Origin of the sequence: Synechococcus sp. UW179A (assembly GCF_900473965.1) — a bacterium.
Lineage (GTDB): Bacteria > Cyanobacteriota > Cyanobacteriia > PCC-6307 > Cyanobiaceae > Synechococcus_C.
The window spans coordinates 1-57671 of the sequence record NZ_UCNJ01000002.1 but is presented as its reverse complement, the minus strand read 5'-3'; the positions used below and the strand labels follow the sequence as shown (position 1 = coordinate 57671).

46 protein-coding genes, 1 tRNA gene and 3 pseudogenes (1 of these 50 running past the window's edge) are annotated in these 57671 nt (G+C 52.7%); 27 read left to right on the top strand and 23 right to left on the bottom strand.

What is annotated here, in order from left to right:
* A protein-coding gene (gene uvrB / locus DXY31_RS00270) for an excinuclease ABC subunit UvrB (protein ID WP_114990401.1) crosses the window boundary here: on the top strand, positions 1–291 show its 3' end. It extends 1746 nt beyond the left edge of the window; the window shows 291 of its 2037 coding nt (coding positions 1747–2037); the start codon falls outside the window, past its left edge; its stop codon occupies positions 289–291.
* Between the two features lie 15 nt (positions 292–306).
* Here uvrB and DXY31_RS00265 read toward each other — a convergent pair whose 3' ends face one another.
* Positions 307–2109, bottom strand: coding sequence for an aspartate kinase (locus DXY31_RS00265; protein WP_114990397.1), 1803 nt, complete (start codon positions 2107–2109; stop codon positions 307–309).
* A 30-nt stretch (positions 2110–2139) separates the two neighbouring features.
* Positions 2140–3129, bottom strand: a complete 990-nt coding sequence (holA, locus tag DXY31_RS00260; protein WP_114990394.1) for a DNA polymerase III subunit delta — start codon at positions 3127–3129, stop codon at positions 2140–2142.
* A 68-nt stretch (positions 3130–3197) separates the two neighbouring features.
* On the opposite strand from holA, the gene DXY31_RS00255 reads away from it, so the two are divergent.
* The gene (locus tag DXY31_RS00255) at positions 3198–3833 is read left to right on the top strand and encodes a precorrin-8X methylmutase (RefSeq protein WP_114990391.1); all 636 of its coding nucleotides are present in this window, start codon (positions 3198–3200) and stop codon (positions 3831–3833) included.
* Here the strand turns inward: DXY31_RS00255 and mutS are convergent.
* Positions 3818–6550 (bottom strand): annotated as a pseudogene (gene mutS, locus DXY31_RS00250) (DNA mismatch repair protein MutS). The gene DXY31_RS00255 and the pseudogene mutS overlap by 16 nt on opposite strands.
* Before the next feature lie 134 nt (positions 6551–6684).
* On the opposite strand from mutS, the gene psbZ reads away from it, so the two are divergent.
* The 3 genes from psbZ (at position 6685) to DXY31_RS00235 (ending at position 7578) form a co-directional block, all read left to right on the top strand.
* The gene (psbZ, locus tag DXY31_RS00245; RefSeq protein WP_011932021.1) at positions 6685–6873 is read left to right on the top strand and encodes a photosystem II reaction center protein PsbZ; all 189 of its coding nucleotides are present in this window, start codon (positions 6685–6687) and stop codon (positions 6871–6873) included.
* 77 nt (positions 6874–6950) lie between these two features.
* A complete protein-coding gene (gene ribH / locus DXY31_RS00240) occupies positions 6951–7433 on the top strand; it encodes a 6,7-dimethyl-8-ribityllumazine synthase (protein WP_114990388.1) in 483 nt (160 codons plus the stop codon).
* A gap of 73 nt (positions 7434–7506) precedes the next feature.
* A tRNA-Gly gene (locus tag DXY31_RS00235) sits at positions 7507–7578 on the top strand.
* 7 nt (positions 7579–7585) lie between these two features.
* On the opposite strand, the gene DXY31_RS00230 is transcribed toward DXY31_RS00235, so the two are convergent.
* Entirely contained in the window at positions 7586–8041 is a 456-nt protein-coding gene (locus DXY31_RS00230) for a GNAT family N-acetyltransferase (RefSeq protein ID WP_114990385.1), read from the bottom strand.
* A 97-nt stretch (positions 8042–8138) separates the two neighbouring features.
* Between DXY31_RS00230 and DXY31_RS00225 the strand changes: the two genes are divergently transcribed.
* From DXY31_RS00225 to rfbA, 7 genes are all read left to right on the top strand, one after another.
* The gene (locus DXY31_RS00225) at positions 8139–9350 is read left to right on the top strand and encodes a glycosyltransferase family 4 protein (protein ID WP_114990382.1); all 1212 of its coding nucleotides are present in this window, start codon (positions 8139–8141) and stop codon (positions 9348–9350) included.
* 11 nt (positions 9351–9361) lie between these two features.
* Positions 9362–12217, top strand: coding sequence for a preprotein translocase subunit SecA (gene secA / locus DXY31_RS00220; protein ID WP_114990380.1), 2856 nt, complete (start codon positions 9362–9364; stop codon positions 12215–12217).
* A 125-nt stretch (positions 12218–12342) separates the two neighbouring features.
* Positions 12343–12960, top strand: coding sequence for a dTDP-4-dehydrorhamnose 3,5-epimerase (gene rfbC, locus DXY31_RS00215; protein ID WP_114990377.1), 618 nt, complete (start codon positions 12343–12345; stop codon positions 12958–12960).
* Positions 12957–13868, top strand: a complete 912-nt coding sequence (gene rfbD / locus DXY31_RS00210) for a dTDP-4-dehydrorhamnose reductase (protein ID WP_114990374.1) — start codon at positions 12957–12959, stop codon at positions 13866–13868. The genes rfbC and rfbD overlap by 4 nt, the downstream gene beginning before the upstream one ends.
* Positions 13861–15210 (top strand): sugar transferase, encoded by a 1350-nt coding sequence (locus DXY31_RS00205; protein WP_114990371.1) that lies wholly within the window; start codon positions 13861–13863, stop codon positions 15208–15210. The genes rfbD and DXY31_RS00205 overlap by 8 nt, the downstream gene beginning before the upstream one ends.
* 99 nt (positions 15211–15309) lie before the next feature.
* Entirely contained in the window at positions 15310–16506 is a 1197-nt protein-coding gene (locus DXY31_RS00200) for a M64 family metallopeptidase (RefSeq protein WP_114990368.1), read from the top strand.
* A 368-nt stretch (positions 16507–16874) separates the two neighbouring features.
* A complete protein-coding gene (rfbA, locus tag DXY31_RS00195; RefSeq protein ID WP_371638884.1) occupies positions 16875–17747 on the top strand; it encodes a glucose-1-phosphate thymidylyltransferase RfbA in 873 nt (290 codons plus the stop codon).
* 546 nt (positions 17748–18293) lie between these two features.
* Here rfbA and DXY31_RS00185 read toward each other — a convergent pair.
* From DXY31_RS00185 to DXY31_RS00160, 6 genes are read right to left on the bottom strand one after another with little or no spacing between them, the layout of a single operon-like run.
* A complete protein-coding gene (locus DXY31_RS00185; RefSeq protein WP_114990360.1) occupies positions 18294–18680 on the bottom strand; it encodes a hypothetical protein in 387 nt (128 codons plus the stop codon).
* Between the two features lie 32 nt (positions 18681–18712).
* Positions 18713–19498 carry a WbqC family protein gene (locus DXY31_RS00180; RefSeq protein ID WP_114990357.1) on the bottom strand — a complete coding sequence of 262 codons (786 nt, stop codon included), beginning with the start codon at positions 19496–19498 and terminating at the stop codon, positions 18713–18715.
* Entirely contained in the window at positions 19491–20666 is a 1176-nt protein-coding gene (locus DXY31_RS00175; RefSeq protein ID WP_114990354.1) for a DegT/DnrJ/EryC1/StrS aminotransferase family protein, read from the bottom strand. The genes DXY31_RS00180 and DXY31_RS00175 overlap by 8 nt, the downstream gene beginning before the upstream one ends.
* A 3-nt stretch (positions 20667–20669) precedes the next feature.
* A complete protein-coding gene (locus DXY31_RS00170) occupies positions 20670–21776 on the bottom strand; it encodes an aminotransferase class I/II-fold pyridoxal phosphate-dependent enzyme (RefSeq protein ID WP_114990351.1) in 1107 nt (368 codons plus the stop codon).
* A gap of 10 nt (positions 21777–21786) precedes the next feature.
* Positions 21787–22491: a class I SAM-dependent methyltransferase gene (locus tag DXY31_RS00165; RefSeq protein ID WP_114990348.1), complete on the bottom strand. Its 705-nt coding sequence runs from the start codon at positions 22489–22491 to the stop codon at positions 21787–21789.
* Positions 22492–22495: 4 nt separating this feature from the next.
* The gene (locus DXY31_RS00160; protein WP_170953464.1) at positions 22496–25999 is read right to left on the bottom strand and encodes a tetratricopeptide repeat protein; all 3504 of its coding nucleotides are present in this window, start codon (positions 25997–25999) and stop codon (positions 22496–22498) included.
* A gap of 1272 nt (positions 26000–27271) precedes the next feature.
* On the opposite strand from DXY31_RS00160, the gene rfbB reads away from it, so the two are divergent.
* The 6 genes and pseudogenes from rfbB to DXY31_RS00130 all read left to right on the top strand — a co-directional run bounded on the left by rfbB (position 27272) and on the right by DXY31_RS00130 (position 32338).
* Positions 27272–28378, top strand: a complete 1107-nt coding sequence (gene rfbB / locus DXY31_RS00150) for a dTDP-glucose 4,6-dehydratase (protein ID WP_114990340.1) — start codon at positions 27272–27274, stop codon at positions 28376–28378.
* On the top strand, positions 28375–29175 hold the full coding sequence (locus DXY31_RS00145; RefSeq protein ID WP_114990337.1) for a glycosyltransferase: 801 nt from the start codon (positions 28375–28377) through the stop codon (positions 29173–29175). Before rfbB ends, DXY31_RS00145 begins: the two co-directional genes overlap by 4 nt.
* A 17-nt stretch (positions 29176–29192) precedes the next feature.
* Positions 29193–29492, top strand: a pseudogene (locus tag DXY31_RS17795) (glycosyltransferase); the annotation flags it as partial.
* 6 nt (positions 29493–29498) lie between these two features.
* Positions 29499–30134 (top strand): hypothetical protein, encoded by a 636-nt coding sequence (locus tag DXY31_RS00140; RefSeq protein ID WP_244279408.1) that lies wholly within the window; start codon positions 29499–29501, stop codon positions 30132–30134.
* The gene (locus tag DXY31_RS00135; protein WP_114990331.1) at positions 30134–31411 is read left to right on the top strand and encodes a glycosyltransferase; all 1278 of its coding nucleotides are present in this window, start codon (positions 30134–30136) and stop codon (positions 31409–31411) included. Before DXY31_RS00140 ends, DXY31_RS00135 begins: the two co-directional genes overlap by 1 nt.
* Positions 31412–31414: 3 nt before the next feature.
* Positions 31415–32338, top strand: coding sequence for an NAD-dependent epimerase/dehydratase family protein (locus DXY31_RS00130; protein WP_114990327.1), 924 nt, complete (start codon positions 31415–31417; stop codon positions 32336–32338).
* Here DXY31_RS00130 and DXY31_RS00125 read toward each other — a convergent pair.
* The 3 genes from DXY31_RS00125 to DXY31_RS00110 all read right to left on the bottom strand — a co-directional run bounded on the left by DXY31_RS00125 (position 32328) and on the right by DXY31_RS00110 (position 37873).
* Positions 32328–34655 carry a rhamnan synthesis F family protein gene (locus DXY31_RS00125; RefSeq protein WP_114990324.1) on the bottom strand — a complete coding sequence of 776 codons (2328 nt, stop codon included), beginning with the start codon at positions 34653–34655 and terminating at the stop codon, positions 32328–32330. The two genes, DXY31_RS00130 and DXY31_RS00125, sit on opposite strands and share 11 nt — an antisense overlap.
* Positions 34655–37174 carry a glycosyltransferase gene (locus DXY31_RS00120; RefSeq protein WP_114990321.1) on the bottom strand — a complete coding sequence of 840 codons (2520 nt, stop codon included), beginning with the start codon at positions 37172–37174 and terminating at the stop codon, positions 34655–34657. The genes DXY31_RS00125 and DXY31_RS00120 overlap by 1 nt, the downstream gene beginning before the upstream one ends.
* Before the next feature lie 306 nt (positions 37175–37480).
* Positions 37481–37873, bottom strand: a complete 393-nt coding sequence (locus tag DXY31_RS00110; RefSeq protein WP_114990315.1) for a hypothetical protein — start codon at positions 37871–37873, stop codon at positions 37481–37483.
* 43 nt (positions 37874–37916) lie between these two features.
* Between DXY31_RS00110 and DXY31_RS00105 the strand changes: the two genes are divergently transcribed.
* On the top strand, positions 37917–38846 hold the full coding sequence (locus DXY31_RS00105; RefSeq protein WP_137024837.1) for a hypothetical protein: 930 nt from the start codon (positions 37917–37919) through the stop codon (positions 38844–38846).
* Positions 38843–39610: a sulfotransferase gene (locus DXY31_RS00100; RefSeq protein WP_170953463.1), complete on the top strand. Its 768-nt coding sequence runs from the start codon at positions 38843–38845 to the stop codon at positions 39608–39610. The genes DXY31_RS00105 and DXY31_RS00100 overlap by 4 nt, the downstream gene beginning before the upstream one ends.
* A 62-nt stretch (positions 39611–39672) precedes the next feature.
* Here DXY31_RS00100 and DXY31_RS00095 read toward each other — a convergent pair whose 3' ends face one another.
* Both DXY31_RS00095 and DXY31_RS00090 read right to left on the bottom strand, forming a co-directional pair.
* Positions 39673–40959 (bottom strand): glycosyltransferase family 4 protein, encoded by a 1287-nt coding sequence (locus DXY31_RS00095; protein ID WP_371638878.1) that lies wholly within the window; start codon positions 40957–40959, stop codon positions 39673–39675.
* A 32-nt stretch (positions 40960–40991) separates the two neighbouring features.
* Positions 40992–42146: a calcium-binding protein gene (locus DXY31_RS00090; protein ID WP_137024836.1), complete on the bottom strand. Its 1155-nt coding sequence runs from the start codon at positions 42144–42146 to the stop codon at positions 40992–40994.
* Positions 42147–43239: 1093 nt separating this feature from the next.
* On the opposite strand from DXY31_RS00090, the gene DXY31_RS00085 reads away from it, so the two are divergent.
* Positions 43240–44802, top strand: coding sequence for a glycosyltransferase family 4 protein (locus DXY31_RS00085; protein WP_206749773.1), 1563 nt, complete (start codon positions 43240–43242; stop codon positions 44800–44802).
* A 196-nt stretch (positions 44803–44998) separates the two neighbouring features.
* Here the strand turns inward: DXY31_RS00085 and DXY31_RS00080 are convergent, their stop codons facing one another.
* The 7 genes and pseudogenes from DXY31_RS00080 to miaA form a co-directional block, all read right to left on the bottom strand.
* The gene (locus DXY31_RS00080; protein WP_137024835.1) at positions 44999–46201 is read right to left on the bottom strand and encodes a rhamnan synthesis F family protein; all 1203 of its coding nucleotides are present in this window, start codon (positions 46199–46201) and stop codon (positions 44999–45001) included.
* Complete coding sequence (locus DXY31_RS00075; protein ID WP_137024834.1) at positions 46201–47508, bottom strand: ABC transporter ATP-binding protein; 1308 nt, start codon at positions 47506–47508, stop codon at positions 46201–46203. Before DXY31_RS00075 ends, DXY31_RS00080 begins: the two co-directional genes overlap by 1 nt.
* On the bottom strand, positions 47498–48343 hold the full coding sequence (locus DXY31_RS00070) for an ABC transporter permease (RefSeq protein ID WP_114990294.1): 846 nt from the start codon (positions 48341–48343) through the stop codon (positions 47498–47500). The genes DXY31_RS00075 and DXY31_RS00070 overlap by 11 nt, the downstream gene beginning before the upstream one ends.
* Positions 48340–49092, bottom strand: a pseudogene (cysE, locus tag DXY31_RS00065) (serine O-acetyltransferase); the annotation flags it as partial. The pseudogene cysE and the gene DXY31_RS00070, both read right to left, overlap by 4 nt.
* Positions 49093–49158: 66 nt before the next feature.
* Positions 49159–50148, bottom strand: coding sequence for a GntR family transcriptional regulator (locus DXY31_RS00060; protein ID WP_066911411.1), 990 nt, complete (start codon positions 50146–50148; stop codon positions 49159–49161).
* 435 nt (positions 50149–50583) lie between these two features.
* A complete protein-coding gene (gene infC / locus DXY31_RS00055; protein ID WP_114990288.1) occupies positions 50584–51243 on the bottom strand; it encodes a translation initiation factor IF-3 in 660 nt (219 codons plus the stop codon).
* Between the two features lie 53 nt (positions 51244–51296).
* The gene (gene miaA / locus DXY31_RS00050; protein ID WP_244279426.1) at positions 51297–52229 is read right to left on the bottom strand and encodes a tRNA (adenosine(37)-N6)-dimethylallyltransferase MiaA; all 933 of its coding nucleotides are present in this window, start codon (positions 52227–52229) and stop codon (positions 51297–51299) included.
* 117 nt (positions 52230–52346) lie between these two features.
* Between miaA and gyrB the strand changes: the two genes are divergently transcribed.
* The 4 genes from gyrB to DXY31_RS00030 are packed head-to-tail and all read left to right on the top strand — an operon-like array spanning position 52347 to position 55443.
* On the top strand, positions 52347–54314 hold the full coding sequence (gene gyrB / locus DXY31_RS00045) for a DNA topoisomerase (ATP-hydrolyzing) subunit B (protein WP_114990283.1): 1968 nt from the start codon (positions 52347–52349) through the stop codon (positions 54312–54314).
* On the top strand, positions 54314–54652 hold the full coding sequence (locus DXY31_RS00040) for an SH3 domain-containing protein (protein WP_114990280.1): 339 nt from the start codon (positions 54314–54316) through the stop codon (positions 54650–54652). The genes gyrB and DXY31_RS00040 overlap by 1 nt, the downstream gene beginning before the upstream one ends.
* A 22-nt stretch (positions 54653–54674) precedes the next feature.
* Positions 54675–55046 (top strand): CrcB family protein, encoded by a 372-nt coding sequence (locus tag DXY31_RS00035; protein WP_186539233.1) that lies wholly within the window; start codon positions 54675–54677, stop codon positions 55044–55046.
* Entirely contained in the window at positions 55039–55443 is a 405-nt protein-coding gene (locus DXY31_RS00030) for a CrcB family protein (RefSeq protein ID WP_114990274.1), read from the top strand. Before DXY31_RS00035 ends, DXY31_RS00030 begins: the two co-directional genes overlap by 8 nt.
* On the opposite strand, the gene DXY31_RS00025 is transcribed toward DXY31_RS00030, so the two are convergent.
* Entirely contained in the window at positions 55418–55897 is a 480-nt protein-coding gene (locus DXY31_RS00025) for a glutathione peroxidase (RefSeq protein WP_114991041.1), read from the bottom strand. The genes DXY31_RS00030 and DXY31_RS00025 overlap by 26 nt on opposite strands.
* Before the next feature lie 74 nt (positions 55898–55971).
* On the opposite strand from DXY31_RS00025, the gene mgtE reads away from it, so the two are divergent.
* Both mgtE and DXY31_RS00015 read left to right on the top strand, forming a co-directional pair.
* Positions 55972–57441: a magnesium transporter gene (gene mgtE, locus DXY31_RS00020; protein WP_114990272.1), complete on the top strand. Its 1470-nt coding sequence runs from the start codon at positions 55972–55974 to the stop codon at positions 57439–57441.
* A 52-nt stretch (positions 57442–57493) separates the two neighbouring features.
* Positions 57494–57671: sigma-70 factor domain-containing protein (locus DXY31_RS00015; protein WP_305791083.1), on the top strand; the 178-nt coding region annotated here is incomplete at its 3' end.

The window sequence follows — 57671 nt, the reverse complement described above, 5'->3', positions numbered from 1 at the left end:
GTGCCGACGGCAGCCGGTAAAAAGGCCAGCAATTCGATCCTGTCGTTTCTGGAGCTCTCCCGCAAACTCAAGACCGATGGCCCCGATGCTGACCTGGTGCAGGTGGCCGGAAAGGCTGTTCAGGCCTTGGAAAATGACTCCGATGGCATGGCTCTCGATGCCTTGCCCGAGTTGATCGATCAGCTCGAGGTCAAGATGAAGGACGCGGCTAAGAAGCTTGACTTTGAGGAGGCTGCGAATCTTCGCGACCGGATCAAGAAGCTCCGTCAGAAGCTGGTGGGTCAGAGCTGAGTTAACGAGGAACAGCTAGGCCACCAGTGGTGATTCGGTTCCCTCGGCTTCGTGGCGAGTGCTGCCTCCCAGTTTGAAACCGGCATGCACGGCTTGAAGAGCTCTAACACCATCGGCTTCAGCAACCACGCAGCTGGTGCGGATCTCACTGGTGGCGATCATTTCAATATTCACTCCTGCTTCTGCCAGGTAACGGAACATGCGACCAGCCGTACCTGCCGTGGCAGGCATGCCCGCGCCCACGGCACTGACCCTGGCAATGGCTGGACCGTCTTCGAGCAGGGCTCCAGGCCACTGAGCCAGCAGAGCGCTGAGGGCGCGATCTGCGGCACTGCGGTCGTCGCGTTTGAGCGTGAAACTGATATCGCGGCTCCCGTCCGCATGCTGGCGTTCCGACTGGACGATGGCATCGAGGCTGATGCCCGCGTCGGCTAAGGCATTGCAGAGTGCTCCTGCGGTTCCGGGTTTGTCGGGAACATTGCGCACGCTCACCTGGGCCTGGTCACGATCGAGGGCCACGCCGCGTACTTCTGGCTCACCATCGCCACTCGCGCAGGGATTCAGGCTGATCTGACCGGGTTCCAGTTCGAAGGCTTCCTGGGTGGCCTGCAGGGCTTTGCTGCCAACGTCGGCGTTGATCACACAGCTGACCTTCACTTCACTGGTTGCGATCACACGCAGGTTGATGCCCACCCGGGAGAGGGTCTGAAATAAACCGGCGGCAATGCCAGGGCGGCCCATGATGCCGGCGCCGCTGATGCTCAGCTTGCTCATCCCGGACTGGGCGACCAGCTCACCGCCCAGCTTCTGGATCAGGGATTCACAGATGCTGCGAGCCCTCTCCAGATCAGTTTCAGCAACGGTGAAGGTGATGTCGTTGCTGTTGCCGTCGTGGGTGGCCTGGATGATCAGGTCCACATTCACGCCACCCTCAGACAGGCTTTCGAACAGCTGGGCGGCAACGCCGGGTTGATCGGACACACGGGAGAGAGCCAACACGGCCTGGTGTTCCACAAGTTCGGCTCCGTCCACCGGCCTCCCCAATTCCAGACCTTCTCGGCCAATGGGCCGCGAGCTGCGGCTGGTGAGGGTTGTGCCGGGTTCATCACTCCAGCTAGAGCGCACCACCATCGTGACCCCGTAATTGCGGGCGATCTCCACGGCGCGGGGATGCAGCACGGCAGCGCCGAGGCTGGCCAGTTCGAGCATTTCGTCGCAGCTCACCTGAGGCATCAGCTGAGCGTCCTCCACTTTTCGCGGATCGGTGGTGAGTACCCCTGGCACATCGGTGTAGATCTCACAGGCCGCGGCACCCAGGGCTGCCGCCAGGGCGACGGCTGAGGTGTCGGAGCCTCCACGCCCCAAGGTGGTGATTTCAGCGGTGCCGCCGCTGCTCTGGCTTGTGCCCTGAAAACCGGCTACCACCACAACGCGGCCCTCGGCCAGTCGGCTGCGCAAACGATCGGTGCGCACGTCGAGGATGCGTGCCTTGCCATGGGCGGATTCGGTCACGATGCCCACCTGGGGGCCGGTCATGGAGATGGCCGGCACGCCCAGTTCATGCAGCGCCATGGACAGCAGCGCAATCGACACCTGTTCACCAGTGGCGAGCAGCATGTCCATTTCCCGTTGTGGTGGATTGCTGCTGAGAGCGTTGGCCTTGGCGGTGAGCTCATCGGTGGTGTGGCCCATGGCCGAGACCACAATCACCAGATCGTGTCCTTCCTCTTTGCAGTTGGCGATACGCCTTGCCACGGCCTGGATGCGCTCCACGCTGCCGACGGAGGTTCCGCCGAACTTCTGCACCAGCAGGGCCATCCATGCCGCCTCATTTCGCAGGCGATTGTCTCACTGTGCAGCTCCTAGCAGCCCATCGCGGAACGCATCCCCGGGCTGGGTGCCGCGTTTGAGAGCTGCTTCCACATCCAGCAGGCGGCCCAGCAGATTGAGGCAGCGCTGGGGTGAACGGCCCTGCAACTGTTTGCGCATCACGTAGATCCGCTTGGGGTTGCCGATTCCAGCCGCCTTGGCGATCACCCCGACGTCTCGCTCCCCCTGTTGTTCCAGCAACATCACCCAGAGCCATCCCCTGATCTGACCGGTCAGTGTGGCCACGATGCGCAGGGCCGGTTCGCCTGCATCGTTGAGGGCATCCAGCAAGGCAATCGCCTGGCCGGGATCCCCTGCTAGCAGCGCGTCCCCCACTTGCAGAGCGTTGGTGCTGAGGCCCTCGATGAGGCTGTCAACAGAGCTGGCGCTGATCCGGGTTTCTCCACTGCTTTCAGCATGGAGAGCCAGCTTCTGAAGCTCCATGGTGAGCCTTGCGCTGTCGTTGCCGATGGCATCAATTAAGGCATCCACTGCACTGGGCTCGAGCTTCAGGTTCAGCTCTTCAGCAGTGCGCTCCACCAGCTGGCGCTGGCCGGCTCCGTCCCAGACCGCCGGCAGCTTGAAGCTGCGCTCGCAGGCTTCTCCCGCCTTGATGCGTTTCATCAGGGCTTTTGTGGTCCGCAGACGACCGTCGGGTTTGGAGGGATGACACAGCAGCAGCTGGGTGCTTCCCGGGATGCCATCCAGAGCCGCTTCGAAGCGATCGGCCAGTTCGCTTGGGCAGGCGTTGCAGAAGGGAGACCGCTGCAGCAGAACCACCCTGGAGCCAGCACCGAAGGGCGGCGTGCGTGCTTCTTCCAGTGCCTGCCTGGCTTGTCCCGCCTCGCTGCCATCCAGTCGACTCACGTTGACGCTTGCCCAGCTCGGATCCACCTCCTGCTTGATCAAGGCCTGCACCGCCCGTTCCAGTGCGGCGGAATCATCGCCCCAGAACAACTGGATCGGCATTGAGGCGTGTCGTCGGACAATGTCGAAGTCTGCCCTGACTGGCAGCCCCGTCAGAGGAGTGTGCAGCAATGGCCGACCATCCGATCTTCACGGAAAGCATCCGTCGAATTCGGGCCTTGCTGGGGGAGACAGGACTCGATCCTCTGCAGCAGCAGGTGTTGGAGCGTCTGGTGCATAGCAGCGGCGATGTCGGTCTCGAGCCTTTGCTGCGTTTCAGCGAAGGGGCCTGTGAGCAAGGAATTGTTGCTTTGAAGGCTGGTGCGATGATCCTCACGGATACGGCCATGGCCGCGGCTGCCGTGTCGCCGATGGCCATGCGCACACTGGGCACGTCCGTGCGCTGCCTGCTCGACTGGGCTCCTGCGGCTTCGCCGCAAGAGTCCACCCGTTCCGCTGTGGCGATGCAGAGGGCCTGGCCAGAGCTCACACACGCTGCCAACGCGACCGGACAGCCCATGCCGTTGCTGCTGGTTGGCAGCGCCCCTACTGCTTTGGAGCAGTTGCTTGATCAGCTCGATGCCGGGGCTGCGGCCCCTTCGCTGGTGATCGGCATGCCGGTCGGTTTTGTGGGAGTGCCGGAAAGTAAACGTCGCCTGGCAGACACGGTGTTGGCTCAGATCCGCTTGGAGGGCACCCGTGGCGGAGCCGGACTGGTGGCTGCTGCTACGAATGCCCTGCTCCGAGCGGCTCAGGCCGCCAGCTGATCGAGCACCTGCCGGGCCCGTTGCACAACGCGTGCGGGCACCCCGGCCAGCCGGGCTGCTTCGATGCCGTAACTGCGGCTTGCACCGCCGATCTGAACCTGATGAAGGAACACGAGATCGTCGCCGGTTTCCTCCACCATCACCTGGAAATTGGCCACGTTGGTCCGTTCCTCTGCCAGGTTGTTCAGCTCGTGATAGTGGGTAGCGAACACCGTGCGCGCCTTGAGATCGCCGGCCAGATGCTCGCTCACGGCCCAGGCAATCGAGAGGCCGTCAAAGGTGGCCGTGCCGCGCCCGATTTCATCAAGAAGCACCAGCGAGCGGTCGCTGGCGTGGTGAAGGATGTTGGCGGTTTCAGCCATTTCCACCATGAAGGTGGACTGGCCTGCGGCCAGATCATCCACGGCTCCCACGCGCGTGAAGATGCGATCGGCTAGGCCGATCTGAGCAGAGGATGCGGGCACCCAGCTGCCGATCTGGGCCAACAGCTGGATCAGGCCGATCTGGCGTAGATAACAGCTTTTGCCACTGGCATTGGGTCCCGTCAGCACGATCAGGTCCGTTTCACGTCCAAGAGCCAGATCGTTCGGGGTGAAGGCCGCTTCCACCAGTAGCTGTTCCACCACCGGGTGACGGCCAGCGGTGATTGCAAGCTCTCGGTCATCGTTCAGTTGGGGAGCGCACCAGCCTGAGGTGGCGGCCGTGTCAGCCAGTGCAGCGAGTGCATCCAATCCGGCTGTGGCGCGGGCTGCTTCGCGGATTGGTGTTGCCATGCTCCCCACCTGATCGCGCAGCTGGCAGAACAGTTCCTACTCGCGCTGAAAGGCCCGCGCCCTTAGCTGGAAAATGCGGCCCTCCCGCTCCTTGAGTTCGGGGGTGATGAAGCGTTCTTCATTGGCCAGGGTCTGGCGCCGGATCCAGTGGTCGGGAACGGAGGACGCCTTCGCTTTGCTCACCGCCAGGAAGTACCCAAAGGTGCGGTGGTACTGCAGTCGCAGGTTGCTGATGCCACTGATCTCTTTCTCCAACCGCTCCTGCTCGGCCAGCCAGGCGTCCTGGTCATCGAGTTGATTGCGCAGGCCATCGAGCAGAGGGTCCACTCCGTCATGGAAGAGCCCGCCTTCGCTGAGGGAGAGCGGTGGAGCCTCCACCAAGGCATGGCGAACGGCGGAGGCCAGTTCAGCGAGCGTTGGATTAGGTGGCAGCAGCGCCATCAGCACCTGTGGCCATGTGTCCAGGGTTCCCTCCAGGCGACTGGCCAGGCGTGGCAGGCGTTCCAGCCCATCAGCGATAGCCACCAGGTCGCGGGCGCTGGCATGACCGGCGCCGGCCCGACCCGCCAGCCGTTCCAGATCGCCCATGGGCCTGAGCAGCCGTCGCAGGCTCTGGCGCAGGGGCCTCTGGTTCACCAGCAGGCTCACCACGCTTTGCCGTTCCCGGATGGCGTTGAGGTCCATCAGCGGCGCTTCCAGCCAGCGGCGCAGACATCGCCCACCCATGGCGGTGAGAGTCTGGTCGATGGCCCAGAGCAGTGAGCCCTGGAGTTGCCCGTCGCGTTGGGTGGCAGTTAGTTCCAAATTGCGGCGGGTCTGGGCATCGAGCACCAGGGCATCGCCAGCCTGCACGATCTCCGGCACGTCAAGGGGGACTCGCGTTGCCTCCTCGAGCGGTTGGGTGTCATTGACGTACTGCAGCAGCCCACCAAAGGCCCGCAGGGCTAGGGGTAGTTCCTGCAGGCCCAGCCCATCGAGCCCAGCTAGCCGGTAGTGCGTTTTCAGGGCCTGTTCGGCCTGAGGGCGGCTAAAAGGTGTGAGTGCCATCGGGCTGAGCATCAGCCGTTCAGGACACCAGGCAGGTCGTTGCGTGTTGGCGTCGTCCGAGGCTGCCCAGAGCAGTTCTGAGGCCTCCAGCTGGGCTAATTGCTGGTGCAGGGCATCGCTGCCGCTGCGTTCCAGCACCTGAACGTCGCCGGTGCTCACATCAGCGCTGGCCAGACCCCAGCGCAAGGGTTGCTTGCTGTTGGCAGGTTCCACCACCACCGCTGCCAACCAGTTGTTGCGGCGGGCAGCGAGCATGCCTTCCTCCAGCACCGTGCCTGGAGTGAGCACCCGGGTAATGCCCCGCTTGAGCAGAGCTCCCTTGGCCGGGGTGCTCTCTAGCTGGTCACACAGCGCCACGGAGTAACCACGACGGATGAGCTCAGCGCAGTAGCGCTCGGCGGCGTGATGGGGAATTCCCGCCATCGGCACGCGTCCGATCGCTTTGCCCCCTTCCTTGCCAGTGAGGGTGAGTTCCAGCACTCGCGAGAGCTCGACGGCGTCCTCGAAGAAGCACTCAAAGAAGTCACCCAGTCGGTACAGCAGCAGGCGCTCAGGGTGCTCCGCCTTGAGCTCCACGTAATGGCGCAACATTGGCGTCAGCAGGGTCTGATCCACTTGGCTGTGGTGGGCCCAGGCAGGGGCGTCGTCGTTATCTGAACTGCTTAGGTCGTCGACCTGGTTGGAGGCCTGGTCTGGATCACTGCTGCCCTGCCGCTGTCTTGGTCGAGAAGCTGCATCTGCACTGAGATTGGCGTCAGTCAGCTCAGCCAATGCATCCGCGGCTAAGGCGTCAGAAGCCCTGGCGGACGTGGCTGTGGGCCCATGGGTCGGCTCCGGAGCCCCGAACAGATTCCCCTGCAGTGACTGCTCCTCGGGCTGGGGGCAGGTGAGGGGCATGGGACATCCGGAAGTGGCTGGATCGTACCGATGGGGTTCAACACAAGCTGTGAAGCTTGATGCCGAGACAACGAAGACGGCTCGCCCCAACATGTGAGAATCCCCGGGAACGACCTGGCGTCGACCGATTCACCATGCAAATCCTTAATACCCTCACCGTTCTGGCATTGGTGGTGATGTCCTTTGCGCTAATTGTGGCCGTGCCTGTTCTTTACGCCTCGAATGAGGACAGCGGTCGCTCCAATCGCCTGATTCTGCTTGGTGGCATCGCCTGGGTGGCCCTGGTGCTCGTGAACTGGGGCATGAGCTTCTTCGTGGTCTGAAGCCAGGCCTACGAGCATCTTTTTTGTCCAGTTCACGTCGGCTGGGTGTGAACATGGAATGAACAGATCAAGGCGTCATGGCCACCTTTGAAGGACGGTTCACTGATGTGCAGGGCCTGCGCATCGCAGTTGTTATCGCTCGATTTAACGATCTAGTCACAGCCAAATTGTTGAGCGGCTGCCTTGACTGTCTTGGCCGCCATGGGATCGATACCAGTGCTGAGAGTCATCAACTCGATACGGCATGGGTGCCTGGTTCCTTTGAGTTGCCGCTGGTGGCCCAGCAGTTGGCTCGCAGTGGTCGCTACCAGGTGGTGATCACCCTTGGCGCTGTGATTCGGGGTGACACGCCCCATTTTGATGTGGTGGTGGCCGAAGCCAGCAAGGGGATTGCCACTGTGTCCCGTGACACCGGCGTGCCGGTGATTTTCGGTGTGCTGACAACCGACACAATGCAACAGGCCCTTGAGCGGGCAGGGATCAAGAGCAATTTGGGATGGAGCTATGCCCTGCAGGCTCTGGAAATGGGGTCTCTTGTTAAGGCATTGCCAGCGGCTTGAACGGTGGATTGACCAACTGCCCCTTGGTGGTGCATGCTTCTCGGGTCGTCAGGTGACATTCACCTGCTGGCCTGCGGATGTAGCTCAGTGGTAGAGCATCTCCTTGCCAAGGAGAGGGTCGAGAGTTCGAATCTCTTCATCCGCTTGTTAAGTCATTGTTTTCGGATCAGCAGGTGCTGAGAGGAAACAGTTCTGAATCCCATTTGTTCATAAAACCCGGTGCTGTTGGTGGTCATCAGATACACCCGTTCCACCTCACGCAGTTTTGGGGAAGCCAGCAGCGCTTCAACGACCCGACGCCCAAGCCCACGTCCCTGAAGGTCGCCCGCCACCACTACATCCCAGAGCACGGCCCTGTAAATCCCGTCGCTGCTGGCTCGGCCGAAGCCCACCATGCGTTTGCCGCGCCATAGGCTCACAACCACCTTGCTGCCTTTCAGCATTTCGCGCAGTTGTTGACGGCTGCGGCCCTGGGCCCAGAAGGCGTGTTTATTGAGCAAGTGCCGGAGTTTGAGCAGACCGCGCGTCGGACGTAGGTTTGGCCCCAGCCCCATCAGGCGCAGGCCTGGGGCTCCTGGTGCATGTTCAACCAGATGGATGCGGGCCATCGTCTTTTGATGCAGGCCTCATCATCCGTCTCACTGCGACCTCACTTGTTGTGTGCAACAAAATTCATTTGTTCCAAGGCATTGAGGCGCCGAGGTGATGACGTCAGTGCTTGGTGAACAGCGGCTTCCTGAACAGCGGCCCCAGACCATCGAGCAGTTGTTGCGCGAGTGGCCGCCGGGTTATGGCGGCGTTGAACGGGTGGCTCATGAATTGGCGATGGTCTGGGGAGGGGCGGTCTGGAGCCTGGATGCGCAGGACCGCAGCCTGAGCGAGCACGACGCCATCTCTGCCCACTATCCGCGAAGACGGCTTGCGCGGACGCCAGCCGTGGGACGTCTGGTTTTACCGCTGCCGTCGGCTGAATTGTGGTCTCTATTGCGTTCGGACCAGCCTCTGCATGGCCATTTGCCCTCCATCGGCGTACTTCTGGTGCTGCTGCTCGCCCGTTTGGGTCGCCCCCGGCGGCGTGTCACGGCTCACTGGCACTTTTTTTTCGAACCTGCGTCAGGATTCAAGGGGCGCTTTTTCGGCCTCTACCAGTGGCTGGCCCTCAGGGTTGTGTCATGGCTCTCCGGAGTAATCACCACTTCGCCGTTGCTGAAAGCGGAATTGGTGCGTTGCGGTTGTCGGCCTGAACGCGTTGCGGTTCTGAGCTGCTGCCTCAGCCACGACCAGGAAGCTGCGGCACTGGTGGCGACGCGATCGTTGTCCCAACCGCACGCCAATCGGCCCATGCGGGTGCTGTTCATCGGCCGCCTTGGCAGTTACAAAAGACTGGATTGGCTGTTGCACAGTCTTGCCAGTGTCGAGAGCTCCTGGTCGCTCGATATAGTCGGTGATGGGCCGCGGCGGGCTGAATTTGAAGCACTCAGTCGTGATCTGACTTCATCGCGTCGCGATGGGGCCGTGCGATTTCATGGCCGCTTGTCGGAGGCCGACAAGCTGAGTCAGCTTCTGCAGGCCGATCTGCTTGTTCTGCCCTCGGAAAGTTCGAATGAGGCGTTTGGCATCGTTCAACTCGAGGCCATGGCTGCTGGTTTGCCTGCTCTTGCCTTTCAGCGCTGGCGTTCGGGCATGGGTTGGGTCTGTCAGCTGGCTGATCTCGACTGGTCGCAGACGCCGGAGGATTTGTCGCTGGTGCTGCAAAAGCTTGCTGATGATCCGGCTCTGCTGTGCCGTCTCGGGGTGCAGGCGCGTCTTCGCTATGAGCAATTGTTCTCCCGGAGGATCTGGCTGGATCAGCTCAACCGTTGGAGCAAACCCATGAATCGTTCCCAGACCCCGGTAGGCTTTCGGGTCCGAGGGTAGTTGTCGACACCATGCTCAAGCTCCTGCTGGGTGACCCCAATGCCCGCAAGCTGAAGCGGTATCAGCCGATTGTTTCTGACATCAATCTGCTGGAGGAGGAGATCGCCCCGCTCACAGATGACGAGCTACGTGCCAAGACGACTGCGTTTCAGGAACGTCTGGCTGATGCCGGAAGCCTTGAGAATCAGCGCCCGATTCTTGACGAGATCCTGCCCGAGGCATTCGCTGTAGTGCGCGAAGCGGCCAAGCGGGTGCTGGGCATGCGTCATTTCGATGTGCAATTGATCGGCGGGATGGTCCTGCACGAGGGCCAGATCGGTGAAATGAAGACCGGTGAGGGCAAGACTCTGGTGGCCACTTTGCCCAGCTATTTGAATGCTTTAACGGGCCGTGGGGTTCACGTGGTAACCGTGAATGATTATCTGGCCCGCCGCGATGCCGAGTGGATGGGTCAGGTACACCGCTTCCTAGGACTCTCGGTAGGTCTGATCCAACAAGATATGGCTCCTGCAGAGCGTCGCATTAATTATGGCTGCGATATCACTTATGCCACCAATTCCGAGCTCGGCTTTGATTATCTGCGCGACAACATGGCCGCAGACATCAGTGAAGTGGTTCAACGCGAATTTCAGTATTGTGTGATTGACGAAGTTGATTCAATTCTGATTGATGAAGCTCGTACGCCTCTGATTATTTCCGGCCAGGTTGAACGTCCGCAGGAGAAATATCAGAAGGCTGCTGAGGTGGCATTCGCCTTGGTGCGTGCCGCTGAAATGGGCAAAGACGGCATTGATCCTGAGGGTGATTACGAGGTGGATGAGAAGCAGCGCAGCTGCACCCTCACCGATGAAGGCTTTGCCAAGGCCGAACAGATGACCGGTGTCAATGACCTGTATGACCCTCAGGATCCCTGGGCTCACTACATCACCAATGCCCTCAAGGCCAAGGATCTGTTCACGCGCGATGTGAATTACATCGTGCGTGATGGTGAAGCGGTGATTGTGGATGAATTCACCGGACGTGTGATGCCTGGTCGCCGCTGGAGTGATGGCCAGCATCAGGCGATTGAAGCCAAGGAAGAACTCCAGATCCAACCTGAAACCCAGACGTTGGCTTCAATCACTTATCAGAACTTCTTCCTGCTCTATCCGCGACTGGCGGGCATGACCGGTACGGCCAAGACGGAGGAAACCGAGTTCGAGAAGACTTACAAGCTTGAAACCACAATTGTCCCCACCAACCGGGTGCGCGCTCGTCAGGACTGGGTTGACCAGGTGTACAAAACCGAAGAGGCCAAATGGCGGGCGGTGGCTCAAGAGACCGCTGAGGTGCATCAGCAGGGCAGGCCCGTGTTGGTGGGCACCACGAGCGTTGAAAAAAGTGAGTTGTTGAGCTCCCTGCTGGCGGAACAGAACATTCCCCACAACCTGCTCAATGCCAAGCCGGAAAACGTGGAGCGGGAGGCCGAGATTGTGGCTCAGGCCGGTCGCTCCGGCGCCGTCACCATTGCCACCAATATGGCCGGTCGCGGTACCGACATCATTCTTGGTGGCAACAGCGATTACATGGCCCGTCTCAAGCTGCGGGAAGTGTTGTTGCCTCGGCTTGTGCGGCCGGAAGAGGGCCATCGCCCGCCGGTGCCGCTGCAGCGCAGCACTGATGGCGGCGATGGCTTTGCTGCAAAAGCAGCGCCAGCTTCCGGGCCCCATGGCAGTGCCCCTAGCGAAGCCAAAGCCATCGGTAGCCTTTACCCCTGCCAGCTCACGGATTCAACCGACCAGGCACTGGTTGAGCTGGCCAGGGATCTGGTTAAGGCCTGGGGCGACCGTGCTCTCACAGTGATCGAACTAGAAGATCGCATCGCAACAGCCGCTGAGAAGGCTCCCACCGACGATGCCCAAATTGCGGCTTTACGTGCTGCCATCGCCAAAGTGAAGGGCGAATACGACGAGGTGGTGAAGCAGGAAGAGGGTCGGGTGAGAGAGACGGGAGGCCTGCATGTGATCGGCACCGAGCGTCATGAATCTCGCCGTGTTGACAATCAGCTGCGCGGCCGCGCCGGTCGTCAGGGTGATCCAGGCTCCACCCGTTTTTTCCTCTCTCTGGGCGACAACCTGTTGCGCATCTTCGGCGGCGAGCGCGTGGCCGGTTTGATGAATGCCTTCCGTGTGGAGGAAGACATGCCGATTGAATCCGGCATGCTCACCCGTTCTCTGGAAGGGGCCCAGAAAAAGGTGGAGACCTACTACTACGACATTCGCAAGCAGGTGTTCGAGTACGACGAAGTGATGAACAATCAGCGCAAGGCGGTCTATTCAGAGCGCCGTCGCGTGCTCGATGGCCGCGAGCTTAAGAAGCAGGTGGTGGGCTATGGCGAGCGCACCATGAATGAGATTGTTGAGGCCTATGTGAATCCAGATCTACCGCCCGAGGAATGGGATGTGGCCCAGCTGGTGAGCAAAGTGCAAGAGTTCGTATATCTGCTTGAGGATCTCAAGGCAGATCAGTTGCAGGGACTCTCGATGGAGGAGCTCAAGGCCTTCTTGCAGGAACAGCTGCGCAACGCCTATGACCTCAAGGAGGGTCAGATCGAACAGCAAAGGCCTGGCCTGATGCGTGAAGCCGAGCGCTTCTTCATTCTTCAGCAGATTGACACGCTCTGGCGTGAACACTTGCAGGCCATGGACGCTTTGCGCGAGTCAGTCGGTCTGCGCGGCTATGGCCAGAAAGACCCCCTGATCGAATACAAGAACGAGGGGTACGACATGTTCCTGGACATGATGACCAACATGCGCCGCAACGTGATCTACTCCATGTTCATGTTCCAGCCGGCACCACCAGCTGCTCAGCAGACAGCCACCGCTTGAGGATGAGCGTCATGCGAGGCTTTCAAGGCTTCGAATGCATGTTTGTGTCGGCTTTCGGTGAGGGAGTGATCCTTTCGAGCTGTAGTCTCCGTCTCTCCTGATCAGGCTGGTTCGGGAGCATACTTATGGCGGCAGAAACTCTGAAAACCGTCTCTGGAGAATCGATTCAGGGGCCGTTGCTGATCACTCCCCAGATCTTTGGTGATCGCCGTGGCTATTTTTTTGAGAGCTGGAATGAGCGACGTTTCTGCGCCGAACTGATCGCTGCAGGCTGTTCTGAAGATGAGGTTCAGGCCCTCCGCTTCCGGCAAGACAACCACTCTCGCTCCAGTCGTGGTGTTTTGAGAGGCTTGCATTTTCAGTTACCTCCCGAGCCCCAGGGCAAGCTCGTGCGTTGCAGCTTTGGCCGCATTTTTGATGTGGCGGTTGACCTACGCATGCATTCCTCAACCTATGGGCAGTGGGTGGGAGCGACTCTCAGTGCCGAAAACCAGCAGCAGCTTTGGGTGCCAGTTGGTTTTGCCCATGGGTTTCTGACCCTCAGTGAGGTCGCTGAGGTGCAATACAAGGCCAGTGGTTTCTGGAACCGAGACTGTGAACGCTCTCTCCGCTGGGACGATCCAGCCCTGGCGATTCAGTGGCCTCTGGAACAGTTCTCTGGAGCTACACCGTCTCTCGCTGAAAAAGACGCCGAGGCTCCAACATTGAATGTCTTGGAAGCGGCAAACGAGGTGTTTGCTTGAAAGTTCTGCTCACGGGTGCGAGTGGTCAGCTCGGGCAGGCGTTGATTGCATCCAAGCCTCCTGGGGTGCAGTTGATCAGCACAAGCCGCAGTGGAGGCCAAGATCTGGAAGCTCTTGATCTGGCTGATCCCGATGCTTGCCAGCGAGCGGTGCATGCCCATCTCCCCGATTGGGTTCTCAATGCTGGCGCCTACACCGCTGTGGATCAAGCTGAATCGGAACCTGTGCTGGCGCAGGCGGTGAACGCTGATGCACCGCATGCTTTTTCGCAGGCTTTGGTCTCGTGTTGCCCAGGCGGTCGTCTGTTGCAGCTGAGCACGGATTTTGTCTTCAACGGTGAGCAAGGGCGTCCTTATCAAACGGATGAGCGCCCTGATCCTCTTGGGGTTTACGGGGCCACCAAGGCGTCTGGCGAACAGGTTGTGCGTGAGCTGCTGGGCACAGGAGTTGATGGCCGTGCTGCGATTTTGCGGACCAGTTGGGTGTATGGCCCGGTGGGAGGCAATTTTTTGCTGACGATGTTGCGTTTGCACCAGCTGAAGTCAGAAGCCAAGGAACCGCTTCGGGTTGTTGCTGATCAGGTGGGCTGTCCTACCGCCACCTTTGGCCTGGCCCAGACCTGCTGGACTGTCATCGCCCGGCAGGTCGCAGGAGTTCTGCATTGGAGTGATGCGGGTGCTGCCACGTGGTTTGACTTTGCTGTTGCGATTGGGGTTCGAGCCGCAGCACGGGGTCTGATCTCGGCGGCTGCTGAGGTGAAGCCGATTCGGACCATTGATTACCCCACCCCAGCCCATCGGCCTGCTTATTCCTTGCTCGATTGCACGTCGACTCACGAACGCCTGGGAGTGACCCCCCGCCATTGGCAATCCATGCTTGATGACGTGCTGGGCGACCTCAATGAATGATCCCCGCACGCTGCTCTTGCGTGCTGTGATGTTCGACTGGATCGGGCAGCTGCTGATTCTGGCGCTGGTGATGCTGTTCCCACGCCTGGCGGGGTTGCCGAGTGATGGCATCACGTTGCTCAGCCAGACAGGCTGGTTGCTGTTCATGGTGTTGCTCTATCCAGCCCTGGGATGGTTGTTTGGCAGCTACACCGTGTTGCGCTGGCGCAGGCTGACATTGCTGGTTTTGTTGCAACGTTTGCTGCTCACTGCTGCAGCGACACTGATGGTTGTTGCCATGGTTCGATGGCTTTTGAACCCTAGTGTTGAGGTCTGGCTCGTGCACCGGAGGGTGCAATTCCTGTGGATGACCGGGGTCAGTGGCTGGGCGTTTGCGGTTCGGTTGGCGATGCGCCGTGGATTGTTGTTACCGGAATCACCTCGTTTGTTTTTGTTGGCGGAGCCCGATGAAATCCCGCAAGTCATGCGGGCTTGGAAACGCGTGGCAGAGCGGCAGAGACTCTGGCCTATGCAGCCTGAAGTGTTACTCGAAAGGATGAAGCGAATGGACGAGCCTTTGCTGCTTGCGATCACTCCAGCGCTGCGTCAGCACGCTGAATTGCTTCCGTTACTGGAGTGCTCCGAGACCAGTGATCCCCGTGACATTCGGATGTTGTCTCTGCTCAGCTTGTTTCAACAGCAGCAGGAGCGTTTGCCTCCAGCCTTTATCGGCCAAGACGGTCTGGCTTATGACGACCTGCCCTGGGCTGCCACCTTCAGCGTGCAGGCCCAGCTCAAACGCATGGCCGACCTGCTTGTGGCAGCAGCCCTGCTGCTGATCACATTTCCTGTCGTTGCGATCTCCGCACTGTTGATCTGGATTGAAGATCAGGGGCCAGTGTTTTACACGCAGCAGCGTAGTGGCTGGTTGGGTCGCCCTTTCTGGGTGATCAAGTTGCGCACAATGACCGTTCAGCCCAGTCACGATCCGCCGTCGTGGACCAAGCCCGGAGACCATCGGATTACATCAGTGGGTGTTTGGTTGAGACGGTTTCGCATTGATGAACTGCCTCAACTGATCAATGTGCTTAAGGGAGAGATGAGTCTGATCGGTCCGCGACCTGAGCGACCAGAAATGGAGCAGGAGCTCGAACGACAAATCCCGCATTACCGAAAGCGCCATTGGATGCGACCGGGGTTGAGTGGTTGGGCTCAGGTCTGTGCTCCCTATGCCAGCAGTGTTGAAGACTCTGATCTCAAACTGTCCTATGACCTCTATTACCTTTTGAACTTCAGCACCTGGCTAGATCTTGTGATCCTGTTCCGCACGATTAAGACGGTTCTCAAAGCAGGAGGGCGCTGATCGCTCAGACGATTCTCAGTTTTCAATCATATTTGGGTTACATCCTGCTGAAATTGTTGGGCTAGGTTCAAGTTAGTGGAACTTTATATATAAATCTTCGTGTCAAGTTATTTCCATCAGCATCAGCTATTAGGGGATCAGGCAGTTCCCTCTCAATCAGCTGATCTTAGTCTTTTGAGTGGGCTTTCGATTGCTCCTGCACAGTTAATCGATGAGTTGAGTGCCAGGATCACTCGCCGGGCAGTCGCAAACGATGGCTTTCTTGATTTCTACATGCAGTCTGCGGGCGGCGCTGTCAGTGTCTCGGGCGGAACTCTTGGTGGGCAAGTAATTCAGTCTTTGCCCATTCCTTTGGTCGATCAAGAATTTGTTCGCTCGGTGATTACAAGGCTTGATGCGGTCATTGATCTGGATTTCCGTGTTGTCGATCGTGCCGCAGCCGCTGATATTGATCTTTTTTACGACACTGGCATTGATTTAGGCGATCAAGAAACAACACTTGGTTTGGCGGTCTCATCCGGCCGAGGTTGGGAGTTATTCGTTAATTACCTCCCACTCCAAGATGATGAAGCATATCGTCGTTATGTGTTTCTTCACGAACTCGGCCACGCCCTGGGATTGGAGCATGCCTTCGATTCTTCAGATGGTGATGTTACGAAAGGGATTACAGATCCATGGAGTAGTAACTATCCAGAAGAAACTGTGATGGCTTATCGATCTCCATTGTTTGGGCGATGGCCCGATTTCTTTACTGCCAATGACCTCAATGCACTGACAGCCATTTGGGGGCCTGAGCAGCAGCAATTATCAAGCTTGGGAGAAGTTCGAGAAGGAGGCGATTATTCAGAGGCCTTTCTTGGCGGTTCGGGTGGCGACATGATTCGCTCCAAGGACGGAGATGACAAAGTGAGCGGTGGTTTAGGCGTTGATGCTTTATTTGTTGGTGATGGTGATAACTGGATCAATGGTGATCAGGGAGATGATCGCCTTGATGGCCAGTTGGGTGATGATCTTATTCATGGTGGTATGGGCAATGATTGGTTGAATGGTGGATCAGGCAATGATTGGCTTTCAGGCGGTGATGGTGCGGATGCATTTGTTCTGTCTGAGGGTTTCGATGTGGTGACAGATTTTGATTTTTTCTCTGGAGATCGTGTGCTGATTGCTCCAGGATCCGAGTTCAGGATTCGTCAAGTAGGGTCTGATTTGCAAGTTTCTGCTGATTTTGGTTCTCTGAGCTTGCAAAATGTTGATGGATCTATGATTCCATTGTCTTCTCTGGTCCAGCAGGTTTGACTTAATTCTTGACTGATTGATTGGATAGTCTTGGACTCATAGATTGAGTTCTTCGACTTGTGGCTGCCCGGCCATTCTTTCAGTTTTAAATGATGCGAGAACTTGATGTGCAACGTGATTTCAGATTCAGTGCCTACACGTTGCCTTTGAGCAACTCTTGATATGAGTGATGGAACACGAGTTGGTTCCATGCATCAGAATTAAGCGCAGGTTTGTCTTGGCCTTCAATAGTTTTGAGAGCATTGTTGGCTCACTTCTCTGACGCATAAAAAGTGTGTGTCATTAACTTTCCAATCGATCCACTGATTTGTTTCTGGCTTCCATGTGGTTGTCGTTGTGGCAGTATTCATGCAGACAGGATGCATGAGTTGGCTCGGTCTCGAAAAGGCATCATTCTTGCGGGTGGTAGCGGCACCAGGTTGCATCCGATTACGAAGGCCGTCAGTAAGCAGTTATTGCCGGTCTACGACAAGCCCATGGTGTATTACCCATTGAGCACGTTGATGCTGGCAGAGATCAGGGACGTGTTGATAATCACGACCCCTTCAGATCAAGCGGCATTTCAGCGCTTGCTTGGTGATGGGCGTCAGTGGGGCATGCAGTTGAGCTATGCGGTCCAGCCCGATCCGGACGGTTTGGCTCAGGCTTTCTTGATTGGTGCTGATTTTTTGGACGGTCATCCAGCAGCATTGGTGCTCGGGGATAACCTTTTCCACGGCCAGGATCTTGTGCCTTCTGATTTAGATGATCAGGGAGCCACGGTTTTTGCTTATCCGGTGAGAGACCCTGAGCGCTATGGAGTGGTTGATTTTTCTGCTGATGGACGTGTTATCAGCATTGAGGAAAAGCCAGATCGACCCAAGTCTCGATATGCGGTAACAGGGCTCTATTTTTACGACAGTACTGTTGTTGATCGTGCCAAAAAGGTCAAACCCTCTGCCCGTGGTGAACTAGAGATCACTGACCTCAACCGCGATTATCTCAAGGATGGTTTGCTCAAGGTTGAGCTAATGGGTCGAGGCATGGCCTGGTTGGATACTGGAACCTGTGATTCTTTGCATGAAGCCTCTAGTTATATCCGCACACTTGAGCATCGACAGAGTTTGAAAGTGGGCTGCCCTGAAGAGGTGGCCTGGAGGCATGGCTGGATTTCTGATGATCAGCTACGGGCTTTGGCTGAACCTTTGAAAAAGAGTGGTTATGGCAATTATTTAATCCAGCTTTTGGAAAACGGATGCTGACTATCTTCAGTTGCAGGTCTCCTATGGGCTTGAGCTGAATATTCGCCACTGATATTCCCAAATCTTCTGATATTTTATCTACTTTTAGATAATTAAGCTCATCAGTAACTATTTGATTCTTTAAAAAAGGTGTGAGGCTATTGCATGATTGCCGACCGCTTTTTCAACTGTTGCCAGGAGACCTAGAGCAAAACTATTTGCCTGGTGTGCCGTCATTGTTTTGTTTGGCAGAGTCTTTGTCTTTTTAAGGACTTGCTTTTGCCATGCAAGTAGTGATAAAATTGTTCTTTAATATTTGATAAGCTTGTTTGGTGTTTGATCTTTCGATGCATTTGATGCTTGCCAAAGCTTGTCATTTGCCACGGGACATTTTGAGTATTTGAAGTTGTGTACAGGCTTTTTCAGGTTTTTCCACTCCTCTTCCGAATTTGAGTCGCGGCCTCTCCAGCTTGTGACGAAACTGTGCTGTGATTACCAGTTCAGCACTGCGCCCATTCGATCCATCTCTTGGGTGAACTGAGCTGTAAGCTTGGGGGGACTGAATCATCAACAGCATTTGGTCGTTGGTGTGGGCTGCCGTCGGAGATCAGTTAAAAATGCCGTGATGTCTGTTTTGCTGCTGATAGAAGCGAACTTGTTGTGCAGCTTGTTGTCGTGGGCAAGCTTCGGTGTGCCGAGAGTCTGCAGTTGTGTTTTCAACGGTTGATTGCCGTTTTCAATTGTGTGGCGGTGGTCGGGCAGTGTTAATCCGAGTAGATCCAGCACTTCAGAAAAAAGCGACTTGCGGAGCCGCTTAGTGAGAGCATTAGTCAGTCTTTGGGTTGAAAACATAAGCAGCGCCAAATCGATACTCTTCTTCGTTGTAGTCAGCTGCTCAGTGATCAGATGCAGTGCATGCACAGGGAATTGTTTGGAGTGCTGAGCGAACAGCACTTAGATTTGTATGTTACTGACTTGATCGGTCTTTAGCTCTCAGCTGCTTTTGTTTCCTCCGAGAGTTCTTGAAGGTATCGATCACCGTCTATTATACACACATTTTTAATAATGATATCTCGTATTTCGTTGACTGGAAGCCACATAAGAGTATCAAGTATAGACAAGTTTATGTGTTTTTCGTAATTGCCTTGACTATATTCTGCTGTTTCGGTACGAAGAAATTTTAATTCCAGATTTCTCTTCTTGAACTCTGAATCTTCAAACAACGATGCACCGCTGATGGGGTTTAGATAGCCTGTCGCATGTACACTTTGTGCGATAAAAGGAGCCCATCTCCCTGCATTCATATTTGCAGGATAACAAAGTTTGAGCTCTGAACTAAGCTGTGAATTAAACAATATTCCTAGATACTCACATGTCAGCGCAATTGATGCTCGGCATAACGAAGTAAGTGAATATTCAGGGTCAATATTCTTAAATGCCTCATCAATGAGATCGATAACAACAGAAAAGTTATTCGCCTCCTTTTTGTAATGTTCAAGTTTTCTGATTATTGTATCTTTTGTTTGCTTGGGATTAATTAGTTTTGCGTCTTTTGCTTTAATATTGCGGGATGAATTTGCAAGAGGCACAGTAAGGTATTGCCAACCCTTGCTTGGGTGAAGAATGCGATTTCTGTTCATCCAGCTTTTAGGTTTATATTGACATTCATCAAAAATTACCCACTTACCTGTATATGCAATCAGAGAGAAATGTCCCCAGTACGGGAAAAAATATGGTTGCATTATTCCACAGTATCCATTTAACTTACCCATGTCTTTTTATGGCCTCTGTATGCTGTCTAAATTTGGTTAATAATTCACATATTTGGAATATATTCTCTTGGCTGGTTCGCGCTCCTAGTGGCATTACAATGTTTCTACTTTGAAAATATTCAGTGTTTGGCAAGTTAATGGCTTTTTCGCCAGTGAACTGGCTTAGCTTGTGCAGCGATGGTAGAAAGTATCTACGAGCCAAAACACCCTCTGCATTAAGGGCTTTAACAACTAAATTCCTTGAGATTCCATACCTTTCCTCGTCGACAAGTATAACTATGCTTTGATGATTGGATTTGCTAACCCCAGTTTCACCCATCAATTCTATCCCTGGGATTGAATCAATTAGCATTTTATAGATAGTTCGGAGTGATAAATTATTTTCTATATACTCTTCTAGATGCTCCAGAGAGATGATGCCTATTGCCGCTTGCATTTCAGACATACGTGCGTTGGTCGTTCTAAGTACGTTTGTTTTTTTTCTCACACCATAACTGGAGCGAATATTTCTAAGCTTATGTGCCAAATCTTTGTTATTGGTCGTTATACACCCGCCCTCAGTTGTGCTTAATATTTTTGTAGCGTGAAAGCTGAAAACCTCTGCTTCTCCGTTACCCCCTATTTTTTTCTCTTTGACCTCGCATCCTACTGCTTGTGCTGAATCCCAATACACTTTGATTTTTTTATTTTTTGCCCACTGCTCTGTTTCTTTTATTGGTGCACAGCCACCCCATAGATTTACCCCTAGTACCGCAGAAGTGTCAGGGCGATATGCATTTTCCAATTCTTGCGGAGATGGGAAAATACTTTTTTTGTCTATATCGCAAAATACTGGTGTTAAGGAACATCGCTTGATGCTTAGAGCTGATGCTACGAATGTCAGAGCAGGTAAAATAACACTACCTTTAAGGTCAAGCGCTTCAGCCGTCATTATTAATCCCAAAGTATTATTTGTCACTGCGATGACCTCTTCAACCTCAAAATATGAGGCCAGTTTTCTTTCAAACTCGACCAATAATGGGCCACTATTTGTATAGTATTCACGTTCAAAAATTCCTTTCATTGCCAGAATATATTCCTGTTTTGTAGGGAAATATAGCTGTCCTACTGGAAGTTTTGTTCTGAATTCTGGATCTCCACCGATAATTGCAGGTTTGTTTATTGACATTGTTTATTTCAAGCTTCTAATAAGCTTACAGATGTCTGCTACATCCTTTGTTGTGCATTGATATCCTGAGGGTAATATGAGATGATTGAGTGAGCAAGATTCTGTATTGGGTAGTTTTACATCGGTCTTATTTTGAATATGAAGAGGTGGTGAGTAGTAAGACCTTGCAAGAAATGAATTTTGATTGAGATATTCTTCCAGCTGGTCTCTAGACAAGGGAAAAGAAGTATTTATTTTCACAACTATGTTTTTATAACTTGTTTTTTCGGATTCATTGAAATAGATTAATTCGATACCTGGAATATCAAACAGTTCGTTCTTGTAGCTCTGATATATCCTCCGATTATGTCTGACAAGACTTTCTATTGAATCTAAATTTGCCAAAGCCAAGGCTGCGTGCACCTCGTTTAATTTAGCATTTATACCATTTTCATATTTAAGGTTATCTGGTCCTTCAAACCCAAATCCTCTAAGGGAAGATAGCTTCTTATATATGTATTCTTCATTAGTTGTTGCATATCCACCTTCACCGCCATTAAGTAATTTACTGGCATGCATTGAAAACACTTCTACGGTTGCCTGTGCTCCTACTTTAGAACCGTTGTTCATTTCATATGCAGACTCTACACTATCCATGATAAAAGGAATTTTATGATTTTCACATAACTGCTTTATGGCATATGTTGGGAAACAATTAACTATTGGTTGCACCCCAAGAACTGCAGCTGTATTTTGAGTTAATTTTTCTTCTATGTGCTGTTTTTTCGCTGTAAGCGTATTGGGGTCGATGTCGTAATATACTGGTTTCAGCTCTGCCCAAGTAACCAAATCTGCCATCCTTCTATATGTTAGGGATGGAATCAATACTTCATTTCTATTGGCTAGTTTAAGGCAGTCTAGGGCTAATACTAGGCCCCAAAAACCATTCGAGAATGTGATGCAGTATTTGCATTTGTGAAATCGTGCCAGTCTTTTTTCTAGCAATTTAACGCAGGGACCATTGTTTGAATACTGGCCTTCTTCGATAAACAGATTTGAATAATGCAGAAACGCATCCAAGCTTGGCTTGGCAAGACTTGATGTACCTATAGTTTTCTTTTTAATTGTCATATTCTATATTTTACACATCTCTTGAAAGTATAACATCAAAACGATACGCACTGGCGTAGAACGCCTCAGGCATATCGATAATAGTAGCTTCCCAGTTATATTTCTCTGAAAGAGCTCTTATTTCTGACTTCGTCCACCATTTGCCTATTACACTTTTACAAGACGCGAGATCTGCATTTTGTGGTATTGAATCTTTGAAAAATACATCTGCCCTCGATCTGTCAGGTATATTTCCGATATAAAAACGGCTTATTGCTTTAAATTTTAGATTAAACTGATCTAGTATGTTGTCTATTATGGTTTGCTCTAAGTACGAAAAAGATCCGTAACATAGTGACTTGCTATATTTGGAGGCTTCCGTAGGTGTAGAAGAATTCAAAAAATCAATAATCTCTGAATGCATAAAACTGATATCTGGTGATTCTTCAAAAAACTCTTTTGCAATAGAGATGAGATACTCCGAGTTGTCAATCCCTTTCAGTTTGGATACACTATTTTTCAATCTCGATGACAATGCTCCATTCCCACAACAAAAATCGATAATGTTATCATTTCGTTCTAGTTTAAGCCCATTTGTGATTGCTTTTGTTATGAATTTTATTTGGTTTTCATCAGCAGGTTCTCCCCGCACTGTGCGTTTTATTTGCCCCCAAAAATCTTCCTTGGGTCGAGATCTTGCGTACGTGTCGTGATCAAAAAAGTTGTAATCGGTCATTGATTTAGATTTCAGACAATAAGTTTGCCAATTCTTCGGTGGCTCTGAAATTGGAAGATATTATTTTGTGAAATTTGCTTTTGATTTGAGATTTAAGATGCAACAACTTATTTTTGTTCGATGTTATTTCAATGCATAATGCTATGTAATCTGAGTTCGAATACGCAATCGGAGCATCTTTTATGTTCATTATTTGGTATAAACCATATACTAACCTGCTTCTTGCAAGCAATCCTGGTTTTGTGACGATTGGAATCCCCTTCGCCAAAGCCTCGTAGGCAGTAGTCCCACATCCTCGATGTAACGGGTCAAGCAACGCGTCACAGAATGAGATCAAGCTCAAATAATCGACTTTTGGCATTGGTTTCATGAATTTAGATTTTTCTAAAAGTGTTGGTGCATATTTTTCCCATCTTTCTGACAGCAAGCTGGAAGACCGCTCACTAAAGTCTAGGACTAGAAAAGTCGTGTTATAGCATTTTTGCGCCACTTCCTCTAGTATTTCATCCCAGTCTGGATGAAATTTTGCTGGATTATGCAATAAGCTCACTAAGTTTACATCTTTGGGTATCCCATAGATATCGCAAATGTCTTTGCGAACTTTGTGACTTTTAATTTCTATGCCAGTGGGTATTCCGTTAATTTTAATCAGTCTTTCTGTGTAATTTTCTTCTGAAGCATTTGTTTCAGTGTATTTGCTGGATATGAAGTAATCGACTGTTTTAATGCCGGTTGTTATTGAATTTCCTGGTAGTACCATTTGCACTTTTGCTAATCTGTTATGTGCCAAACAGTAAGGTGCATGAGATGAATGAATTTCCGTATATATGAGAACATCTAATTTTAGTTTTATGATCATTTCTACCGATCTTCTTAGATTATTTGGAAGTTGTATGGTCCTCGAGACGTAGTTCTCTAGCTCTTTACTGCTTTTGCTGGATGCCAAGGGACCTTTTATAAGCGCTACATCAATGTTCTCTTTATTGATGCTCTTGACCAAATTGAAGTAGTGCTGAAATATCACATGACCTTTATGTGGATTGTCAAAGTAAAACCCTATTCTCCTTTTTTGGTTGGCTTTTGAATCTGTTTCTCTGAAGTCTGCGACTGCCGATGTTTCATTTTTAGATTTTACCTCTAGCCACGGATGTACTATTTTGCCGATTTCCTGAAGTAGCTCCTTGTCATCTTTGCCATTTTGATAGGTTAACATGAATAAGGATAAGTCTATGAAGTTCTTGTCCGATTCCTTTACATTTCTCTCTCGAAAAATTTTTTTTATGTGTGACAGATAGTTATTTCTTTGTTCTTTTATTTCCCAGCTGCTCATGGCAATCCGTGGAAAGTGTAATTTGGACATGCATAAGTTGGGAACGCTTGGCTTAAGTTGTGCTGCTTTTTCGAAGCAATTTATTGCATCTTTTTCTTCCCCTTTTTCTAATAAAATTATACCCATATTCTTGTGTGTAATGGGGTTATCAGGCTGGAGCTCTAAGGACTTCAGTGTTGAGGCAAGTGCTTGATCGAGCTGTCCGAGCTCTTGGTAGATCCCGCCCAGGTTCCTGTGTGCATCGGGGTTATCAGGCTTGAGCTCTAAGGACTTCAGTGTTGAGGCAAGTGCTTGATCGAGCTGCCCGAGCTCTTGGTAGATCACGCCCAGGTTCCTGTGTGCATCGGGGTTATCAGGCTTGATCTCTAGGGTCTTCAGTGTTGAGGTAAGTGCTTGATCGAGCTGCCCAAGATCTAAATAGATCCCGCCCAGGTTGATGTGTGCATCGGGGTTATCAGGCTTGATCTCTAGGGTCTTCAGTGTTGAGGTAAGTGCTTGATCGAGCTGCCCAAGATCTAAATAGATCCCGCCCAGGTTGATGTGTGCATCGGGGTTATCAGGCTTGATCTCTAGGGTCTTCAGTGTTGAGGTAAGTGCTTGATCGAGCTGTCCGAGCTCTTGGTAGATCCCACCCAGGTTCAGATAGGCACTTTGATTATCAGGCTTGAGCTCTAAGGACCTCAGAGTTGCTGCAAGTGCTTGATCGAGCTGGCCGAGCGTTTTGTAGATCCCGCCCAGGTTGATGTGGGCATCGGGGTTATCAGGCTCGATCTCTAGGGTCTTCAGTGTTGAGGCAAGTGCTTGATCGAGCTGTCCGAGCTCTTTGTAGATCCCACCCAGGTTCAGATAGGCACCTGGGTTATCAGGCTTGAGCTCTAAGGACTTCAGCGTTGCTGCAAGTGCTTGATCGAGCTGTCCGAGCTCTTTGTAGATCCCACCCAGGTTCAGATAGGCACCTGGGTTATCAGGCTTGAGCTCTAAGGACTTCAGCGTTGAGGAAAGTGCTTGATCGAGCCGCCCAAGATCTAAATAGATCCCGCCCAGGTTGCTGTATGCATCAGGGTTATCAGGCTGGAGCTCTAAGGACTTTAGGGTTGCTGATAGGGCTTGATCGAGCTGACCGAGATTTTTATAGATCCCGCCTAGGCTCAGGTAGGCACCTTGTATATTAGGGTCTAATGCAAGAGCTTTATGTATTGCAGGCAGAGCTTCTTGTTGCCTCCCTTCATTCATCAGAGCATTCCCAATACTGGTCCATGCGGGAATGAACGACTCATCAAGCTGAATGACAATCTTAAACGCTTCTACAGCGTCAATATTGTTACCAGTGTTGAGCAAACAGAGCCCAAGATTGAATGGAATAATCTTGTTTTTAGATTGGTCAATATCCAACTTTCTGTACTCGACGATTGCTTCTTTGAATTGCCCGAGGTTTTGATAGGCCTGCGCCAAAAGAAGCGAACATTGCTCGCTTGGCGCTAGAGCTGAAGCCTTTGATAGTGATTTCGCCGCATCTGCAGCCTGTCCTTTTTGCAGGAGCAAAAGTCCTAAATTGAGAAATGAGTTGTCAGCTTTGGGATTGATTCCTAATTCCTTCTGATAGAACTCAACGGCTTGATCGGGCTTGTTTTTATTTTGAAAGATAATACCGAGGATTTCATTGATTCCAGGGGTGTTTTCGTTAATTGCGAGGGCTTGATGTGCGAATGATTCAGCTTGATCAATATCACCTATTGCCAGAAAACTCGCTGCTACGCCCACGTATGCTTGGATCAGTTTTGAGTCTGCATGAATGGCTCGCTTGAATAGATTGATTGCTTCTTGGGTGTTGCCTGATTGCCGCTTGAGGCTGGCAATATTATTAATGGCAGGAGCATAATTATTATTAATTTCTAGAGCTTTTTCGTACCATTCAAGGGCAGCAGCAGTATCGCTAAGATTCAAAAATATATTACCAATATCTTTGACTATTTCTGGATCGCTCCCATCGAGTTGATGAGCTTTTACTAGGTATTGCTGTGCTTTTTCGAATTGCCCTAAAGCGAGTAAGGACTTGCCTGCATATTTGTAGGCATAATAGACTTCTGGGTTGGTCTGCAAGGCATTTTGGCAAGCCTGTAGACATTCCTGATTGCGACCAGCAGCTGAGAGCTCTTGAATTGTGATCAAATCTGTCATGTCATCAATCATCTTTTAAAAGGTATTTTACTGGTGGTTTAGAGCTGCACACCAGGGAGATCAGAAACTTCTTAAACAATTCAAGCCTTGCCTTAACTTATGCCCACAGTAATCAGGTTTCAATAAGCAATGGGGAAATAAAGAGATCAGCTCCTTCGGCTCAACATATCTATTGATTTTGCTCACCACATTAAAGCAAATTTTGAATTATCATAAAAACTTATCTAGCCTTGGCGAACAATGTTATTCATCTTTCAGATTTAAAGATTACATTAGCATTTTTTGGAAGAGCCAGCGCTACCAGTCCAACGACGAGTCATGCCGCTTCAATCCGTCGCCCGTAAGTTTTTGCTAGATAGAAAGATCTTCAAGCAGTCCCGACACTTCGAGGGACCTCGCCCGGATGTTCATGTCACCTTCAATTCTATACATTGTAGGGAGCTATCGCTCTTGGAGGACGATGCAGGCTCCCAGGCGACGCCTGTGGATGCGTTCGATTATAGTTGGTGTCGCTTCAGCTTTTGCTCGATCCTAATTGGCGCAAGTGTGTGTGAGCTGCTCCCGGCGGAACCCCTTAAGCTGACGCTCGTAACAATCAAATTTGGCCTCGCTTCGCGTTTCTCAGTCCTTTTGAGGCATTACAGAGTCATAGCCAGCAGGGTGCTATATCCAATTCCATTCTTCCGCTCTTCGGTGGAGGGTCGATTCAGAACAACCAACAACATCTGCGGTTTGAGTGTACTGGCAACTAGGTCCGAAATCGCGATGCAACAAGAGTTGCTCAAATGCCCCGAAGGCTCACTGGGAAGTTAGAAGAAGGATGTCATTTGCTTTCCAACAAATCTGATATTTTATCTGCTTTTATAGAGTTGGCCTAAGCGAACAGTCATTTTTTTGAGTGGGCTTATGTTCGTCAATCCTTTGGGTCTCTTCTGATTTGAATCGTGCTTAGTTTCGATTACTCTCGCATGTGTGAGTTTATTGTGATAAATTTCATCCAAGTTATCATGCTCGATCCAGCTTGGATTATCGATTTGCTTTTCCATCAGATATAAATGTGTAGGATAAGGTTTGGGTCGGCGCAAATGACACTTTTCTTTTTGCTTTGCAGATTGTTGGCTTTAATTATCACGCTTAAGCGGAGGGAGGTGTTCTTTTCGGCCGTTCATTGGAACGACGTTTGATCGGTATTTGGGAAAAAATTCTGGCTTGTTTAGTGGCAGGCCTATTTGGGCGTTTGGGGTTTATCCTTCCAATAGAATTTGAATTGTGATGTCTTTTCCCCTGCCAGCTGATTCCCGCTTGTTGGTGACCGGGGGAGCTGGATTTATTGGGAGCTCCGTTGTGCGCAGGTTATTGCATCACTCAGATGTGCAGGTCTTCAATCTGGACAAAATTGGTTATGCCAGTGACCTCACAAGCATCGGTGACCATCCCAACCACCATTTACTTAGGATGGATCTAGCAAGTGCTGAGGCCACGGAGGAAGCGGTCCGAATCGCGGATCCGGATCTAGTGATGCATCTTGCTGCAGAAAGTCATGTCGATCGTTCAATCGACGGCCCAGGGGTTTTCATTGAAAGCAATATCCTTGGGACTTTTCATTTGCTTCAGTCTGTGCGTCGTCACTGGGAGCAGCTGGCGCCGCATCGTCGTGATCGTTTTCGCTTCCATCACATCAGTACGGACGAAGTGTTTGGTTCGCTGGGAGATCAGGGACGCTTTTCTGAAACCACTGCTTATGATCCTCGCAGTCCGTATTCTGCGAGTAAGGCGGCTAGTGATCACCTCGTCAATGCCTGGTATCACACTTTTGGTTTGCCCGTCGTTCTCACGAATTGCTCCAATAATTACGGTCCTTGGCAGTTTCCAGAGAAGTTGATTCCCGTTGTCATTCTCAAGGCCATTGCAGGTGAGTCCATTCCTCTTTATGGAGATGGTCTGAATATCCGCGATTGGTTGTATGTTGAAGACCATGTTGATGCGCTGTTATTGGCAGCAACGCGTGGGCGAATCGGTGGTCATTACTGTGTCGGAGGTGCTGGCGATCATGGCTCTGCGAGTGAGCGAAGTAATCGCGATGTAGTTGAAACGATCTGCTCAATTCTTGATCGACTGAGACCTCAGGATGAACCTTATGCACATTTGATTAAGCGCGTTTCAGATCGCCCAGGCCACGATCGCAGATATGCCATTGATGCCAACAAAATATCGAGTGAACTCGGCTGGAAACCAAAGCATAGTTTTGAAGAAGGCCTAAAGGCCACCGTGGAGTGGTATTTGCACAATCTTGATTGGTGCCAAAAGGTCCGAGATCAAGCAGGTTATGAAGGTGAGCGGATCGGTACTGCCGATCAAAGTTCTGTTTCGGGTTTATGAGTGCAACTGGTACGCCACCGCGCTCTTTGATTCTGCTTTTGGTGGCATTCCATCCTTCTGAGCAGGAAGTTCATTGTTTGGCTAAATGTTTGAGAGCCTTGCCTGCGACGATTGGTTATGCCGTTGTGGTGAATGATTACCGCCCAGGAGAACCCGTTGATCTCCTGGCTCAAAATGCAGATCATTGGTTGTGTAATTCAGATAATCCGGGCTATGGAACAGCAGTAAATCGTTTGGTCAAAACTTTGCCAAACATTCCTGAGTACTTAGGTGTTCTTAATACTGATATTCAGTGGAATGATGGCACTTTCGTAATGATGATGTCCTGGATGGATCAAAATCCTGATGTGGTCCTCGTTGCGCCTCGGATCCTTGACCCGTCAGGCAATGAACAAAAGCTCTGCAAGAGAAATCCCACTGTTTTAGGTTTATTGAGTCGGCGATTCATTCCTAATTGGATTAAACCCGGCTGGTTGAGGCGTTATGACCGGTGGTACGTCATGGCTGATTATTCTTATGACGATCAATTTGATGTTCCTTATTTGAGCGGCTGCTGCATGCTGATGCAATCCAACCCTTTTTTAGAGGTTGGTGGTTTTGATGAGCATTTTTTCCTTTATCTGGAAGATGCTGATTTAACGCGAGAGATGTCCTCGTTGGGTCGTTGCCAGCATTTTTCTGGCGCCTCAGTGACACATTCCTGGGGACGTGGAAACTACAAAAATCTCAGATTGATGCTTGTTAATTTTCAGAGTGCCTGGATCTATTTTTGTAAGTGGGGTTGGAAGTTCTGGTGAAAAATTATGAGGTCGTGATGGCCACTTGCAATGGTGAAAGATTCCTCGATCATCAGATAGCATCCATTCTCGCGCAGACAGTTTTGCCTAGCCGTTTGTTGGTTGCTGATGATGGTTCTTCAGATCAGACGTTGAAATGTTTGCGTGATTGGCAAAAACAGAGTCCAGTTCCGCTTGAGCTTTTGGATTGCAATGGTTCTGAGCGGTTGGGCAGTTGTCGCAATTTCGAACAACTTCTTCGAGAAAGTGTCGCCTCTTACGTGATGTTGTCTGATCAAGATGATGTTTGGGATGTCGACAAAGCTGAGCGATTGCTAACGCAGATGAATGTTTTAGAGCATCGGTTTGGTGCTGAGAAGCCTCTTCTCGTTCATGCCGATCTGCGTCTGATTGACGCTGAGGGTCATCAGATTCACCCTTCCTTTCATTGTTGCCAGGGTCTTGATCCACAACGTGATGGTTTGTTTGAAGTCGGACTGCAGAATGTGGCGACCGGTTGTGCGCTGTTGGTAAACCGATCGGTTGTTGAGCGATCCCTACCATTTCCGGATGAAGTGGTTCTCCATGATTGGTGGTTAGCTCTTGTGGCAGCCCAGGCGGGCGGTTTGGCCTATTTGCCTAAACCCTGCTCCAGTTACCGACAGCATCAGGCGAATGTGGTGGGAGCACGTGGTTGGCGTCATCAGTTGATCCAACGCCTTCTGGGTGTTGATGTCGTCCGTCCCGACCTTGCTGCTCAGCGATTGATTAGTCCTGGTTTGTTACAGCTCCGGGCCTGTTTGGCACGGTTTGGTCCGCCAGAGAGCGCAACACGATTTGAAAGGCTGTGGAGTGCGTCGGCTTGGGTCCGTTGCTCGACTGCTTTAAAGCTTGGTTTGCGCAAGCATGGCTGGTGGCGTACAGCAGGTTTTTATGCGGCTTTGCTGTGCTCCAGGCCATCACGACATGAGCTGTCTTGATGCGAATCCTCCTTGCTGTCCATCAGTTTTTTCCTGATTTCTGTGCCGGCACGGAAACGCTCACGAGGAGAACGGCAGAAGAGTTGCAGAGACGCGGCCATGATGTCTGGATTCTCACCGCTGGTCCTCATGAGGATGGTCTCCCAACTTGGAGGCACGAGCAGTGGGAAGGGCTTGAGCTGATCCGTTTGAACCCACCTCCTGAGGCTTCTCCTTTTTGGGGGGGAGTTCTGCAGAGTTATTGGAGGCCTGAACTGGAATCTGGCTTCGTTGCCTTGTTTCGGGATCTGCAGCCCGATCTGTTGCATGTGTTTCATCTGCGTCGGCATACCCTCACTCTTGTTGAGGCTGCCCAGCGTTGCCATGTGCCCGTGTTGGCAAGCCTGACTGATTACTGGATGGTCTGTCCCTCTGGCCAACTGCAGTTTCCTGACAACTACCTCGCCCGGCGCTTCAGTGCTCCGCTGGCCTTGATCTTGCTTTGGCTCTGGCGATGGTTCAACCCCTTGCTGTCATTGATTCCCCGCAGTCCGTTCTCTGCACTCAAGCGTCGGCCTTTGTTCATGGCCCAAGCGTTTGAGCGATTTGAGCAGGTGCTGGTCCCCTCCCAATTGATGTGGAGCACGTTTGAAGACATGGGCGTCTCGACCCACCATTTCGCCTTGTGTCCTTATGGCATTTCTCTACAAGGGCTTGAGCGGTTGCCAATGCGGCTGGCCTGGCCCGGGCCTGAGCAGCGACCACTGCGTGTGGGTTTTGTTGGCAGTTTCAATCCGGCCAAGGGTGCCCATGTGTTGCTAGAGGCCTTGGCCTTGATGGGTGTGCATCAGTCTTGGGAAGCCGTTCTCTATGGCAATCCCGCAGATGATCATGACTATTGGCAAAGCTTGCAGCGTCAGGCTGATGCACTGCCTCAGGCTCGTTTTGGAGGCGTATTCGCTTCAGAGCAGGTGTTTGAGGTGTTGGCGTCTCTCGATGTTCTCGTTGTGCCTTCGCTTTGGCGAGAAAATGCACCCTTGATTGTTTCGCAAGCCAAGGCCAGCGGACTGCCGCTGTTGCTTTCAGATGTTGATGGAATGGCAGATCAGGTGGTTTCCGGTGTGAATGCCATGCTTTTTCTGCCGGGCGACAGTCGAACATTGGCTGCTTATCTCAGTCAATTTGCTGCTGATCCACAGGTTTTAGCGGCCATGGTGAATCGCGGAGGAGCACCTCGAACGATTGGTGATTACGGCGATCAGCTCGAACAGATCTACGCTCGCTTAACAAGGCGTTAAGGCATGCAGGCCGTTGTTACCGGTGCCAGTGGCTTCATTGGTTCCCATCTGGTCGATGGTCTGCTTCGTGCGGGGTACAGGGTCAAGGCCCTTGGGCGCCAGCTTCCAGGTCTGATCAGTGCGGAGGCGCAGGTCCATCCCGATCTGACGCTGTCTTCCGTGCCATTGGCAGATGGTCTGGCTCTGCAGCAAACACTGGAGGGTGCGCAGGTTGTGTTTCATCTGGCTTGCGGGAGTCTTCCCCAGACCTCCAATCGTGATCCACAGGCGGATGTGCAGGTCAATCTGCTCGGATCCTTGAATTTGCTTGAAGCAGCACGTCTCACCGATGTGAAGCGCTTGGTGATGGTGTCGTCGGGTGGAACAGTGTATGGCGTGCCGCAACAAGTGCCGATTCCAGAAACCCATCCCACAGACCCCATCTGCTCCTACGGCATCACCAAGCTTGCAATCGAGAAATATGTGGCTCTTTATCGCCAGTTGCACGGCCTCGAGGCCATGGTGCTGAGGGTGGCGAATCCTTTCGGCCCGCGTCAGCGCCTGGATGCAACGCAGGGTGTGGTCCCCGTGTTCCTTGGCCGAGCCCTGAGAGGCGACCCCTTGCAGATCTGGGGTGATGGAACAACGGTGCGCGATTTCCTGGATGTGTCTGATGTGGTCGAAGCCCTGTTGATGGCGGCTCGCTCTCAATCGGATGAGTATCTGTTCAATATTGGCTCCGGTCAGGGTCTGAGCCTCAACCAGCTCGTTGGTCTGTTGGAGGCCCAGCTGCAGCGATCCCTGAAGGTTGAGTATCTGCCTTCAAGGGGATGTGATGTTCCCACCAACGTTCTCTGCATTGCACGAGCCAAGCAGGCTCTGGGTTGGACGCCCAGAGTGTCTGTCGCGCAAGGTCTTCAGCGTCTTTGCGACAGTCTCAACGACTGAACCCAGGCACGTGTGTCACGGCATAGCGCTTGCCGTTGGCCATGCAGATCTGAGGGAGCAGCCGCTCGATGGCATGCAGCATGGTGCCGTCATAACCCAGGGGTTCTTCGGGATAGTCGTCCCAGCTCAGGCCCAGGTTGTAGAGGTTGCTTAAGGCTCCCTGCCGTGCCCAGAACATCGTGCCGACTGGAAAGTTGATCGCTTGTGGAAGCTTGTTGATCTGCAGCCGTTCGGCGAGTGCTTCGGCATGAACGCGGTTTTCGGTCCAGCCCAGGCAGCCGGGATCATCGGGAAATACCAGGCCAAGATCGGGATCGCTGTTGATGGCGGCGAGAATGATGTCGGCCATGGGTTGCTTGCCATCACCGAGCAGGTTGGCCAAAAGAAAATCACGCCAACGCTCGGCTGTACCGCCATCAATCAACACGCTTTTTTTGGTGTGCAGGTGCCCGTGGATCGTGTAATTGCGATCGAGCTGTTGGCCCAGTTCACTCAGCAGGGGGCCGATGTCGCGACCACGGTTGGGCACGGGGTGAAGGCTGGCTTCCTGCTGATTCTTGTTCAGGATTTGGCGGATTTGTGCTTCGAGCGTCGGATTGCTGAAGCTCACAAACAGATCCGGCTTCACTCGGCTCTTGCGCAGGCGATCCAGGATGGGATCCAGCAACTCCGGATAGAACACGTGAATGTGCAGGGCGACTTCGCTGGACTCCGGCAAGCGTGTGATCGCATCTCGGGGTTGAATCGGTGGAACTAGCCAGGGGCCTTTGGGTTGTCCGTTTTCATGCCAGTGGGCGAGGGGGTCGCGGCGTGCATCCTGATCAAGCCGACGTTCCCTGTAAATCCCAGGATGGAAACCTGGAAAGGGTTTGCGTGCGCGTATGTTGCTGCGCCAGCTGAGCAGATAACGCTGGTGCAGGGCTAGATCCGTGAGGCGTTGATTCGGGTATGCAAAGTTGGCGTTCACCAGCTTCTGTTCAAACAGCAGCCTCAGGTCGGACTCCTCTTGCCGGACTTCAGTACCGCTGATGCCAGCCAGCTTGATCAGCTCCTTGATGTAGGAGGGCATGTGGAACCAGCGGCTGGCGTGTTCGCGGGTAAGGGCACCAAGCTGCTTCATCCGTTCAGGGGAGCGCAGAAGTGCCACCGCTTTACGGGCCATGACGTTGTAGTCGAAGTAAGGAGCCACGCCGGCTGAGTGAAGGAGCGGTTGCTGTTCCAGCAGGTTGGCGATGCCACAGGCTTCTTGGAAGCAGAGCACCGGGGTTGCGGCCAGCATCGCGTCGATCGCCACATTTGGCAGTGGATCCAGACGTGAGCTGACGACAAAGAGGTTGCTGCGATTGACCAGGTCTTGGTAAGCCTGTGATTCCTCCAGCATCACCAGATGGTTACTGAGGCCGCTGCGGCTGATCTGATCCTCCAGCCAGACAGACACACTGAAGTCGTGCTCAGGCTCATAACCGCTGCCGATCCAGGCAAATCGCATATTGAGTTCAGGAGCCTGTTGGACAATCTGAGCGGCCATCGCCACGAATAGATCGACTCCTTTGCGGGGTTGGACGGCTCCTGCCCCCAGCACCAGCAGTGTCTCCTGCGGCAGTTGGTTCAGAAAATCTCTGGCTTCAACCTTTGATGGCCGTTTGAGAGCATTCTTGCTGCTGGTTTGGCTAGCTGCAGGAAGTTGGCAGCGGCCTTGTGGGAGTACCGCTAGTCGAACATCAGTGAGATGGTTGCAACGGCGGAGCACATCGCTCCAGGTCAGTGGGGTTGAACACACCACGCGCGAGGACCACAGTCCCACTTCTGCAAAGACATCCAGCGGTTTGATGTAAGTCACGAATTCATGCACCAGGCACAGGCAGGCAATTCCCTCTCCGCGCAACGGCTCCAGAAGGGGTGCCGAGACCACCGAATTCACCAGTGCAAATTCAGGATTTCCCTGCGGACAAGCTGCCTTCATTGCTCGTCTGACAAGTTTGCGGTTCACAAATGTCCGCTTGGCCTTGATCAATGCAGTGCTGTTGGCCTGGAACTGGTGGCGCAGCGGCCCGCCTCTCAGCAGCAGCACCACCACGTTGTGAGTCTGGCTGAGTTGTTGCACCAGATTGAGAGCCAGGACCGGAGCCCCTGTGGCTGAGGCCTCGTGGCTCACGACCATTGCGGTCGGTCGGCTGCGATTGAAGGCTTGTCCGCCGTTCTGCACCTCCATGCCAACACTGGTGAGCAGGCGGGCGTAGCCCCAGCGAGCCAGAGGCTTGATCTGACGACCAAGCGGTGAGTTGATCAGTGCACGAACGGTCTTGAAGCGCGGCATCAGCTGTTCTCAGCGGCAAAAGCGAGTTGGAGCCATGGGTGGCGATGCTGAAGCAGACGGCTGAGTTGGCGTTGGCGTTGATTGGTCTGGCTCTGCAGCATCGATGTGCCGTGCTGGGTGTAGGTGGCAAGGGGTTGCGGGTACAGCACGCCATGCCAACCGGCCTCGATCAGCTTGCACCAGAAATCGAAATCCTCCCAGCCTCCGAGGATGTGGCTGTAACCGCCGACTGCTTCCCAGGCGCAGCGTCGTACCAGTGCCATCGCGTCAATCACATTGCCAGCTCGGAGTTGTTCGCGTTGCCAGGGATGGCCTCCGCCGGTCAGACCCAGCAGCATGCTGTTGTCATCCAGGATCCGAATCAGGGGATGAACCACGGCAGTGGTGTCAGGACTGGCCTTGGCCAGTTGGAGACACACCTCGCAGGTTTTGGGGTCGATCTGGTTGTCAGCATCCAGGACCCAGCACCAGGGTGCTGTTGCTGCGCTGAAGGCGGTGTTGCGTGCAGCAGCCAGTCCTGCGTTCTCCCGATGTTTCAGCAGCTTTACCCGGCGAAAGCGCTGTCCATGGTTTTCAAGCCATTCCAGGCATCGGCTCAGGCTGTTGTCCGTTGAGTGATCGTCGACGATCACTAGTTCGAGGTCTTGAAGTGATTGCGAAAAACAGCTTTGCAACGCAGAAGGTAGCCGCTTGGCATAGTTGTATGAGCTGATGCAGATCGCTACTTCCGGGGAGATTCCGTTGCTCTGTTCCCAGATCAAATCGACGGCTGGCTTCGGTGTCTGAATCTCTGCGGGCTCGGGCTGTCCTGCTTCTCGCCAGGCCAGCTCCTCAAGCAGTTCATCTGGATGGATCGGCTGTTCGAATGAGGCAATTGCAAGAGAGTTCCAAAGCGGTTGTTCGGTGGTGTCAGGATCCAGCCGAATCAGCTTGAAGCCCGCAGAAAGACATGCGCTGATCCAGCCAGCCAGTGTGTAGGCCTGTTGTTCGGAAAGGGCAGGTGCTGGGGGAAAAACTGGACAATGAAACAGGTTCGCGGGCAGCTTGTCCCAGCCCTGACGTTCGCCGCCTCCCAGACACAACCACTGCCCGCCGTTCGCCACAAGGGCCTGAGGATTGGGCAGCCCCAGTTGACTTGCTGCTTCGTGGGAGCTGTTGCCTGGCTTGAGCCAGGTCCCCTGAGTTTCGCTTTGCCCGTTCAACATGGTCGGAAGCGTCTCCGCGTTCACGCCCAGAAGCCGCAACAATCTGACCTGCTCTGGATCGGGGTCGAACACCCTGCTCACTTTGCTGAGTTGCAGAAGTAGTGCAGGGTTTTGCGCTGTAACTTCGAGTGTTTGCAGGTGCAAGGCAGCATCGGCAGGTGCTTCAGGGCTGCAGATCAGCAGCCTGCATTCAGAGCTAAGCGGCAGGACATTGATCCAGAGGTGGCTGGTCCATGCATTCATTGACCCGCCGATCAGCGCAAGCCTCAGCTCTGATGGCAAGGGTCCGCCATCACCACAGCTGGGGTCGTGCCCAGGAAATCCTGGCTGGTTCAGCCTTCTGAGCTGCCCCAGGCTGAGAGCGCTGATGCCTTGCTCTTCCCAGGCCTGAATCCCGGCTTTCTGGTCTGCAGCAGTCTGGTTTCCCAGGGCGTTGAGGGCCAGGCTCCAGGAATGGCGTTGCTGGTTTGAGCGTCGTCGCTTGCTCGAGCGGGAGGCAGGTAAAGACTGGCGACTTGCCCAGCGCTGCAGAGGCCGAATTGAACCCGTTGCTGCTCGTTCAAGCTGTTGGTGCCAGTGTTGGACCTTTCGGCTGAGGGCTGGTGACTGCTGATTGCTGAGGCTGCGTCGTAAGTCCGGACGGATGCAGGCCTGTGCTCGTTTGACGGCTGTTGTATCGGTGGCTTTGAGATGGCAGAACCGTTGCAAAGCCTCAATTTGTGGTTCTGGGGCTTCAAACCAGCGGCTATAACTCACCACCTGCAGAGGAAGCTCATCGGCATCGATCAGCGGTTGCTGTTGATGACGGATCCAAAGGGCTTGCGCGCGAGCAGCTGTCATCCCGGTGCTAGTGGCATCCCGGTTGACGAGCGACGTCACTACCTCAGCAGGGTCACGAAAGGCGAGTAGCAAACGTAAGGGTAGATTCAGCTCTGCAGCCACCTGGCGCCACAGGGGCAGGAGCAGCGAAGTGCGCGGATCCTTGATTGCCCATGGGTCGCTTTGTTGCTGCAGATCGAGAATGAGCAGTCGCTTGAGACAGGCTGCGGACCGTTTAGCGCGTGCCGTTGTTAACCAATCTTGTGGGAGCGCCAGGGTTCCTTGTTCGCTGGGCCACCAGCGCTGCATATCGATCAGCAACTCTTCCTGCAGTGCTGTGATGTCAGTTCGCTCGAAATAACCTGCAGGATTGAGATGGTCGCCAGGGATCAGTGGGCCAGGAAGGGTGACGCCGAGGGATTTGAGGATTGATCCCAGTAGGGAGGTGCCGCTGCGATGCATGCCGACCACCAAAATTAGTGGGGGTGCAGTCATGGAGCGATCCTCATGCCATCCAATAGTTGTTGGAGGTCTGTCGATACAACCTCAATGAGCTGAAGAATGGCAGAGCTTGAATCGATCGAGCCAAGAAATAGAGCCAAGTAGATGATCACTGATTTGAATATGCACAGACTTCCCTGTGGATTGAACAATTGTCTGCTCTCGGCAGGGCTCAAAAGTACAACTCTTGAAGTCCGCTTGAAATGGGCTGAAACGTTGTTGAGCTTTAGAGCTTCCCCCTTCCATTCAATTCTTCCTGTTGATCATTCGAAAGATAAGAATTTTGGTTTTGACTTTTTCCTATGGGGAGATAGGGTTAAGTTTTTTTAAGGCTCTCAACACTTTGCGTGGTTGCTCTTGAGCAGTGAAGGCCTCCGCTTCATGCGGAGATAGGGATCGCCCCTCGGTGGCTTCACCATCAACGGGCCAGCCCAGCGGCAGCACAGCTCTAAAACCGGCATGCCAGTGCTGAAGCAGATGCACCATTTCATGGGTAATTAATCTGCACTTGGTGATGGGCGATGTTGTATCAGAGGTGTGCAGATCAATGCGGCCAGGCCGTCCTGGTTTTGCAAAGTAAAAACCCACAGCTGGCCGAGAAGGCTGCTGTTGAATGGTGTGCACTTCCACGCCTAGTCGATCGGCTTGGTTGAGCATGCGGGTGATGCACTGTTGCGGAGGCAGTTCTGGCATGATCTGGATCTCGTACGCTGTGTGGCCCTGCTGAGCGAAAGAGGTGAGGCTTTGCCGAGTATCGGTTGCGATTCCTCATTATTTCAAAGAGGGTTCTCAAGAGATTGGCTATGGATCCACACGCGCAGGCACGCGTTTAGCTAGGCAGGTGGCATTGGGTCGTTGTTTAGGTTCGGTTCTCGCTTTAGGGCGCCAGCCACAAGATTTGATCTTGAATCATGCTCAGCAGGCTTTGGAAGTCACGTCAGTGCGCCATGACTCAACAACGCGCCTGATGGGTGTCGTTGTTGATGTGCATATTTTCGTGACTGGTCGAACCTATCTACATGACATTTGTGAGCACTTCGCATCTCGCATAACCATGCATCATTTAGATCTGAAGGATCCCAAACAGCTTCCATTAGCTGCATCGGATTGGCTCTGTCGTCAAAGCGATCATGACGCCGATATCCATTTTTATTTTGAAGACGATCTTGTTATTCACGATCCGCGTTTTGTGGATAAACAGGTGTGGTTTACCGAGCGAACGCAACATCAGTTCGTGCTGATGCCGCATCGGTTGGAGCCTTGTGTCCATGAGGCTCCAATGCAGATTTGTGTGGATGGTCCAATTAAGATAGAAGAGCAGTTTGAGCCGGTCTGGAGTAAGCAGGAACAGGAGTCGGCACGCGGGTCCTATTGGGACGGGCGTTCTGTTGGGTTTACAGAGGCCAGCAACCCTCATTCCGGTTGCTTTTGTTTGAGTGAACCGCAACGACAGCATTGGCTCGCTCGGAAGCTAACGCCCACAGAGTTTGTGGGGCCCCTGGAAACAGCCGCCACAGGCACCGTCTGGCAACATTTTCCCGTACTCAAGCCAATGTGGGCTGACCGAGACTTTCTCTGTCTTGAGCACGGACATCCATCCTTTTTGGCAAGTCTTGGTCAGATGCCTGTGCGACGACAGGACTCACCAGCACAGGATCTTTCTTGAAGGAGCAGCTTGTGGGTATCGATCGATTGCCGCATTTTTTGGGCCTTGGTGTCCAGAAGGGGGGGACCACCACACTGCAGAGATTGTTGGAACAGCATCCTCAGATTTGGTTGTCCCCCGAAAAAGAGCTTCACTACTTCAGCCTTTATTTCAATCGGGGCCGTCACTGGTATTCCAATTGCTTCGCTGATGCATCTCCTGATCAGTGTTGCGGAGATATCACCCCCTATTACGTCTTTCATCCCCAGGCTCCAGAGAGGATTGCGAATCTGCTGCCAGACGCCCGTTTGATTGTGCTGTTGAGGGATCCTGTTGAACGCTGCTTGTCTCAGTATTTTCATTCGCGCCGATTGGGCTTGGAATCACTGGAGCTCGAGGATGCACTGGCTGCTGAATCAGCACGGCTAGCGGGAGCTGAACAACAACTTGAATCTTCAGATGGCTTTCATTTTGGACACCAAGAGCACAGTTACCTGGCGCGTAGCCGCTACGAGCAGCAGCTCAATCGTTATGAGGAGAGGTTCTCGACGGACCAGATCCTGTTGCTGAAAAGTGAGGATTTCTTTGATCGAGGTGCTCAAATTTGGGATCGTGTGCTTAGCTTTCTTGCGTTGGACGCTATTCCTTTTCCGCAATCTTTTTCCCCAGCCAATGTCGGTCAGGGTGAAGCAGCAGCGGTGCCGGAGCAAGTATGCAGCCATCTGCGTGAGCAACTTCAACATACGTACTACGTTATGGAGAATCGGTATCAAATTCGCTGGTGACGGATAGAAGCCAATAGGGCAATACACTTTTGATGGCAATTGTTTATGGTCTTGTTGGTTTTTTAGTTCCGTTTGAGTGATCCGCTAGCTACTAGGCTCATCAGAGAAAGGTGGCGGGGTACGCATGCTTTAAGGCTATAATCTTTCAGAATTGTTCTCCTGGCTCGTTGCCCCATAGCTTGAGCTTGTTCACGATCATTTAAAAGTTCAGTGACACTATCAGCTAGTGCTTTGTGATCGAAAAAATCCACTAACAATCCATTGTGACGGTGTTTGATGAGTTCCTGCACTGGGGCTGTTGCTGAGCCAACGATCGGGCATCCTGTGCTCATCGCTTCCATCAGACTCCAGCTGAGTACGAATGGGTAAGTAAGATATACATGTACTTTGCTTAATTGCAGCAACTGAAGATACTGTTCATAACCAAGTGTTCCAGTGAAGTGTATGAATTCCGGATCGTATTTGCCCTCAATTTCTTTTAAAAAATGGTCTTTCCACTCACCCTTTTCGCACTTGCCACCATAGCTTACGCCTGTAGTCTCACCGACGATCACGATTTTCGCATTCGGCAATTGTTGCTGGATATGGGGAATTGAGCGGATAAATGTGTGATATCCTCGATAAGGTTCCAAGGTTCGATTGACAAAGGTGATGATTTTATCTTCTGGATTCAGGAGTATTTGCTTGTCAATCTGAAGAGTTTTAGCCGATGGATTTGGTGTTGCTATTTGTGTATCAATTCCATCATGAATTGCACTAATTGATTCTTGCCAGTGGCCTGGAAAGCTGCTTTTTTGAAATTCAGTAGGGCATATATTCCAGTTGCTTATTTCTAGCGAAAGCTGTACAGCTGCATTTTTCATGAAACCTTTTGCAGCATTCTCCCATTTGGTTGCATCCCCCTGTATTTCAGGATCAAAGTCTAGATCGAAGCCTTTGCTTTTATAATAAAATTCTTGGTAATGAAGAATTGGTGTTGTTGGCCAGATTTCCTTGAGAAAGAGTGATTCACCCCAGCCTGGATGAGCACAAATTAGATCAGGAACGAAACCTTGTTGGGCTATTCGGTGTGCTGCTTTTGCACAAGCTTCGCCGCGAATAACCTTCGATTCAGTCTCCAAGACCCAGGGATGGATATTTTCAGTGTTTCCTTGTGTAATTTGATATCTTAATAGCTGAACCGACTCTGGGATCTTTTCCTGGGGAGGTGTAGTACTTAGTGCAATAATATTATGAGTCTTACTTTTGGCGATTTCCCTTGTGATGTGGCGGTATTGACCAGGGAAATTTTGATGGACAAATAAAATATTCATTGCAATAAAAGAATGATTAAAAAAAGCCCTCCACATGGGAGGGCTCGATAAATCAGCTTGTAACTCAATCAGACGAAAGTAGCACCTGTGATTCCTCCAAGGCTGGCTACCTGTGTTACTTGGCTGGTTAAAGCATTAAAAGTGTTGTTAGCAGTGTTCAATACGATGTAGTTACCTGCGAAGGTACCTGTATTGACATTAACCAGCTGAGCAACGGTAGCTAAGTTACCAGCCTGGACTGACTGCATTGTCGCTGTCAAAGTGGCTCCTGATCCAGTAGTCCTTCTCTGCACATCAGTGATGCCGTTGATAAAGGCGGTCATGGCAAGATTAGCACCACTTGACTCAATTGTGTCGCCAGCAGCGGCACTGAAATCGGTGATGAAGTCAATGTCGGTAACGAGTGAGTCTTCAGTGAGGTTGAACAGGAAACGATCTGCACCTGCACCACCAGTCATTGTGTCACCACCTTCGCCTCCGAGGATGGTGTCAGCACCATCACCACCCAGGAATGTGGTGTCAACTGCGGTTGTGTTTCCGCCAGCAGTAAGGCCTTGGACGTCACTCAAGGTGTCATCACCCAAGTTACCTTCGATCTGAATACCATCAGTGGCATTGGCGTTATTGATGGTATCGATACCTTGGCCGCCAAACACGGTCGTGGAAGTTGAGGTGACACCTGCACCCATATTGATGATGTCGTTGCCACGGTTGCCATTGATGTTGGCGTTGTTAGTGGCTCCATTGACGTTAATGGTGTCAATACCTTGGCCGCCCAGAAGAAGGGAGAACGTTAGGTTTCCAGTGGTGGTAAGAGCATCTTCACCGGTGTTGCCGTTAATGGTGGAGTTGCTGACGCCACCATTAATGGTAATTACGTCATTACCGCCAGCACCGCGGAGCTCGGTGCGAGTCATTACGTTGCCAGCGTTGAAAGTGAAGGCGTCGGCTCCATCGTTGCCGAGAGTTTCACCATCCAAATAAAGATTGGATGAGGTGATGTTGTTGCCGACGGTGAATTGGTCGTCACCACCGCCCATCCGGACGTCGTAGTTGGAAAGGTTGTTGCCACCCGTTCCAAGAGCTGTGGTGACAATATCATTGCCGGTGTTGCCACCAATGAAGACGTCCTTATCAAGGGTGAGCACGGTTGCGGTATCCACGCCGGTCGTTCCGACCAGGGATGTCACGCCATTAGAGCCGGTGACGGTAGTGAAAGCCAAGGTTCTGAAAAAATCTTGCTCCACTAATTTAGTGGCCACTTTCCATATGGTCAAAAGAAAAGTGTTGCTTTGGTGACAGAACCGATACTGGAACAGCCTTCTCGGCGCATTTTTTGCAGCTACAGCAAGAGTTCAGCGTTTACTCTAAAAAAAGTAAAATGACGTTAATTTACCCATCATGGCGAACATTCATACTATCCGCGAGCGCCTCAAGCGGGTCAATTGCTTCAGCGTCCACTGGATGGGCGTGGAGCGTCCACGATTCATAGGATTCATAGGGTTAACACTTCCCTAGGGCTTGTATGGAATGCTGCTTAAGTTGACATAGGGAAAACTCTTGAGCAATCTTTTTCACCGAGAATTAACACACGATCCATGCTCTTGGGCGTAGGGTTGTTTTATTGTCCATGAGCCTGAGGCTTGCCCGGAATTGAGCCATCACTTGAGAATTTCTGGGATTCTTGAGGGATTCCGTCCCAATGGCAGATATTTAATAGGGCGTGTTACCGATCGTTTGAAGTTGATATTTGAGCGAAACATCTGATATCCCAGTCAGGGCCTTGAGCTAACGACCGTTTTGTTAACTACCATGAGTCTTTTGTTGCGGTTTATGTATCCATTTTATGCGTAATTAACTTTTTTGTGCTGTAGTGACGTGCTCAGGAAGTTGTTTGGAGAAGTGATAATATAGTATTATCGAAGCTGTTTTCTTTTTAGCGTTTGTTAGTGACTTTGCTCAACATTGTTTTGGGTAAATCCAAGCCCGCTACTTGTAGTGAATAATTGTAAAAAATTTATTCAGATATTTAGAATATTCCTTGGCTTTTTCGGTTTATCCCGTGGAGATGAGACAATCCACTTTACGTCATTCATCAAGCTAGTGTTGACGAAGTAGGGGCGTTGATTTCGAGAGTTCTTTAATGCCCCTTTCCCCGTCCTGATACCCGAACTGATGCCTGTTTCGTCGAAGGGTCTCTGCCTGTTTCATCCCAATGGATACTTGGGGCGCCCCTCCAATCCTTTTGGTAAGGACATTGCCAATGCAGCCTTGTTTAGGGCTCTAGTCCAGTTTGGGGGGTTTTGCGAGGTAGCTGTGCTGAACCAGACGGGGCTGAGTAGCGAGCAATTGACTGCCGAAATGGGTTCTTCTAAAAGCCCTCGACTCGTTGCATCATCATTAACCGATACGAATCTCGCTGTCCGCCATGGTGTTCTCCTCCGCGGACAGCCGTACTTAGAAGAGCTTGCTTGGTTGCGTCGATCTAAAAATCTTGATCAGGCATATAGTCTCGTTGGATTGATTCACACGATCGCTCCGCCAGCAGTTCGCTCTAAAATAGGATCTGCAGTAATTGCTCCCACTCACCCATGGGATGCATTGGTCTGTACATCTCCTGCTGTTCAGCAGGCAATGGAGACGATGTTAGATGCCTCGGTTGAGCACCTCTCTGCCCGCTTAGGCGCAGTGCGTTGTCCTAGGCCCAAGCTTCCGCTCATCCCCCTTGCCGTAGATACTGAGCTGATGGCCCGTTTGGCAGCGGATGTCCAAGCACGTGCAGCGCTACGTCAACGGCTCAGGATTGCTGAGCATGATGTTGTAGTGCTTTGGGTGGGCCGTCTTTCTTATTACGAGAAGGCTTTTCCACAAAGCATGTTCCAGGCAATGCACCTAGCAGCGCAACGAACTCAAAAGAGACTGCATTTTTGCCTTGTGGGATGGTTTCCAGGCGGTGATGTTGAGATGAAGGCGTATAAGCAGGCTGCAGATGTTTTGGCGCCAGATCTCAATGTGATCGTTTTAGACGGCAACGACTCCCAGTTAGTTGCACAGAGCTGGGCCTCCGCTGATGTGTTCTTGTCTCTGGTTGACAATATTCAAGAAACTTTTGGATTAACGCCTGTAGAAGCCATGGCAGCTGGTCTACCAGTCGTGGTGAGTGACTGGGATGGCTATCGCTATACCGTTAGGGATGGTCTCGATGGTTTCCTGGTACCCACCTTGAGCAGCCCAGGTGGTGCACCGGGAGAACTACTTGCCACTCTCCACAGTATGGAGCTGGAGTCTTATCAGACTTATGTCGGTGCAGTAGCCCAGCACACAGCTGTTCACGTGCAAAAAGCTGCTTCTTTGATTGCGCAACTGGCCGAGGATGAAAACTTGCGAGTGTCTATGGGCAAGTCTGCACAACAGAGGGCACGAACAATGTTTGCTTGGCCAGAAGTGATCCGCCAGTACAAAGAACTTTTTGATGAACTGGCCGAACGTCGTTGCAGTGCAGATTCAGCTTTGGCTTGTGTGGGTGCTCATGTTGAGCCCAGCCGCGGTGAACCGTTTTCTGATTTTCAGCATTTTGCTACGGATGTCTTGCATCCTGAAAAGAACCTTCGTCTCGCAGCGGATGTGACCGTTTTTGATTTGGACAAACGTCTGGAGGTCAAACTGAACCGTCAATATCCCGGTTTGCGCTGCAAAAATGAGGTGGCTCTGAACTTGCTTCAGCGACTTGGGGATGCAGGATCGAAAGGGCTTAGCGTGGGTCAACTTTTGGCTGGATTCTCCGGCGAGCAGGATGCCTATTTGAAAACAACTCTCGTTTGGCTAGCCAAGATGGGTCTCGTGGATTGGTTATCTTTTGAACCTGAGCGTTCGCGCTAATCCGCTCGGTCGGCATTCAACTTCTTTGGGTGTGATTTCAATATGCAGCTCTACGTCATAATGATCTCTAAAGAGGTATAGAGCTTTATAAGATTTGGGCTATTCAAGATCGGTCTAAAAACTTCCGGCTTAAAAAATTAGTGCGAAATCTGGTTTAAGAATCAGATCCTAGATGCTCTTTTGAGCTATTAATTTGTTATTTCCTGCTGCCTCTTGCCATTCGCTTGACAAGCCGTGTGAGCTTCCATCCCCACGAATTCGCCATACTCATGATTTGCTCGTCGCGTTCACCCACAGCACTCATCAATTGGTTGACAGCACTTGTCAATTCGTTGATTTGTTGGGTGCTTTGCTTCAGGTTGGTCTCGCTGCATTGCAATTGTTCATCGATCTGTCGCAATCGATTGGCGATTAGAGCAGTCGCTTGTTGGAAATCCTTGGGGCGCGATTGCAATACGCTGATCGGCTCCGATGCAGTGGTTGCTGAGTTGTTGCCTTCGCAGAGAAGTTTCCAATGGTGGCCTGAGGCTTCGCAGGCGTGAGCGACTAATCGTTCGATCGCGTGCAGACTGCTGCCATCGACTGGCAAAGGCTCTGGCGGTAGAGACCCCATCGTGTTGAGGCACGTCGCCAATGGTTGAAGTGCTGCTGGCCGTACCCAGAACATGCCACCGGCTGGAAACATCAGAACCGCATCGCGGTGCAGGCAACCTGCCATCGGTTTTGAAAGCTGATTGGCGAGTTCAAAGTTATTGCCCCAATTCATGTAAGGCCGAATCAGTTGTGGGGTTTGGGGCATCAGCAGCCCCAGTGAGGGATCTTGGTTGAAGCGTTGGCGCAAAGCCTTCAATGTCTGGCCATCAGGTAGCAGCTGCTTGAGAAGTTGGATCAACCATGCATCGCCCAGGTCTGTTTCAAGAGAGCGTTTCCCGTGAAGATGCAGTAGGAGCTCTTCTTGTTTGAATTCGGGCCAGAGATGATGCAAAAGAGGCCCGAAATTTCGGCCATGGTTCGGGCAAACACGCAACTCAGCAGTTGTTGTTGGTTCAAAGTGAAAGATCCGCTCAAGAATCTCTTCAATCGCCTCAGCTTTGGCCGAACTGGTTGTGCTGATCCAAATCCGCGTGTTGTGTAGACCGTCGCGGCAATGGTCCAGAGCATTCAGGAGAATTGGCAATGTTTCGACGTAGTGAATATGCAGATGCACTGCAAGCTTCGGTAGTGCGCTGCTTTCTGAGGAGTATGCAGCCTCTTCGTCGCTCGCTTGATTGGTGCTGCTGATTGGATGCAGTCGCCAATCGAGCCGACTTTCCAATGCGGCTGATGGCACCAGTGTGGGCATGCCATGCGGATGAGAAATGTTCAGTTCGAAATCTCCGCAAGTAATAGAACTCAGCATCACATCGTTATTCCCTGCACCGTGGGTTCACCGGCCTTGAGATCACAGAGTCCAAAACTCATGACAGGTTGATCAGCTGTGATGCGGAATGCGCAGATATCGACTACACGATGAATGAAGTGATTGGGCCGCTCGTTTTGCCAGACCCCTCCGCCAATAAAATAAAGCCCTGGGAGCAGTCCGTCTTTGAAATGGAAGGTAATGCTGAACCGCTCTTCTCCAGAACAAATGGGCCCATGGTGACGTTGTCCTGTGACGCGAACACCGGTTTGATTGGCGATGTTGCAGGCCATTTGTAGGTCTTTAAAAGGCCTGCTGGCTCGATAGTGGAAGCACACGCTGAAGGGTTGATCGGTTCGGAACAGATTTGCTGGAGCGCCGTCTTGGCTGAGGACTTCCACGCACTGAATTTGAAGTCCATGCGCTTCGTAACTCACACTAGAGCTAGGTACTAAGTGGGGATCATGTTGTGGTGTGCATGACTCTGATTCGTCGGGTTCGCAGGTTGTTTTCTTCAGGTCTTTGCTTGATCCATTGGATTGGTTTAAATAGCTATTCCATTCATCGACCGGTGAGTTACTTAGTCTTTCATAAGTGGTTGTGATCAGCTTTGGGGAGCCTTGTAGTTTTAATTGCCCGTTGTTGAGCAAGAGGGCTTGGTCGCAATGTTCTAGGATCTGGGGACAACTATGGGTGACTAAAAGTATTGCCGTACCCTGTTTTTTCAATCTCTTGAGGTGGCTATAGCATTTTTTCTGAAACATTTCATCGCCGACTGCCAGGGCTTCGTCGACGACCAGTAAATCAGGTTGTGTATGTGCCTGAACCGAAAAAGCCAGGCGAACAGCCATTCCACTGGAATACGTTTTGACAGGTTGGTTGACGAAGTCACCGATTTCTGCAAATTCAAGGATCTTATCCAGTCGAGAATTAATCTCGCTTTGAGTGAGACCTAATAGGGTTGCGTTGAGGTAGATATTCTCGAGGCCCGTGAATTCTGGGTTGAATCCACTACCCAATTCGAGCAGAGCTCCGATGCGGCCTTCAACCCAGACTCTGCCTGTTGTTGGTGTGAGAGTTCCACAGATCAATTGCAGAAGCGTGCTTTTGCCGGAGCCATTACGTCCAACAACGCCGAGAGTTTGCCCACGCTTGAGCTGAAAGCTAACGTCTTCTAAAGCCCAAAACGGTTGGTAGAGGCGCTTTCTCTTTCCCCAAATCGCTTGCAGCAGACGGTCGCGAGGATTCTCAAAAATGGGATAGAGCTTGCCAAGCTCTTCCACTTCAAGAGCCAGATCAGAGCACATCGGCAAACCCCCGGCGAGCTTTGCAGAAGAATCTGTAGCTGAACTCGCATAGCGCCAGCATCAGTAGTGAGCCAAGTACTACATAGCTGAGGCTTGGCATTTCTCCCTGAACTAAAATACGTCTGCTTTGTTCGATCACAACAACCAGAGGATTCAATCCCATTAATGTTTGCAAGCCGGCGGGCAAGGCAGACAGCGGATAAAACACAGCGCTGAGAAACATCAGCATGCTTACGGCGACACCCGTCACCTGCTCGAGATCGCGCAGAAAGACTCCCAGTGCTGATAGCAACCAGCTCATTGATAAACAGCCCAGGAGAAAAGGTAGCCAGACAATCGGTAGGAAGACAATGGTTAGAGGAACATGTTGAACTGCAATAAGCTCGAAAACGATGAGTACGATCGTGCTGGTGAAGGCATGAAACACTGCTGTGATAACAGAAACGACGCCTAGTGATTCCAGTGGAAAAATTACTTTGGTAACGTAATTTACGTTATTGAGAATGAGTGTTGGTGCTTCTGTAGCGCACTCGGCAAATAGATTAAACGTGATCAGGCCGGCAAACAGATTGATGGCAAATCCGAATGATCCTGCTTGCTCAAGATCGCCCCAGCGTGCTTTAAAGACTGTGGAGAAGACAAAGGTGTATACCGCCAACATCATCAACGGAGTCAGTAGACTCCACCCCCATCCGAGAACTGAACCGCGATAACGGCCAGCGATTTCGCGCTCACTTAAGCGAAGCCATAATTCTCGATGACGAAGAAGACTCTTGGTAAAACTCAGACCGCGTGGATGCTGAGATGTGGGTCGGATGTGTTCTGCTTGGCTCATGTTTTCTCGCGATCACCAAGAAATTCAAGGATCTCCCGGTCCTTGAGGTTTTGGGATTCTCCAGGTTGCACCTCACTGATCGGCCGTCCCGTTGACAGTGCTTTGAGGCATGCCTGAAGAACGCTCACCTGGTTTTCTAGTTGATCGATCCGTTCCATCAGATTGCGAATCACGTTGGCTTCGGCATCAGGCAGTGCTGAGTGGGCCAGGGGATTGATGCGCACGCCGCTTTGATGAATCACGCGTCCGGGGATGCCGACCACCGTGCAATTCGCTTCCACATCACGCACCACCACAGAGCCAGCTCCGACCCTTGTATTGCTGCCCACAGTGATGGCGCCAAGCACCTTGGCGCCTGCTCCAATCACCACATTGCTGCACAGTGTGGGATGACGTTTTCCGGTTGCTTTACCGGTGCCTCCAAGGGTTACACCTTGGTAGAGCAGACAGCGGTTTCCCACTTCCGCTGTTTCACCTATCACGACCCCCATCCCGTGGTCGATAAAAACTCCGCTGCCGATCTGGGCTCCAGGGTGAATTTCGATTCCTGTTAGGCCTCTGCCCAGTTGGCTCAGCAATCTGGATGCGAGCTTGAGGGGCAAGCGTGAGTGCCACATGCGGTGGCTGAGGCGGTGCAGTGTCAGGGCCTGAAACCCCGGATAGCAGAGCAGGATTTCCAGGGCCCCGCGGGCTGCAGGGTCGCGTTCACGGATGAGGGCCAGGTCGGCTCGGATCGACTTGAACATGACTCGGTCTGGACCGCACGCTTGCCTGGTTCAGGCATCATCACCCGTCGCCGGCACCGGTTGCGCTCGCTAGCTGAGTTGCAGGCCAATTTCCTTGCGCAGCAGTTCGATCGTGTCTCCACTGAGATAGCTCTCTGCGCAATGCAACTGAGGCATGCGCATCAGCTGGGATCGGTTCTGGCGCAGGCTCTGCTCAACCAGAGGCATGCTGGGGCGGTCGCAGAGCACATGGCTGGAGGCTCTGAGCAGGGCCAGAAGCCGGCTGCCTACATCAGGAGTGGCAGTCATCAGCAGTAGCTCGTTGCCGCGCATGCTGTGCAGGATCACTTCCGCTGCCCGCAAGATGCCTGGGCTAATGCTCACGAGCCCCACGCAACTTCCCTGTCGCAGCTCCTTGAGCATGGCCAGCTCCTCTCGGAAGTCATTGAGGTCGACGGCTACGGCGCGCACCCCATGGCGCTTTGCCAGTTCCTCTACCGGTTGAAGGAAATAGCGGCTGGTCACAACGGTGCCATTGCTGGCGCTTTCCAGAACGCTTTCCAGCTCTTCCATTGGAACCACTTCTACCGGTACATCGAGGCAGGGCTCGAGTTCTTCAGCGATCAGCATTGAAGCGCCGATGTCTTCTCTTGGTGTGCTCACCAGCACCCTGGCCCCGCAACGCAGCCGCCAGTCGATTTCGCGGGTCAGCAGATCCCTGGTCTGCTGCAAGGTGCAGCCCGCATTCAAAAGGCCATCCACACACTTGCGCACTTCGCGGTCCACATCGGTGACCCCGCGGTTGCGCATGTTGGTCGGTGTGCGCAGTTCTCTTGGCTTTTGCTGATCCCGCACATAAATGCCGGAGCCGGCCATGGCTTCCACCACGCCATCGGTCTCGAGCTGGCGATACACCTTGCTGATGGTGTTGCGGTGCAATCCCGTCTGCATGGCCAGCTGCCGAGTGCTTGGCAGGCGGTGGCCGGGTGGGTAGTGCCGTGCTGCGATCGCGAAGCAGATTTGGTTGTAGAGCTGGGTTGAAGCCGGTATGTCGCTTTCCTGTTGGATGTGGAATCGCACGCCGGTGGGCCAGATCAAGATGCGGCCACCTTAAAGACTGATTGGCTCGGTGACAATTGCTGGTGTGGTTGGTGTCCCTATGCCAGTTCCGTGTCGCTGATCAATGTCTGCTGATCAGTGCCTTATACACAGGCTTCTGGCAACTCAGAGGTGTTGGCTTTATCCCCTTTCAAGAAGTCAGTCAAGGTTCTTGCATGGTCGCTGTGAGTCCATCAAGCCAGTTTGAAATGACCCAAAAACCAGCTGATTAGGTTTTGAAAGGGTTTGCTGGTCAGTTTTTGGATCAGTTGTTCCAAACCCATGCTGGGGGTGAGGGCGCTGGTTCAGACAGAATGAATCTTGCTCATGGCGTAAAGCCACTGCTCATGTGTCGTGGTTTCCAAAGACATTCTCAGCATTGGGCTTGCGTGCAAGCTCTCGGAGCTTTTCGCTTGATCAACCGTTCGTTCCTGGTTTGCTGATCTGCCTGGCTGCCGCGCGAGGAGGTGCTGTGATCGTGCGCACCGCTTTGTTGGCAGCTTCTTCCTTTTCGTCCTGCTTGGCCAGAGGCGTCTTGCGCGGCGTGAGGAACATGATCATGTTGCGGCCCTCGCGTTTAGGGGGCTGCTGGATCTCAGCTGGCTCCTCGAGATCCTTGGCCATGCGTCTGAGCAGAACCTCAGCAAGAGCAGTGTGCTGGATCTCGCGGCCGCGGAAGATCACGGTGCATTTCACTTTGTCGCCGGCCTTGAGAAAACGCTGAGCCTGGCCGATTCGCACGTCGTAATCGTGCTGATCAATTTTGTATCGCATCTTGACTTCTTTAACTTCGGTCTGATGCGATTTTTTCTTGGCTTCCTTGGCCTTTTTCTCTTGTTCGAATTTGTATTTGCCGTAGTCCATGATCCGGCAAACAGGCGGATCAGCTTTTTCGCTGACCAGAACAAGATCCAATTCCCTTTCTTTGGCAACTGATAGGGCTGCTTCCCGATCAATCACTCCAAGTTGAGTGCCGTCTGCATCCACCACGCGAAGCTGTGGGTAGTTGATGCGATCGTTGATATTGGGGAGCTCCCTGACAGGAGCACGGCGGTCAAAACGGGGACGTGGTGGCATTCAGTGATGAAGAGGCTGCCGGAGAACAATCGGGCCCGGCGTGGTTTCCACTTTTACCCTAGACCCGCTTCGATCTGCTGACTGGCATCGTTGAAGGGATCAGTATCACTGAGCCAGTGAGCCTGGTGTTGGCGTCTGAACCAGGTGCGCTGACGCTTGGCGAACTGTTGTGTGCGCTTGGTGGTTTTTGCGATGGCGCTGGTTCGATCGAGCTGACCTTCCAGCACCTGCAGTGCTTCGCCATAGCCGATTGTTTGTAGTAGGGGCAGGTCAGCTCCGTAAAGCTCTTTCAGTTGCTGGGTTTCTTCAATCAACCCCTCTGCGTAAAGCTGTTTAGTGCGCTGGCTGATGCGTTGGCGCAGATTGGCTGGATTGAGGCCGAGTTCGAGCACGCGCCATGGAGGTGGGCTGGCACTGGTCTGCGAGCTCATCGTCTTGCCAGTGGCGTAAAGCACCTCCAGTGCGCGTTGGGTGCGGACTGCATCCGCCGCGGCGATTCGGCGACCTGCCTCAGGATCTGCGTCCATCAACAGTTGATAACAGGTTTCCTGGCCTAGCTGAGCAAGTTGCTCACGCAGTGCTGGCTGAGGTGCAACCGAGGGTGGCTTCAGGCCAGCGGTTAGTGCTTTGAGGTAAAGGCCGCTTCCTCCCACCAGCAAAGTGGCAGCTCGTTGTTCCAGGTTGCGGTTGACCACTGTCAGGGCCTCGTCCTGAAACTCGCGCAGGGTGATTGGCTGGTCAGGTCGGCGCAGGTCGAGTAGGTGATGGGGCACCCGTGCTCTTTGCTCTGCGGTCGGTTTGGCCGTGCCCACAGTCATGTCTTTGTAGAGCTGCCGTGAATCAACATTCACAATCTCCAGCTCAAAGCGTTCAGCCAGCTGGAGGGCCAGAGCCGTTTTGCCACTAGCGGTTGGCCCCAGCAGCACCACCACCAGTGGTGGAAGCTGCGCTGATCCTGGCGCTGCCGGTGGCCTGTGTTCAGACATGGAGCGGAATAGGGGGTGGACCCCCTGAAAAAATGACGTCTCAGAGGCCTCTGCAAGCGTCTCTGGCATGCCAGTGGTAGATTCAGCCTGACAGGAAGCCTGGCCGATCCAGATCGCATGAGCGAAGCCGCGAAAGTACAGGCGGCCTATGGCGCCGAACAGATTCAGGTGCTGGAGGGTCTAGAACCCGTTCGTAAGCGCCCCGGGATGTACATCGGCACCACAGGGCCGAGGGGATTGCATCACCTGGTTTATGAGGTGGTGGACAATTCGGTGGACGAGGCCTTGGCTGGCCACTGCACCGAGATTCAGGTGGTGCTGGGTGAGGACGGATCCGCTTGCATCACCGATAACGGTCGAGGCATTCCCACCGATGTTCACCCCCGCACGGGCAAGAGCGCGCTTGAAACAGTGCTGACTGTGCTGCATGCCGGTGGCAAGTTTGGCGCCGGCGGATACAAGGTTTCGGGTGGTCTACACGGTGTTGGCGTTTCGGTTGTCAATGCTCTGAGCGAATGGGTGGAGGTCACCGTTCGCCGTCAGGGCAAGGTGCATCGCCAGCGCTTTGAGCGAGGCGCCCCGATTGGCAGTCTTGTGTCTGAGGATCAGCCCTCCTCTGAAAATGGCCTGACCGGCACCAGTGTGCGCTTCAAACCCGATATTGAAATTTTCACTGTTGGCATCGAGTTTGATTACGCAACACTTTCGGCTCGTCTGCGCGAACTCGCTTATCTCAATGGAGGAGTGAAAATTGTCTTCCGCGATGAGCGAGAGACTGCTCGCGATGCAGAAGGCAATCCTCACGAAGAAATTTATTTCTATGAGGGCGGCATCAAAGAATATGTTGCTTATATGAATGCTGAAAAAGATGCATTGCATCCTGAAATTATTTATGTGAATGCCGAAAAGGATGGTGTTTCGATTGAAGCAGCATTGCAGTGGTGCGTTGATGCTTATTCCGACAGCATTCTTGGATTCGCCAATAACATCCGTACTGTGGATGGTGGCACCCACATCGAAGGTTTGAAGACTGTTCTAACTCGAACACTCAATACGTTTGCGCGTAAGCGAGGTAAACGTAAAGAGGCAGATAGCAATCTTGCCGGCGAGAATATTCGTGAGGGTTTAACGGCAGTGTTGTCTGTCAAAGTGCCCGAGCCCGAATTTGAAGGACAGACCAAAACCAAGCTTGGCAATACGGAAGTTCGTGGCATTGTTGATAATCTTGTCGGTGAGGCTCTGAGTCAGTACCTGGAATTCAATCCGGGGGTGATCGATATGATCCTCGAGAAGGCGATCCAGGCCTTCAATGCAGCGGAAGCTGCTCGCCGCGCTCGCGAACTGGTGCGGCGTAAAAGCGTCTTAGAAAGTTCAACGTTGCCTGGCAAGCTTGCCGACTGCAGTTCTCGAGATCCTGCTGAATCCGAGATCTATATCGTTGAGGGAGATTCTGCTGGTGGTTCCGCCAAGCAGGGTCGTGATCGTCGTTTCCAGGCAATCCTGCCCTTGAGAGGCAAGATCCTCAATATCGAGAAGACTGATGACGCCAAGATCTATAAAAACACTGAAATTCAGGCCTTGATTACTGCCCTGGGTCTGGGCATTAAAGGTGAAGATTTTGATGCCAAAAATCTGCGTTATCACCGGGTTGTGATCATGACAGACGCTGATGTTGACGGCGCCCATATCCGCACCCTGATCTTGACTTTCTTCTATCGATACCAGAAGGAGTTAGTGGAAGGTGGATATATTTATATTGCCTGCCCTCCCTTGTACAAAGTTGAGCGCGGCAAAAAACATTCTTATTGCTACAACGAGCAGCAATTGCAAAAAACGTTGGATGGTTTTGGCGAAAAAGCCAATTACAACATCCAACGATTTAAGGGTCTTGGCGAAATGATGCCTCAGCAGCTTTGGGAAACCACGATGGATCCTTCTACGCGCACGATGAAGCGCGTGGAAGTTCAAGATGCCTTGGAAGCAGATCGCATCTTCACAATTTTGATGGGCGACAAAGTGGCGCCCAGGCGTGAATTCATCGAAACCCACAGTGCTGAGCTCGATATGTCAGCACTCGACATCTGATGAATCACTCCGCAACGGTGGTGCTGCGTTGGAGCTGGTTGCTTGTCGTTTCGTTGTTTGGTCCTGTCGCTTTGCCGGCAGGTGGAGCGGAGCGACGCTTACCCCAGGTTCGACGCCAGCAGGGCAGTGGCCCTCTGCTCAGTGGCAGTGATTGTGTGCTCCATTCCAGTCCGCTGGTAGCAGCTCCTGCTTTGCGGCGACTTGAGATCGGGACCCCGTTGCAATTGTTGCGTCGTTGGCGCAGTGAGGATGGCAGTGATTGGATCCAGGTGAAGGTCACCTCTGGACCTGTGCCTAATGATTCTCTTGAGCAGCAGCGAGGTTGGATTCATCACTGACTTCAGTTCTTATCAGGCCCTGATGGTTGGGCTGGGTGCCATTCCTGGAGCCTGGTTGCGCCTGAGGGTGGTCAACCACTTTGAACCGTTGGTTCCGCGCAAACACTGGGGAACTTTTGTGGTGAATCTCGTGGCTGCGTTCGCCCTGGGTCTAGTGCTCGGTTTAGAGCGTGCGGGTCGTTGCGACAGTTCCGCAGGTTCCACTGCGCTGATCTTGCTGGTTGGAACGGGTTTTTTTGGCAGTTTGAGCACCTTTTCCACTTTTGCGGTGGAGGTTCTTGCCACCTTGCGTGAACATCGCTGGGGCGAAGCTGTGCTGCTCACCGCTGGCTCGGTGATTGCTGGTCTGTTAGTGGCTGCTGCAGGTTTCAGTTTGGGACTCGTCGATGCCTGAACAGTCACCTTCTCTGCGTACGGAGCTGCAGGAGCTGATGTTGGTTGCGGTCGGTGCAGTCCCAGGGGCGTTGCTGCGCTGGCAGTTTGAAGTGCTTTTGCAAGACCGAGATGTGCTGGTCAACGTGGTCGGTTCTCTGATCTTGGGCCTGTTGCTGGGCTTGCCGTATCGGCCCAGGGTTCAGCTGCTGGTTGGGATTGGTTTCTGCGGTTCGTTGACCACCTTCAGCAGCTGGATGGTGAGCAGCGTGGATCTGATTTATTCGGGTCAGACGCTTGCGGCCTTTGGGCTGATTGGCATGACCCTGGGGCTGGGCCTTGGTGGCGCAGCCCTTGGTTTGTGGATCGGCCGCAGGGTCTATGCGCTGGCGATCAAGCCTTCAGCGCCGCCTCGATAGCGCTACTGAGTTCAGCATCTTCTGGAGCAATGCCGCTCTTGTATCGATTGAGAACGGTACCGTCCTTGCCGACAAGGAATTTTTCGAAATTCCAGGCCACATCTCCCGCAGGTTCTGACTGATTGAGTGTGGTGTAAGGCTCCGTGGTGCTTCCTGTGGCATGCACCTTGTCGAACAATTCGAAGCTGGCACCGTAGGTGGTGGAGCAGAAGCTCTTGATTTCATCAAGGCTGCCGGGCTCCTGGGCTCCGAAGTCGTTGCAGGGGAATCCCAGAACGCAAAGTCCCTCTGCCCCGTACTTGTCTTGTAGGGCTTGGAGACCGGCATATTGCTTGGTGAAGCCGCAGCGGCTGGCCACGTTCACGATCAGCAGCACCTTGCCGGCGTAGGCGCCGAGAGATTTTTCGCTGCCGTCTGGGGTGCGCACGCAAACGCTGCTGATGCTGGTAGCCATGGCTTTGGGTAAGGATTGGCGCAGACGATAACTGTCTTGCATCGGCATACACTTGGGTGCGCTGGGCACGGGGCATGGATCAGGCACCGGATTCCAGTGAAAGCCTCGCGTTGAGCGATGTACCTTCCCACCAGAAGGTCGTGGAGGTGGTTGCTCGCCAGCTGGAGTCAATGCTGAGTGTGGGCAATTACGACGGTGTCAAGATTCTCCTGGAACCCGTTCAGCCAGTGGATGTGGCCGAGGCGATTGGCAGCCTTCCCCGCACCATGCAGGCCCTTGCGTTTCGTTTGCTCGGCAAAGACGAGGCGATCGAGGTTTATGAATACCTTGAGCCTCCCATCCAGCAGAGCTTGCTGGAGCGCTTGCGTTCTGGTGAGGTATTGGAGCTGGTTGAGGAGATGTCTCCCGACGATCGGGTGCGGCTGTTTGATGAACTGCCGGCCAAGGTGGTTCGCCGTCTGTTGACGGAGCTCAGTCCCGTGGAGCGTCGTGTGACAGCTCAGCTGTTGGGCTACGCCAGCGAAACGGCAGGTCGTTTGATGACGACCGAATACATCGATTTAAAGGAGTTTCAAAGCGCCGCCCAGGCACTCACGATCGTGCGACGCCGCGCTCGCGAGACGGAAACGATTTACAGCCTTTATGTCACGGATGGGCAGCGCCATCTCACGGGGATCCTGTCGCTGCGGGACCTCGTTACAGCAGACCCTGAGGACCGGATTGGCGATGTCATGACCAGAGATGTTGTGAGCGTCAATACCGATACCGATCAGGAGGAAGTTGCCCGTGCAATTCAGCGGTACGACTTTCTGGCTGTGCCGATCGTGGATCGGGAGCGCCGTCTGGTGGGCATCGTCACCGTGGATGACGTGATCGATGTGATCGAGCAGGAGGCCACGCGCGATCTGTACGCCGCAGGTGCGGTGGAGGCCGGTGATGAAGACGATTATTTCCAGAGCAATCTGTTCACCGTCGCTCGACGCCGGGTTGTGTGGCTGTCGATATTGGTTTTGGCCAGTTTTGTCACCTCAGAGGTGATTGCACTTAACGAAGAGGTGCTTAAGCAGGTCGTGCTTCTTGCTGCTTTTATTCCGCTCTTGGCGGGCACCGGCGGCAATGTGGGTGCCCAAAGTTCCACCGTGGTCATCCGTGGCTTGAGCACGCAGAGCATCACCTCCCTTGGCCAGTTCAGGGCAGTTGCGCGCGAAGCGACCGCAGGGCTTTTGCTGGGACTGTTGATGATGCTTCTGGTGGTTCCTTTTGCCTGGTGGCGTGGTCAAAGCCCGCTGGTGGGGTTGTCGGTGGGGACAAGTCTGTTGGCCATCACAACCTTGGCTGCAACGGCCGGTGCTGCGTTCCCTCTGCTGTTCAACCGTCTGGGCTGGGATCCGGCGCTCATGTCCACGCCGTTCATCACCACCTGCACTGATGTAGTGGGCACTCTGATTTATCTAAAAACCGCTGCGTGGCTCTTGCTCAACATGCCCCAGCTGCTCACAACCACAGGTATTTCTACCCAATTACTCGTTGCAGCCCATTTCTGAGAGGACGTTTACGTTTCTTAGGAGTACGCTTTACACAACTCAATGAAGCGTCATGGCACCTGCTATCGCCGCTGCGCCCGTAGCGACTCCTCTCAAAGCTGTTCTTTCAAAAGCAGCACCTTCCAAGGCTTCTCTCGGTAAGTCCGGGGCTGTTCGTTCCTCAGGTACTGACGTCGACCTGGTGCGTTCTTACTTGCGCGACATCGGCCGCGTGCCGCTGCTGAGCCACC

Excerpts from the sequence above, each read along its gene's own strand:
- rfbB (WP_114990340.1), top strand. The coding sequence starts at position 27,272 with ATGTCTTTTCCCCTGCCAGCTGATTCCCGCTTGTTGGTGACCGGGGGA.
- DXY31_RS00145 (WP_114990337.1), top strand. The coding sequence starts at position 28,375 with ATGAGTGCAACTGGTACGCCACCGCGCTCTTTGATTCTGCTTTTGGTG.
- DXY31_RS00080 (WP_137024835.1), bottom strand. The coding sequence starts at position 46,201 with ATGCTGAGTTCTATTACTTGCGGAGATTTCGAACTGAACATTTCTCAT.
- psbZ (WP_011932021.1), top strand. The coding sequence starts at position 6,685 with ATGCAAATCCTTAATACCCTCACCGTTCTGGCATTGGTGGTGATGTCC.
- DXY31_RS00125 (WP_114990324.1), bottom strand. The coding sequence starts at position 34,655 with ATGCCGCGCTTCAAGACCGTTCGTGCACTGATCAACTCACCGCTTGGT.
- DXY31_RS00130 (WP_114990327.1), top strand. The coding sequence starts at position 31,415 with ATGCAGGCCGTTGTTACCGGTGCCAGTGGCTTCATTGGTTCCCATCTG.
- miaA (WP_244279426.1), bottom strand. The coding sequence starts at position 52,229 with ATGTCTGAACACAGGCCACCGGCAGCGCCAGGATCAGCGCAGCTTCCA.
- DXY31_RS00255 (WP_114990391.1), top strand. The coding sequence starts at position 3,198 with ATGGCCGACCATCCGATCTTCACGGAAAGCATCCGTCGAATTCGGGCC.
- secA (WP_114990380.1), top strand. The coding sequence starts at position 9,362 with ATGCTCAAGCTCCTGCTGGGTGACCCCAATGCCCGCAAGCTGAAGCGG.
- DXY31_RS00180 (WP_114990357.1), bottom strand. The coding sequence starts at position 19,498 with ATGGGTAAGTTAAATGGATACTGTGGAATAATGCAACCATATTTTTTC.
- gyrB (WP_114990283.1), top strand. The coding sequence starts at position 52,347 with ATGAGCGAAGCCGCGAAAGTACAGGCGGCCTATGGCGCCGAACAGATT.
- DXY31_RS00165 (WP_114990348.1), bottom strand. The coding sequence starts at position 22,491 with ATGACCGATTACAACTTTTTTGATCACGACACGTACGCAAGATCTCGA.
- DXY31_RS00110 (WP_114990315.1), bottom strand. The coding sequence starts at position 37,873 with ATGCCAGAACTGCCTCCGCAACAGTGCATCACCCGCATGCTCAACCAA.
- DXY31_RS00070 (WP_114990294.1), bottom strand. The coding sequence starts at position 48,343 with ATGAGCCAAGCAGAACACATCCGACCCACATCTCAGCATCCACGCGGT.
- ribH (WP_114990388.1), top strand. The coding sequence starts at position 6,951 with ATGGCCACCTTTGAAGGACGGTTCACTGATGTGCAGGGCCTGCGCATC.
- DXY31_RS00230 (WP_114990385.1), bottom strand. The coding sequence starts at position 8,041 with ATGGCCCGCATCCATCTGGTTGAACATGCACCAGGAGCCCCAGGCCTG.
- DXY31_RS00030 (WP_114990274.1), top strand. The coding sequence starts at position 55,039 with ATGCCTGAACAGTCACCTTCTCTGCGTACGGAGCTGCAGGAGCTGATG.
- DXY31_RS00225 (WP_114990382.1), top strand. The coding sequence starts at position 8,139 with ATGACGTCAGTGCTTGGTGAACAGCGGCTTCCTGAACAGCGGCCCCAG.
- DXY31_RS00140 (WP_244279408.1), top strand. The coding sequence starts at position 29,499 with ATGAATGTTTTAGAGCATCGGTTTGGTGCTGAGAAGCCTCTTCTCGTT.
- DXY31_RS00095 (WP_371638878.1), bottom strand. The coding sequence starts at position 40,959 with ATGTGGAGGGCTTTTTTTAATCATTCTTTTATTGCAATGAATATTTTA.
- DXY31_RS00025 (WP_114991041.1), bottom strand. The coding sequence starts at position 55,897 with ATGGCTACCAGCATCAGCAGCGTTTGCGTGCGCACCCCAGACGGCAGC.
- DXY31_RS00035 (WP_186539233.1), top strand. The coding sequence starts at position 54,675 with ATGGTTGGGCTGGGTGCCATTCCTGGAGCCTGGTTGCGCCTGAGGGTG.
- mgtE (WP_114990272.1), top strand. The coding sequence starts at position 55,972 with ATGGATCAGGCACCGGATTCCAGTGAAAGCCTCGCGTTGAGCGATGTA.
- DXY31_RS00175 (WP_114990354.1), bottom strand. The coding sequence starts at position 20,666 with ATGTCAATAAACAAACCTGCAATTATCGGTGGAGATCCAGAATTCAGA.
- rfbC (WP_114990377.1), top strand. The coding sequence starts at position 12,343 with ATGGCGGCAGAAACTCTGAAAACCGTCTCTGGAGAATCGATTCAGGGG.
- infC (WP_114990288.1), bottom strand. The coding sequence starts at position 51,243 with ATGCCACCACGTCCCCGTTTTGACCGCCGTGCTCCTGTCAGGGAGCTC.
- DXY31_RS00135 (WP_114990331.1), top strand. The coding sequence starts at position 30,134 with ATGCGAATCCTCCTTGCTGTCCATCAGTTTTTTCCTGATTTCTGTGCC.
- DXY31_RS00040 (WP_114990280.1), top strand. The coding sequence starts at position 54,314 with ATGAATCACTCCGCAACGGTGGTGCTGCGTTGGAGCTGGTTGCTTGTC.
- holA (WP_114990394.1), bottom strand. The coding sequence starts at position 3,129 with ATGCCGATCCAGTTGTTCTGGGGCGATGATTCCGCCGCACTGGAACGG.
- DXY31_RS00075 (WP_137024834.1), bottom strand. The coding sequence starts at position 47,508 with ATGTGCTCTGATCTGGCTCTTGAAGTGGAAGAGCTTGGCAAGCTCTAT.
- DXY31_RS00160 (WP_170953464.1), bottom strand. The coding sequence starts at position 25,999 with ATGACAGATTTGATCACAATTCAAGAGCTCTCAGCTGCTGGTCGCAAT.
- DXY31_RS00120 (WP_114990321.1), bottom strand. The coding sequence starts at position 37,174 with ATGACTGCACCCCCACTAATTTTGGTGGTCGGCATGCATCGCAGCGGC.
- DXY31_RS00170 (WP_114990351.1), bottom strand. The coding sequence starts at position 21,776 with ATGACAATTAAAAAGAAAACTATAGGTACATCAAGTCTTGCCAAGCCA.
- DXY31_RS00205 (WP_114990371.1), top strand. The coding sequence starts at position 13,861 with ATGAATGATCCCCGCACGCTGCTCTTGCGTGCTGTGATGTTCGACTGG.
- DXY31_RS00265 (WP_114990397.1), bottom strand. The coding sequence starts at position 2,109 with ATGGCCCTGCTGGTGCAGAAGTTCGGCGGAACCTCCGTCGGCAGCGTG.